Here is a 55,617-nt window from a genome sequence, read left to right as displayed (position 1 = left end):
AAATTTGCCGAAGCCGTTATAGACGGCGAAGGCGGCGGGCACCTTGTCCTGAAAGAGATTGCCGCCATGCGGAAGGATCGCGGTTGCGCCGGTGCGGATCGTGTCGCCTTCGATGACGGTCGAATGGCCGATGGTCACGCCTTCGACATCGGTGATGGCGTTGAGCGGGCCGGTCTCGAAATGGCCGGGCCGGAAACCGATATCGCGCAGTCTCGGGCGGGTCGTCTGATGCATCGGGCGATCACTTTTGCGGAATGCAGGCTGAAATTGGAGCGGGCGCGGCTTGCGAAAAGCTTTGCCTGTCCGAACGTTAGCCTAGTTCTCCGCGAAACGGCATCGCAAAAATGGAATAGTTTTATGCGGGCAATGGATGCGCTCAGGAGGCGCGTTGCGTGGGTTCGTCTTCACGCTCCAGCCATTGCCGCAAGGCTTCTTCAGTCTCTTCGCGCGTGGGTGCGCCGATGCGGCCGCCGAAGATCGTGCATTTCAGCGCGGCGGCAACGGAGGAGAGCCGGATGGCCGCACGGCTTTCCATACCCTCAGCCATCGCCAGCGCAAAGGTGCCGTGGAAGATGTCGCCCGCCGCCAGCGTATCCACTGCCTTAACCTGCATCGTCGTCTGGAAATGCACGGTCGGATCGCCGGCCTCTGTCCACCAGCAACCTGCCGGTCCGGCGGTGACGGCGATAAAGGTTTGCGGATAGCGGGCGTGTAGCACCGGTAGCATGTCTTTTACAGTTTCGATGCCCGTCAGCCCGGCGGCGGCGGGTTCGGAAAAGACGATATGGGTTGCGGCAGGGGCCAGCTTCTCAAGGGTTTCGATGGGTGCAACGTCGCCATCCAGAATGGCTGGTTTGCCCAGAGTGCGTGCCACAGTCAGAACATCGAGCGCCAGTTCCGGCCAACGCACATCCACCAGAACGGCGTCGAAAGGGGCAATATCTTCCGGCGTGCAGGAGCGTTTTTTCTCATGCAGCCGATGATCATAGAAAGGCACGATCAGCCGTTCTCCCCGGTCGTCGATGATGATCGTCGAGAGTGCCGAGCGCGCGCCGGAAGCGATCGTCATGCCGGCAACATCGATGCCGCTTTCGGCGAGATCGCGCAGGATGCGGGTACCGGTCTCGTCATCGCCCACCGCACCCCACAGGCTGGCGCGGCCACCCATGAGATGCACGGCATAGGCGGCGCTCGACGCCATGCCTTCGGCGATCTGCAACATCTCGTAGGGCAAAACCTTGCCCTCACCCTTGGGCATCTCATGCACGCGAAACAGGGTATCAAGCACGGCGGCTCCGACGCACAGCACATGCTTGCCGCCCTGTTTGTCTGCCATGCTGTTCACTCCCGTGATCTGTCAGATACGCTTGCCGCTGTCCTTGTCGAACAGATGCACGGTTGCAGGATCGATGGCAATGTGGATCGTATCGCCGAAGCGGACATTGAGGCGTTCGCGGAACAGGCAGGCGATCTCGTCGCCCTTGCAATTGAGCTTGGCGTAGATTTCCGAGCCCGTGCCTTCGACCAGTTCGACCCGTCCTTCGATACCGGTCTCGGCGGCGCGGATATGTTCCGGCCGCACGCCATAAACGAGATCGCGGCCGCCGAGCGTGCCGATATCGGCATTGGCGGGCAGCGGCAGGCTGAGGCCCTTTGCGGTGCGGAAAACGCCTTCTTCGACGCGGCCGCGAATGAAATTCATGGCGGGCGAACCGATGAAGCCGGCAACGAAGAGATTGGCGGGATTGTCGTAAAGCTCGAGCGGCGCGCCGATCTGCTCGATGACGCCATCATGCAGCACCACGATCTTGTCTGCCATGGTCATGGCTTCCACCTGGTCGTGGGTGACATAAATGGTGGTGGTGCCGATGCGCTGGTGCATGGCCTTGATCTCGCCGCGCATCTGCACGCGCAGCTTGGCGTCGAGGTTGGAAAGCGGCTCGTCGAACAGGAACACCTGCGGATCGCGCACCAGCGCGCGGCCCATGGCGACACGCTGGCGCTGGCCGCCGGAAAGCTGCCGCGGATAACGGTCGAGCAGCTTTTCCAACCCCAGAATGGCGGCGGCCCTGTCGACCTTCGCCCTGGTTTCCTCGGCGCTCACCTTCTTCAGCTTCAGCGCGAAGCCCATATTATCCTTCACCGTCATATGCGGATAAAGGGCGTAGTTCTGGAACACCATGGCGATATCGCGGTCGCGGGCGGGCAGGTGGCTGACCTCGCGCGCGCCGATGTGGATTTCGCCGTCGCTCAGCTCTTCCAGTCCGGCGATCATGCGCAGCAGGGTGGATTTGCCGCAGCCGGAAGGGCCGACGAGCACGACGAATTCGCCATCCTTGATGTCGATATCGATGCCGTGGATGATGTTGACCGCGCCGAAGCGCTTCTGGACGTTCAGGATATTGACCGGTGCCATTGTAAAGGTTCCCGTTATAATTTGTTGGTTCAGCCGCCCTTGACGGCGCCGGCGGTCAGGCCCGCCACGATCTGTTTCTGTGCAAACATGGTCAGCAGCAACACCGGCAGCGTCACGATCAGCGCGGCTGCGGCCAGCGGCCCCCAGCTCACCTGTTCGAAGGACAGCATGTTGTAGACCGCGACCGGCAGGGTGCGCGTTTCACGGCTGGCCAGCACGATGCCGAAGACGAAGTTGTTCCACGAGAAGATGACCGCAAGGATGAAGGAGACGACGATGCCGGGCTTGGCAATCGGCAGCGCCACCAGCCGGAACACCTGCCAGGAGGATGCGCCGTCGATGCTTGCCGCCTCTTCCAATTCCTTCGGCGTGGTCTCGAAATAACCGATCATGATCCAGACGACGATCGGTACCGTCACCACCAGATGGATGATGATCTGCGGCCAGAGTGTGCCCAAGAGGTTCAGCCATTGGAACAGCAGGAACAGCGGAATGAGGAAGGAGAGGCCGGGCGTCATGCGGGCGATCATGATGACGACGGCGGATTTTTCCGCCTTCAGCCGGGCGATGCCGTAACCGGCGGGTACGCCGATGACGAGCGCCAGAATGGTGGCGGCACCAGTGACGAGGACCGAGTTCCAGAAATAGAGGAAGAAATTATTCTCCTCGAACACCTTTACATAATTCGACCAGGCGAAACGTTCGGGAATGAGGATCGGCGGATAGGCGCCGTTGTCGATTTCATATTTTAGCGACAGCGAGATCATCCACATGAAGAACAGGATGACCGGCGAGATCATCACCAGCGCCACGAAGAACAGGCCGATGCGATCAAGCGTCTTGCGTTTCAGGATTTTTCCAGACATCAGCGATCCTCCATCTCGTTCCATTGCGAGCGCTGGCGCACCATCAAAAGCACGAAGGACAGCGCCACGATGATGATGAAGAAGACGACGGCCATGGCCGAGCCGTAACCGATGTCGTAATAGGCGAATGCCGTGTTGTAGAGATAGATGTTGATGGTTTCGGACGCCGTGCCGGGTCCGCCTTGCGTCATCGCATAGATGATGTCGAAGCTTTTGACGGCGTCGATGGAGCGGATGATGACGGCGATCATCAGGAACGGCGCAATCATCGGCATGGTCAGGTAACGGAACTTCTGCCAGGCATTGGCGCCGTCGATTTCGGCGCTCTCATAGGGCTCGCGCGGCACGGCAGCGAGACCACCAAGCACGATCAGCATGACGAGCGGCGTCCACTGCCAGGTTTCCACCAGCACCAGCGAAGGAATGACGGTGGACTGGTTGTAGATCCATTCCAGCGGGCCGATGCCGACGAAGGAGAGCAGATAGTTCAGGACGCCGAGCTGCGGGTGGAACATCATGGTCCAGACGAGCGCGATGGCGACCGGGGTCGCCATCATCGGCATGACAAAGACGCCGCGCAGGAAACCGCGCAGCGGAAACTGCGCATCGAAAACCAGCGCCGCCAATGTTCCGAGGAACAGCGGAGCGACGACCGACAGCACGGTATAGATGAGCGTGTGCCAGAGCGATTCCCAGAACCGTCCGTCACTGGCGAGCCGGATGTAGTTCTCGAAACCGATAAAGCTCTGCTCCTGTCCGAGCGTCCAGCGATGTGCGCTCATCCAGAGGGTGAACACCCATGGAAAAACGATCACGGCTGATATGACGACAAGTGCCGGTATGACAAAGGGCCAGTAGTTGGGAGCAAGCCTTGCCGGCCTGCTCCCTTCTTTACGACTGACGCCTGTTTTGGTGTTTTCGATGCTCACGGAGGCCATTATCCCTCGCTACGCGCCAGAACGGGTGCGAACTGTTCCGTCGCCTTCTTGAGTTCGGCTGCCGGGTCCGCGCCGCCGATCATGTTGGTGAGGCCGACGCCGTAGATGTCGCGGAATTCCGTCACCGGAATGATGACGGGCAGCGCAAGCTGCGAGACCTTGCCGGAACCGACGACCGCATCCAGCCAGGCAGCCGGCATCTTCACGCCTTCGCGCACCTTCTGGTCTTCGAGGATGGACTGGCGGAAGGGAACGCCGGCGCCGGCCTGCAACAGACGCGCACCCATTTCATGCGAAATCGCCCATTGGCAGAAGAGATAGGCGGCTTCCTTCTTGCTGCTGGCTTCGACAACACCAAGACCATCGCCGAAGGTGCCGGCGGCCTGGGTTGCAGGGCCCTTCGGCATGACGCCGTAACCGACCTTGCCGACGACGCGGGATTTTTCCGGGTTCTCGATTGGCGGTGCAAAACCGACGCCATCGAACCACATGCCGATCTTGCCCTGCAGGAAGGCCGACTGCGCTTCCGCCCAGTTGAAGCCGGAGACACCGGGAGGGGCTGCCTTGGTCATCAGGCGCTGGTAAAGCGCTGCTGCTTCCACCGCTTCCTTGGATTCGGTGTCGATCTTTCCATCCGCGCCGATCGGCTTTGCGCCGTAACCCAGCATCAGCGAGGTCCAGACGGGGGTATTGGCGTTCTTCAGGCCGCGGGCGACGAAACCATAGGTGTTGGTTGCGGGATCGGTGATCTTTTCCGCCGCCGTTACCAGCTCCTCGAAGGTTTCAGGGTATTTCAGGCCCTTGGCCTCGAAGAGTTCCTTGTTCCAGTAAACGATCCAGTAATCCACCGAGAAGGGCAGCGAGCGCAGCACGCCGTCACTATCCTTGGCAAACAACATGCCGGCTTCGGCGAAATCCTTTTCGACGAGCGACGGATCGGTCAGTGACGGATCTTTCAGGAAACCGCTGATATCGGCCAGCCACTTGCCCTTTTCGAACTGGCGCTTCTGCACGTGATAGCTCAGATGCACGACGTCGAAGCTTGGCTTGCCGGAGGAAAGCTCGATGACGACTTTCTGGCGCTGCTGCTGCTCCGGCGTTGCCTCGGCATTGACCTTGATGCCGGTCAGCTCTTCGAATTCGCCGAGATATTTGATCAGCGTTTCGCTGCGCGGGCTTTTGACGAGATTGACCTCAAGCGTGGTGCCGGCGTGTTTTTTCCAGTTCACCGCTGCCGATGCCGGGCGAATGCCGAGCATCGCGCCGCCACCAAGCGCCGCCGTGCCTGCCAGAAAGGCGCGACGCGTGGGGTTGAGCAATGAATGCGTCATGTCAGTTCTCCTCCAGATTAGCCGGAAATTCTCCTCACCCCGGCTTGTTGCTTATTTTCATGCAATCCCGGCGCAGAACCCTCTTCAGTCCCTGCCGGCATTGCCCTAAACCGCCAGCGCCCTGTCCCTTGCGTTGCGGATATGGGCGGTCAGCCGCTCCACGGCGTCTTCGACGGATCGCCTCTCGATGGCTTCGAGAATGGCGAGATGTTCCTTCATCACCGATTTCACATGGCCGGCGATGCGGAATCGCTCCTGATTGATGAGGCGCATCTTGATGGAATTGACCCGATAGGCGTTCGAGATGATCGAATTGCCGAGCGCATCGATGAAGGCATCGTGCATGCCCCAGTCCACCTGCTGTGCATGCTGGTCCAGTTCCGGTGATTCCCCGCCGTTTTCAGCCGCTTCGGCGATATCGCGATGCTGTTTCAGGAGCTTTGCGATGGTTTCGTCGGAGGCCGAACGGGTAAAGAGCGCCACGGCCTCCTTTTCGAGAAAGATACGGAACTGGAACGCCTCGCGAATGAGGTTGAGGTCGATATGGGCGACCTGCAACCCCCGTTGCGGTACGGTCTTGATCAGGCCCTCCGCCTCCAGCCGTGGAATTGCCTCCCGGATCGCGCCGAGCGGTAGACCCGTCAATTCCACGAGGCGGCGCTGCGAGATGAATTGCCCCGGGCGAACGTCGCGCGAGAGAAGGTGATGCGTAAAGCTCTCATACGCCCGTTCCCGCAATGTCTGTTCGCCGGTATCTTCCATGCTCAACCTTTCAAGGTCTGTTCAGGCGGCCTGTTTGCGAAACAGCGCATCGAAAGCGCCTTCGATCTGCCGCCGGTCCTCCGGTGAAATGGCGACGAGCGGCGCGCGCACGTCCGCCCAGATATTTTCGCCTGTCGTGTGTGATACCAGCACCTTGACGGCGGGCGTAACCGGGAATTTCAGAAGTTCCACAACAAGATCGACGATGCGCTGATCGTCCTTGCCATCGACGGCCATGGCGCGGACTTCCTGCGTCAGGAAATTGGCGACGCCGGAAATGGCGCCCTGGCCGCCGAGGCGGACGCCTCTCGCGAGATCGCGCTCATCGCCGATCAGGATGGCGAGATCGCCATGGTCCTTCAGCAGACGCTCGGTATGGCTCCAGTTGCCGGAGGAGTCCTTCACGCCGGTGACGATGCCGGGGAATGCCTTTTTCAGCCGTCCCACCAGCTCGACCGACAGTGTCACCATGGTCACGGAGGGGATGTTGTAGACGAGAATATCGCGCGCGCCCTTGCCGATCTTTTCGAAGACCGCCGAGAACCATGCAAACAGGCCGTCATCGCTGACATTCTTGAAATAGGAGGGCGGGGCGAGAAGAATATTGCGGGCGCCTGCCTTCAGGGCTTCGGCCGATTGCTCGGCCGCGTCCTCGATGGAATCCACCAGAACGCCGGTGACCAGACGGGAGGGCGCAATGCCTGCCGCGATGAAGCGGGAGATAATGTCCTGCCGTTCACGGCTGCCGACCGAGCAACCTTCGCCCGTGGTACCGAAGAGCGTTACGCTGTCGCAGCCATTTTCAAGGCAGCGGCGAGCATGGGCGATCATGGCGTCGATATCGACCGTTCCGTCCGTTTTGAAAGGGGTTGTCAAGGCTGCCGAAAGGCCGAATTTCTGGGTCAATTAAGATGCTCCTCCAAGGTGACCGCGAATTGATAGCGCACTGACATGTTAGTTGTAAAGAGGTGATTGCAGTTTGATTGATCGAGGGGTGGCGATGACGGAACTCGCCTTGAAATCCGGTTGAGGAGCAAGCCTGCGAGGTTGGGGATGGAACCGCGCCATCGGTCGAAGTGGGTGCTGTTCTATCAGACGGTCGGTTGGTCTATCCTCTTTGCGGAGGCAAGCGGATAAATGCGAAAATAAAATTTGACTGTTGGAGTAAAGATTTTTATCAGGCAGTCTGAATATAGGGATAAAGGGACTATCATCATGACCATTGCGGAGCCGTCAGCGCCTGTAGCAGAGATCGAGCAGAGCCGTGTCAAGCGCCTCAAGGCGGCAACGCGCGGCGCCCATGGCGGTCTCGATGCCTTTATCATGGCGTCCAAGCCGTTCGAGAGCCGGGAGAACTTCGGCAAATTCGTGGAAACGCAGTATCTTTTCCATCGTGACCTCGATGTCTTCTTCTCCAATGCGACGCTTGACGGCCTGCTTCCCGATCTCAAGGGCCGCCGCCGCCTCTCCATGATCGAGCAGGACCTCGCCGATCTCGGTCTTGCCATTCCCGAAACGGCCGAACCGCGCTTCACCGGTGAAACGCCGTTCGATCTGCCCGAGGCCATGGGCTGGCTTTATGTGGTCGAAGGCTCCAATCTGGGCGCTGCTTTCCTGCTGAAGGATGCGGCGAAGCTTGGGCTTGGCGAAGAATTCGGCGCGCGCCATCTGGCCGGCGCTCCGGAAGGACGCGGCCTGCACTGGCGCACCTTCACCGCCGCGCTCGATGAAATTTCGCTGACGGTTGAAGAGGAAGAGCGGGTTGTCGCGGGCGCCGAGGCTGCCTTCCGGGCTGTGCATGCTTATGCGCAGCAGCGCCTCGTCTGAGGTTTTGGCATAGCTTTGCGATTGTTGTCCTCATCGCGCAGACGTGCCCCGTTGCGCGGGTGTGTTCGATTGAGTCGTAAAATCCTTGCGGCGTCACCCCGGACTTGATCCGGGGTCCAGTGCGATCAAGTCCTTGATCGCGAAAGACTCCTCTCACGGCGCAGACGCGCCGTGGCTGGATGCCGGATCAAGTCCGGCATGACGGAGGTGAGCATTTCGGATGCCGTGCCACGCTCTGCGACCGTTTAGAGGGTCTCCCATTTCCCGCAGATTGTGTTCGGTATTTGCTGAATAAACAGGCAAATATTTTTACCAAATGATAAAAATTTTATCTTTTGGTCAAGGCTTGATGCGCCTCAAAATTTTATCCATTTGATAAAATTATTTTATTTGGTCTGGCACAGAACCTGCTACTCTTTTGTCAAGTCAGGAGACACCTGACGCTAAAAAGGGAACAGCAAAATGGAAGTTGGTGTTTTTATCCCGATCGGGAACAATGGGTGGCTTCTTTCCGAAAACGCGCCGCAATACAAACCGAGCTTCGACCTGAACAAGGCGATCACGCTCAAGGCGGAGCAATATGGTTTCGACTTCGCGCTGTCGATGATCAAGCTGCGCGGTTTTGGCGGCAAGACCGAGTTCTGGGACTATAATCTGGAATCCTTCACGCTGATGGCGGGCCTTGCCGCCGTCACCTCCAAGATCAAGCTGTTCGGCACGGCCGCAACGCTGGTCATGCCGCCGGCCATTGTTGCCCGCATGGCGACGACCATCGATTCCATTTCCGGCGGCCGTTTCGGCATCAACCTGATTACCGGCTGGCAGCGTCCGGAATATAGCCAGATGGGGCTTTGGCCGGGTGACGATTATTTCGGCGACCGCTACGAATATCTCGGCGAATATACTTCCATCTTGAAAGAGCTGCTGACAGACGGACAATCGGACTACAAGGGCAAGTTCTTCCAGATGGACGATTGCCGCATGAAGCCGGTGCCTCAGGGCGACGTCAAACTCATTTGCGCCGGTTCCTCCAATTCCGGCATGGCGTTTTCGGCCAAGTTCGCTGACTACAGCTTCTGCTTCGGCGTCGGCGTTAATACGCCGAAAGCTTTCGCCCCCACCAATGAGCGGCTGCTGGCGGCAACGGAAAAGACCGGCCGCGAGGTTAAATCCGTCGTGTTGACGATGGTGCTTGCCGAGGAAAAATCCGAGGATGCCTGGGCGAAATGGGAGCATTACAAGGCGGGTGCGGATGAGGATGCGATCAAGTGGCTCGGTCTGCAAAGCGCTGTCGATACCAAATCCGGCTCCGACACCAATGTCCGGCACATGTCCAATCCCGTCTCGGCGGTCAACATCAACATGGGAACGCTGATCGGCTCCTATGAGGAAGTGGCGGCGATGCTGGACGAGATGAGCGAAGTGCCGGGAACGGGCGGCGTGATGCTGACCTTCGACGACTTCCTCGAAGGCGTCGAAAAATTCGGCAAATATGTGCAGCCGCTGATGAAGAGCCGCGCGCATGTTCAGGCTGCACTGGAGGCTGCGGAATGAGTGAAGCCGTTGTGGCGGGTTACAAGGGGCCGGAAAGCCGTTCGGAAAGCGTGACGCTTCCCGCCCGACCGGAGCCGATCACCCTGAAACCCAGCGAGACCGCCGTTGTCGTGGTCGACATGCAGAACGCCTATTCGACCGAGGGCGGTTATGTCGATCTGGCCGGTTTCGATATTTCCGGGGCCAAGGGCACCATCGCCAACATCAAAAAGACGCTGGATGCGGCGCGGGCGGCTGGCGTTCAGGTCATTTATTTCCAGAATGGCTGGGACAAGGACTATGTCGAGGCGGGCGGGCCGGGTTCGCCCAACTGGCATAAGTCCAACGCCCTGAAGACCATGCGCAAGAGGCCGGAGCTGCAGGGCCAGCTCTTGGCCAAGGGCACGTGGGACTATGCCATTGTCGACGAGCTGCAGCCGCAGCCCGGCGATATTCTGGTGCCGAAGACGCGTTATAGCGGTTTCTTCAATACCAATATGGACAGCGTGTTGCGCGCCCGCGGCATCCGCAATCTGGTCTTCGTCGGCATCGCCACCAATGTCTGCGTGGAAAGCTCGCTGCGCGACGCCTTCCATCTCGAATATTTCGGGGTGATGCTGGAGGATGCCACGCATCATCTCGGGCCGGACTATATCCAGCAGGCGACGGTCTACAATGTCGAGAAATTTTTCGGCTGGGTCGCCACCGTCAATGATTTCTGCGGCGTCATCTCGCAGGCCGCACCCGTCAGCGCTTGATATCCAACCACAAGAGGAGAACGAAATGCCGAAGAAGATTGTCGTGCCCGCCGGCACCAGCAAACCCATCGCTCCCTTTTCGCCGGGAACCCTTGCCGATGGCGTGGTTTACGTTTCCGGTACGCTGCCTTTCGACAAGGACAATAATGTCGTGCATGTGGGCGATGCCAGCGCGCAGACCCGTCATGTTTTGGAGACCATCAAGTCCGTCATCGAAACCGCCGGCGGCACGATGGAGGACGTGACGATGAACCATATCTTCATCACCGACTGGGCGAATTACCAGGCCGTCAACACGGTCTATGCCGAATATTTCCCCGGCGACAAGCCGGCGCGTTATTGCATCCAGTGCGGCCTCGTGAAGCCCGACGCGCTGGTGGAAATCGCTACCGTCGCCCATATCGGCAAATAGGGCGAAACGGCAGATGATGCATTTCGAGGTTCATGGCCGGACTGATCCTGAGGCGCCCACAATCCTGCTGTCATCCGGGCTGGGCGGATCGGGCTCTTATTGGGCGCCGCAGATCGAAGCCCTTTCCGATCATTTCCGGATCGTCACCTACGATCATCGCGGAACCGGCAGGACTGGCGGCGAGGTGCCGCTGGATGGCGGCATATCGGCGATGGCGGATGATGTGCTGGAAATCGCCTCTGCGCTGAACCTCGAGAAATTCCACTTCATGGGTCATGCGCTTGGCGGTCTGATCGGGCTCGATATCGCGCTGCGCCAACCCGGCCTTATCGACAGGCTTGTTCTGATCAATGCATGGAGCAAGGCCGATCCGCATTCCGGGCGCTGCTTCGATGTGCGGATCGAGCTTCTGGAGAAATCCGGTGTCGAGGCTTTCGTGAAAGCCCAGCCGCTGTTTCTCTATCCGGCTGCCTGGATGTCGGAACATCAGGAGCGGCTGGCGCGGGACGATGCCCATGGCGTCGCGCATTTTCAGGGCAAGGCGAATGTGCTTCGGCGCATCGCGGCGCTGAGGGGTTTTGATGTTGATGGTCGACTTGGCGAGGTCGGCAATCCGGTTCTGGTGGTGGGCACGAAGGACGATCTTCTGGTGCCCTATACCCGCTCTCTCCGTCTCGCCGAGGGTTTGCCGCAGGGCGAACTCTGCCTTCTCGATTTTGGGGCGCATGCGGTCAATATTACCGAAGCTGACCTTTTCAACGCTCGGCTTTTGCAGTTTCTGCTACCGGCAATACGAACATTCTGACGGGATTTTTAAGACAATGACGACAGCACTTGACGACAAGGCACTTGCAGCACTTTTCACCGCGGCGCGCACCCATAATGGCTGGGCTGACAGGCCGGTCGGCGACGAGACGCTGAGAGAGCTTTACGATCTGACGAAGATGGGTCCGACCTCGGCCAATTGCTCGCCGGGGCGTTTCGTGTTCGTGCGCAGCCAGGAAGCGAAAGAAAAACTGCGGCCGGCGCTTTCTTCGGGCAATCTCGAAAAGACCATGGCAGCACCCGTCACCGTGATCGCCGCCATCGACCGCGAATTTTACGAGAAACTGCCGATGCTGTTTCCGCATGCCGATGCCCGTTCGTGGTTCACCTCCAGCCCTGATGTGGCCGAGGAAACGGCCTTCCGCAATGCCACGTTGCAGGCGGGTTATCTCATCCTAGCAGCCCGGTCGTTGGGACTGGATACCGGGGCAATGTCCGGTTTCGACAAAGGCAAGGTGGATACGGCGTTTTTCGCAGGCACGACGTGGAAGTCCAATTTCCTGATCAATCTCGGCTATGGCGATCCGTCGAAACTCTTCGGTCGCCTGCCGCGCCTTGGCTTTGAAGAGGCCTGTGTCCTGGCTTGAGGGCCTGTTAAGGAAGGATAGTTTAGATGCAGATGATGTCTCTTGAAAAGGAAGCGGATATGGAGACGAAGACTGCACAGCAGCGCAGCCTCGAATACAGAAACGCCATGGCGCGGCTCGGTGCGGCGGTCAATATCGTCACCACGGATGGTGCGGCAGGCCGGGCGGGCTTTGCCGCGACGGCGGTTTGCAGCGTTTCCGACAATCCGCCCACGCTTCTCGTCTGCCTCAACCGCAATGCCTCCGCGTACAAGGTGGTGAAGGCTAACGGCGTCATCTGCATCAATACGCTTGCTTCAAAACACGAGGTGCTGAGCACCCTCTTCGGCGGCAAGACGCCGGCGGAAGAGCGTTTCGCCGCCGGGAGTTGGGGTGTGCTTGAAACCGGTGCCCCGGTTCTGGAGGACGCGCTCGTTTCCTTCGATTGCCGCATCCGCGAGGCGCATGACGGCGGTACGCATGATATTCTGATCTGCGAGGTTGTGGATATGAAGATCAATGAAGGTGATGAGGCGCTGATGTATTTCAACCGGCGTTACCGGGTGCTTTGAGGCGGCCGTTTTGGCCGAGCACCAGCTCGAACCTCACCGTCGTCATCCTCGGGCTTGACCCGAGGATCCACAACCAGACGCGCGATGGATCCTCGGGTCAAGCCCGAGGATGACGTCGAGAAGAAACCAAAAAAGGGCGTTTCCGGCCTCCCGGAAACGCCCTTTTCATTTACTTGATCAGCGGCAGAAGGTCGTTGATCGACTTCTTGGCGTCGCCGTAGAACATGCGGGTATTGTCCTTGTAGAACAGCGGGTTCTCGATACCGGAATAACCCGTGCCCTGGCCACGCTTGGAGACGATGACCAGTTTGGACTTCCACACTTCCAGAACCGGCATGCCGGCAATCGGCGAGTTCGGATCGTCCTGGGCCGCCGGATTGACGATATCGTTGGAGCCGATGACGATGACGACGTCGGTATTGGGGAAGTCGTCGTTGATCTCGTCCATTTCCAGTACGATGTCGTAGGGCACCTTGGCTTCGGCCAGCAGCACGTTCATGTGGCCGGGAAGACGGCCTGCCACCGGGTGGATGGCGAAGCGCACGGTCTTGCCGTCGGCGCGCAGCTTGCGGGTCAGTTCGGAGACTGCCGCCTGCGCCTGCGCGACCGCCATGCCGTAGCCGGGAACGATGATGACGCTGTCGGCGTCATTCAGCGCTGCGGCAACGCCTTCGGCGTCGATCGCCACCTGCTCGCCCTCGATTTCCATCGCCGGACCCGTCGTGCCGCCGAAGCCGCCGAGGATGACCGAGATGAAGGAGCGGTTCATGGCCTTGCACATGATGTAGGAGAGGATCGCACCCGAGGAGCCGACCAGCGCGCCTGTCACGATCAGCAGATCGTTGCCGAGCGTGAAGCCGATGGCGGCTGCCGCCCAGCCGGAATAGCTGTTCAGCATCGAAACGACGACAGGCATGTCGGCGCCGCCGATACCCATGATCAGGTGATAACCGATGAAGAAGGCGGCCAGTGTCATCAGCACCAGCGTCCATGCGCCCGCGCCGTTGCAATACATGATAAGCAGCACGAGCGACAGGATTGCAGCGCCGGCATTGAGCAGATGTCCGCCGGGCAGCTTCTTCGCCTTGCCGTCCACCTTGCCGGCAAGCTTGCCGAAGGCGACGACGGAGCCGGTGAAGGTGACCGCGCCGATGAAGACGCCGAGGAAGACCTCGACCTTCATGATCGCCAGTTCAACTGGCGTCTTGTGGGCGAGGATGGCGGAAAAGCCGGTCAGCAACGAACGCGCGGTCTCATCGAGCGAGGCGACATGCGCTTCCTCGATATGGGCGTTGAAGCCGATGAAGACGGCGGCGAGGCCGACGAAGGAGTGAAGGGCTGCAACAAGCTGCGGCATTTCGGTCATCTGCACGCGGCTTGCGACGAAATAACCGAGAACGGAGCCGCCCGCCAGCATCAGCAGCACAACGAGCCACTGCCCGACGCCCTTGCTGATTTCAGGGCCGAAGACGGTGGCGACAATGGCGAGGCCCATGCCTGTTATGCCGTACCAGACGGCGCGTTTTGCGCTTTCCTGTCCGGAAAGGCCGCCAAGAGAAAGGATGAAAAGAACGGCTGCGGCAACATAGGCCGCGGAAACGATACCAATGGTCATAAACTGTCCCCTACACGGCTCAGGACTTCTGGAACATGGCGAGCATGCGCCGTGTCACGAGGAAACCGCCGACGATGTTGATCGTCGCGATCAGGACGGAAAGCGAGGCGAGGATCACCACCAGCCAGTTGCCGGAACCGATCTGCAGCAGCGCGCCGATGATGACGATGCCGGAAATCGCATTCGTCACCGCCATCAGCGGCGTGTGCAGCGAGTGGCTGACATTCCAGATGACCTGGAAGCCGACAAAGCAGGCGAGCACGAAGACGATGAAATGGCTCATGAAACTTGCCGGCGCATAAAGGCCGACGAGAAGCAGGACCGCCGTGCCGGCGACGAGCAGACCGACCTGGCTTTTCGTCTGCGCCTTGAACTCGGCACGTTCCTTGGCGTGCTTTTCCTCCGGCGTCAGCTCCTTTGCTTTTTCCTTTGGTTTCTGCGCGGCAATGGCCTGGATCTTCGGCGGCGGCGGGGGATAAGTAATTTCACCCTGATAGGTGACCGTCGCACCACGGATGACATCGTCTTCCATGTTGTGAACCGGCTTGCCGTCTTTTCCGGGCGTCAGATCGGTCATCATGTGACGGATGTTGGTGGAATAGAGCGTCGAGGCCTGCGTGGCCATGCGGCTCGGGAAATCCGTGTAGCCGATGACGATGACGCCATTGTCGGAAACGACACGCTGGTCGGGAACCGTGAGATCGCAATTGCCGCCGCGCTCGGCGGCGAGGTCGATGATGACCGAACCCGGCTTCATCATTGCCACCATGTCGGCGAGCCACAGTTTCGGGGCGTCGCGGCCCGGGATCAGCGCCGTGGTAATGACGATGTCGATCTGCGGTGCAAGCTCGCGGAATTTTTCGAGCTGCTTCTCGCGGAATTCCGGCGAGGAGGGGGCGGCGTAACCGCCGGTGGCGGCGCCATCCTGCTGTTGGTCGGCGAAATCGAGATAGACGAATTCAGCGCCCATGGATTCGATCTGTTCGGCCACTTCAGGGCGAACGTCGAAGGCATAGGTGATGGCGCCGAGCGATGTGGCCGTGCCGATGGCGGCGAGACCGGCAACACCTGCGCCGATGACGAGCACCTTGGCGGGCGGCACCTTGCCGGCGGCGGTGACCTGACCGGTGAAGAAGCGGCCGAAATTATTGCCGGCCTCGATGACCGCGCGATAACCGGCGATATTGGCCATGGAGGACAGCGCGTCCATCTTCTGGGCGCGGGAAATGCGCGGCACCATGTCCATGGCGATGACATTTGCGCCCTTTTCCTTCGCCTGTTCCAGAAGGTCCTTGTTCTGGGCTGGGTAGAAGAACGAGATCAGCGTCTTGTCCGAAGACAGGCGATCAATCTCCGACGTTTCCGGCGGACGAACCTTGGCGATGATGTCAGAACCGGCGTAAAGCGCATCGGCGCTTTCGACGATTGTTACACCGGCGGCGCGATAGGCGTCGTCGGAAAATCCCGCCGCCTTGCCTGCTCCGGTTTCGAGGATGCAATCATATCCGAGTTTCTGCAATGCCTGGGCGCTGTCGGGCGTCATACCGACGCGCGCTTCGCCCTCATATAATTCCTTAGGCGTCCCGATCTTCAAAATGGCTCTCCCTCTGCCTGAAAATACAGGGGGGTCATAACCTATTCAGGGGGGCTTTGTCTCCATATTGATTTTGTCTTGCCTGCGACGCAATGACAGCCCCCTGCGACAGTTCATTCGATATTGCGGCGTGTGGCGCAATAAAAGAACCCGGCGCCTGCGCGCCGGGTTCCAAAAATGTCCGTCAGGACGTGGCTCAATCCATGGTGTGGATGTCGCGATCCTTGGTTTCCGGCAGGAACAGCAGGCCGACGACCAGCGTGATGCCTGCAAAAACGATCGGATACCAGAGACCATAGTAGATATCGCCCTTCGCCGCGCTCATCGCAAAGGCGGTGGCGGGCAGAAGGCCGCCGAACCAGCCGTTGCCGATGTGATAGGGCAGCGACATGCCGGAGTAGCGGATGCGGGTCGGGAACAGTTCGACCAAGAGCGCCGCGATCGGCCCGTAGACCATCGTCACATAGATGACGAGGACGGTCAGAACGGCGATGATGACGACCCAGTTCACGGCAGCCGGATCGGCGACCATGGCGAAGGTGCCACCGCCGGCAATCGTGTAGACGGCCATTTCCGCCGCTCCGGCGGTCTCGGCCGGCGTCAGCAGCTTGTCCGCCACCAGCTTGTCGGTCGCAACCATCTTCTTGTCGGCGGCACGAACGGCTACCGCATTGAGGTTGAGTTCCGGGTTGGCGGCGATGAAGGCATCCAGTTTCGCATCCGGCACCTGTGCTGCGCCGCGCACCAGCGGGTAGCCGCCGTCGTGCAATGCGATGTTGACCTGCTTCTGGAAGGCCTTGTCCTTCGCGGAAGCATCCGCGCCGGCTGCGATGGCGTCGTAGCTGGCGATGGTGGCGTCGCCGATCTTGACGCTCGCCGGCTCGCCGGCCGCTCCCGCAACGACGTCATAGGGAACGGAGTTGCGTGTCAGGAACGAGGTGGCGATATCGCAGGATGTGGTGAATTTCGCCGTGCCTGTCGGGTTGAACTGGAACTTGCAGTCACCCGGAGCGGCAGTCACGGTGGCGCGAACGCTGGCCTGTGCTTGCGCAAGTGCCGGGTTGCCCGCCCAGGTGAGCGCCTTGAACAGCGGGAAGTAGGTCAGCATGGCGAGAACGAGGCCGGCCATGATGATCGGCTTGCGGCCGATCTTGTCGGAAAGCCAGCCGAAGAGCACGAAGAAGCCCGTGCCGAGGATGAGCGCTGCCGCGACCATGATGTTGGCGGACTGGCCGTCCACTTTCAGAATGCTCTGCAGGAAGAACAGCGCGTAGAACTGGCCTGTGTACCAGACGACGGCCTGACCGATGACGGCGCCGACGAGGGCAAGCAGGGCGATCTTGGCGTTTTTCCACTGGCCGAAGGCTTCGCTGAGCGGGGCCTTCGAGGTCTTGCCCTCTTCCTTCATCTTCTTGAAGGCGGGGGATTCGTTCATTTTCAGACGAATCCAGACCGATACGCCGAGCAGCAGAACCGAGACGAGGAAGGGAATGCGCCAGCCCCAGGCGGCGAAGGCTTCCTTGCCCAGTGCGAACTGCACGCCGAGAATGACCACAAGCGACAGGAACAGGCCAAGCGTTGCCGTCGTCTGGATCCAGGAGGTGTAATAACCCCTGCGGCCATTCGGGGCGTGTTCGGCCACGTAAGTGGCGGCACCGCCATATTCGCCGCCGAGCGCCAGACCCTGAAGCATGCGCAGGACGATCAGGATGATCGGGGCTGCGATGCCGATCTGGGATGCACCGGGCAGGACACCGACGAGGAAGGTCGAAACGCCCATGATGAGAATGGTGATCAGGAAGGTATATTTGCGGCCGACAATGTCACCCAGACGGCCGAACACCAGCGCGCCGAAGGGGCGCACGAGGAAGCCCGCGGCAAAGGCCAGAAGCGCGAAGATATTACGTGTCGTTTCCGGATACTGGCTGAAGAAGTTCGCGCCGATATAGATCGCGAGCGAGCCGTACAGATAGAAATCGTACCATTCGAAGACTGTTCCGAGAGAAGAGGCGAAAATCACCTTCTTCTCCTCACCCGTCATGGGACGGGCGGCGCCGCTCACGGCTGCAACGTTTGCCATTGTCTGTCCTCCACAGATGTCAAATGAGCGCACTGCGGAGCCCTGTCTCTCCTCCGGACTCCCCCTTGAGGGTGCAATGCGCATGACATCAGAGTGACAGAAAATTAACCCCAATAAGAGCGATGCTTTCGGATTATGACTTTAGTCTAATGTATAACGTGCAAAAATGTCGCAGGGCGGTTTTTGCATCTTCGCGCCGGGTGGCCCGGGACATGCCTTTTTTCTTGACACAACAGAGAAACCTTCTAATAGCTTCTCGCGAAGAAGGAGCATCACCTTGCGCAGGCATGTTGCAGACATGATTGTCATGGAAGGACCGGCACAATCCGCCGGCGATGATCCGCGTCTTTCTTATTCTATCCGAATTACGGCCAAAACGACGATTAAAACCGTCTAACGTCTCTGGCCACCGCTCTCTCCCCGGTTTGGCTGGGGATCGAGGAAGCCGCAATGCGATGCGGGTTCCCACCTCACCCAAAAGAGGAGAGACAGAAAGAGAGCTTGATCATGGGTTTCAAAGTTGCAATTGCAGGCGCCACCGGCAACGTCGGTCGCGAAATGCTCAATATCCTGGCCGAACGCGGTTTTCCCGCAGATGAGATCGTGCCGCTCGCTTCCGCCCGTTCGCAGGGCACGGAAGTCTCCTATGGCGATCGCACGCTGAAGGTTTCCAACCTCGAAAACTACGATTTTTCCGACACGGATATTTGCCTGATGTCGGCCGGCGGCGACGTTTCCAAGAAGTGGTCGCCGAAGATCGGCCAGCAGGGCTGCGTTGTCATCGATAACTCGTCCGCATGGCGCTACGATCAGGACGTTCCGCTGATCGTTCCGGAAGTCAATGCCGATGCGGTCGAGGGCTTCACCCGCAAGAACATCATCGCCAACCCGAATTGCTCCACGGCCCAGCTGGTCGTCGCGCTAAAGCCGCTGCATGACTTCGCCAAGATCAAGCGCGTCGTCGTTTCCACCTATCAGTCGGTTTCCGGCGCCGGCAAGGAAGGCATGGACGAGCTGTTCCAGCAGACCCGCGCCGTCTTTGTTGCCGATCCGGTCGAAACCAAGAAGTTCACCAAGCGCATCGCCTTCAACGTCATTCCGCACATCGACGTCTTTATGGAAGACGGCTACACCAAGGAAGAGTGGAAGGTTCTGGCTGAAACCAAGAAGATGCTCGATCCGAAGATCAAGGTAACCTGCACGGCCGTGCGCGTTCCGGTCTTCATCGGCCATTCGGAATCGGTCAATATCGAGTTCGAAAACGAGATCACCGCCGATCAGGCACGTGACATCCTGCGTGAAGCGCCGGGTTGCCTTGTCATCGACAAGCGTGAAAATGGCGGTTACATCACCCCGGTCGAATCCGCCGGTGAGGATGCGACCTATATTTCGCGTATCCGTGAGGATGCGACGGTCGAAAACGGCCTCAACCTGTGGGTGGTTTCCGACAATCTGCGCAAGGGCGCGGCTCTCAACGCCGTCCAGATCGCCGAACTCCTGGTCAATCGTGGTCTCATCAAGCCCCGCAAGGCGGCAGCCTGATACGATTTTTTAAGGTTCGTTAAGTATAACCCGTCTGTTCTGTGTGGGGCAGGCGGGTTTCCTGATTGGCGATGATCACGGCCAGTTTATTTGCAGGCCTAGCTGCCGAAAGGCAATTTAGGCCGCCAAAAGGCAATTTGGCACCTGAATTCATACAGCGGTGACGTTTTGTTCTCGGGATGAGTTCCCGAAAGTATATCGAAGGCAGATTTTGATGCGGGCAATGAAGGCAATTCTGGCTGGTGTGGCCATGGTCTCGGTTTTGGCAGCGACGCCGGTTCTGGCTGCGCAATGCGGCAATACTTCGGCAGGGTTCGAGGCCTGGGTCGGCGCTTTCAAACAGGAAGCGGCGGGCCGCGGCGTCAGCGCTTCGGTGCTTGATCGCGCCTTCTCCGGCGTTTCCTACAACCGGGCCACCATCAGCGCCGACCGCGGTCAGCACAGCTTCAAGCTGTCCTTCGAACAGTTCATGCAGAAGCGCGGCGGTCAGACGATCATTTCGCGCGGCAAGACCATGAAGAAGAACAATGCCTCTCTCTTCGCCTCGATCGAAAGGACTTACGGCGTGCCGGCCGGTCCGCTGCTCGCCATCTGGGGCATGGAAACCGGTTTTGGCAGCTTCATGGGTAACCAGCACACGCTTTCCGCCGTGGCGACGCTTTCCTTCGACTGCCGCCGTTCGGACTATTTCACCGAGCAGCTCTATGCAGCCCTGAAGCTGGTTGGCAGCGGCTCGCTGAACGTCAATGCCAAGGGTGCAGCCCATGGTGAGATCGGCCAGACGCAGTTCCTGCCGTTGAACGTTGTCCGTTACGGCGTCGATTTCGACCGCGACGGACGGATCGATCTCGTGGGTTCGCGCGCCGACGCGCTGGCTTCCACGGCCAATTTCCTTGTCGGCCACGGCTGGCAGCGCGGCGCTGGCTATCAGCAGGGACAGGCAAATTATGCGGCCATCCAGGGCTGGAACGCTGCAAGCGTCTATCAGCAGGCCATCGCCTTCATCGGCAAGGCGATCGACGGCCAATAAGGCTGCTTTCTACGAACTAAAATTTCACTTCCGTCATGCCGGGCTTGATCCGGCACGCAGCCACGGTGCGTCCGGCAAAAGTCTCCCGCATAATCGACGTCATCCTCGGGCTTGACCCGAGGATCCATTGCGCGTCAGGTGTGGATCCTCGGGTCAAGCCCGAGGATGACGAAGGAGAGGTTTGATTGCCAGGCAGGTTGATGGCAACTCAGGACCGTCTCGCTTTCTCTATCTGTTTCAATCACAGATCCGGGCGACGAAAATCACCTGTCTTGCCGTCCATCACCCACAATTCGCCGGTCGAAATATCGAACCAAGCGCCATGCAGCTTGACCTTGCCGGCGGTTTCCTGCGCCTTGACGAAGGGGAAGCCGCGCAGATTGGCGATGGAGTTGCGGATGGAAACCCGTTCCAGCGCCGTCTGGCGCTCCGACGCGGTCATGACATCGTTGCTCTGGATTTGCTCGGCGGCCGACTTGACCATGTTCATCCACTTGCCGATGAAGTCACCCGGCGACAGGGGTTCGAGATTGGGATCGAGCGCGGCCTGAATGCCGCCGCAGCGGCCATGGCCCATGACAACGATATCCTTCACCTTCAGAACCTGAACGGCATATTCGATAGCCGCCGACGTGGCGTGGTACTGCCCGTCCGGCTCGAAGGGCGGCACCATGTTGGCGACGTTGCGGACGACAAAAAGCTCTCCCGGTCCGCAGTCGAAAATGGTTTCCGGCGCCGAGCGGGAGTCACAACAGGCAATGAACAGGGTCTGCGGTTTCTGTCCGGTATCGGCCAGAACGCGGTATCTTTCGCGTTCATCGACATAGCGACCGCTCATGAAGTTCTTGTAGCCGTTGAGAAGGGTTTCCGGAAAATCTTTCATCTATCGCAGTACCGTTATGCTTGGACCAAGATCACGGGGCGAACCTGGTGCGTTGAAGACCAATTCCTGAAGCGCTATTTGCGCTTGCTGCGTGAAGGATGCAAGAGATGACGCATCTGCACCATGGCCATGGGTGTGGAAAGACTTGAAGAATCGGTCTCAAGCGTCAGTTCGTTCATCTCGCGTTTTTTCGTGCGGGCCAGAATTTCGAACACGCTGGCGGTGGCCAGCTGCAGCGCCTTTTCATCATCCAGGCCTTCGAGCAGGCGGGCGAGGAACAGCGCGGACATGAGGTCACCAAGTCCGTTCGGCGCATTCTCTATGGCGCGGTGTTCGGCAAGCAGGGCGTGCCGGCCGCTGAGATAAAGATTGCCGGTGCCGCCCGCCATCATCGGCACGGCCGAGGTGACCAGCATTTTCGGCGGCCCGAGTGCGAGCGCCGCATCCATGATGGCATTGTTGGTTTCAAGCTCGGCGCCGCTCATCCAGGCCAGTTCGTAGCGGTTCGGTGTCGCGACGGTCGCAAGCGGGATGAGGTGATCGCGGATGGCTTCGGCGGTCTCAAGGGGAATGTAAAGGCCGCCCAGATCGCCCATAACCGGGTCGCAGGCATAAATCAGCGCCGGGTTCTTTTCCTTCAGATTGCGGATCAGCCTTGCGACGGCGCGGACCTGTGCGGCGCTTCCGAAATAACCGGTCAGAACGGCTTTGACCTCGCCAATCCATTTGGCGTTTTCAAGATCGGTCATGGCCTTGTCGAAGTCGTCGTCCTGAAAGCGCATCCGCGTGGACGGGCCGTGGCCGGGGTGCCAGGGCATGACGATGGTGGGCACCGCCCAGACCGGATAACCCAGCGTCTCCAGCGCAAAGACCGCTGCGCGATTGCCGACGGAACCACGCATGACGTGGCTGGAAATGACGATGACGGCGCCTTGGGTATTTTCCTGCATCACGGCCTTCTTGCTTTCAAACATCGCAGAAAGCCCGCAAGAACCCCTGCCTAAAGATCAAGATGCGCTCTCATGACATATCGCAAGGCCGGTTTCCACCGTTAATCCCGCAAGGGTCTGTCCCGCAAAAGGATGGGCGGGAAGCTTGGGTTCCGCTCACCGACCGCGTCTGCATCGCCGGGTTGGGATCGCTGGACAGGCAAACCGCTCAACCATTCCGTTTAGGCATCGGGTTTTCCGAAAACCGCGATACACTTTTCGGCCCGATGCCCTATAGTTGCATCATGCTCGATCTCGTCATCGCCTATTGGCCGCATATCCTTGCCGTTCTCTCCATTTTGATGGGAACAGTGGCAGCCGTGCATGCAACCATGACGAAGGAGGAGGTCCGCTCGGCGCTTGGCTGGGTCGGCGTCATCGTCCTGTCGCCGATTGTCGGTGCCGTCATCTATGCCATTGCCGGCATCAACCGCATTCGCCGGTCCAACATCACCCAGCAGCGATCCTTCATGCTGGACGAGATCATGGATCGCGTGGCGCGTCTCGATGCGAGCGGCGAACTCATCGCCGCGCGGTTCGGACGCCGTTTCGAGGCGATGAAGACGCTGGGTGACCGGGTGACGCGCCATGCGCTGACAACGGGAAACACAATCGAGCCGCTTGTGACCGGTGATGCCGCTTATGCCGCCATGCTGGAAGCGATCGGGGAGGCGAAGCGGTCGATCATTCTCGAAACATATATTTTCGACAATGACAGGATCGGTGCGCGCTTTGTGGCGGCGCTGGAAAGGGCGAAGTTTCGCGGCGTTGAAGTCAGGGTGCTCATCGATGCCGTGGGTGCGCGTTATTCCGTACCGAGCATTCTGCCGACGCTCAGGGAAAAGGGCATCGTCGCCGATGTCTTCAACGGCAATGTCATCATGGGGCTTCGGCTGCCCTATGCCAATCTGCGGACCCACCGCAAGATTCTCGTGGTGGACGGACGCATTGCCTTTAGCGGCGGCATGAATATCCGCGAGGGTTTCACACTGGAATTCGGCGGCGAAAAACAGTCGCACGACACCCATTTCAGGATCAGCGGCCCGGTGGTATCGGATTTTTTCTCCATCGCGGCGGAGGACTGGCGGTTCACGACGGGGGAGCTTCTTGATACGCCCGTCTGGGACATTGCCATTCCCGATGGTGTGCCGGGATCGCAGATCGTCGCCCGGGTATCCTCCTCCGGGCCGGACAGGAGCATCGAGACCAGTCACAAGATGCTGATGGGTGCGTTTTCCGTCGCCCGCTCCTCCATTCTCATCATGTCGCCCTATTTTCTCCCCGATCGGGAGCTTATTTCGGCACTCATTACCGCAGCGAGGCGGGGGGTCGTGGTGGATATCATCGTGCCGCAAAGCAACAATCTGGTGCTGGTGGACAGGGCGATGACGGCGCAGTTCGACCAGATGCTGAAGAATTACTGCCGCATCTGGCGGGCAACGGGAGCTTTCAACCATTCCAAGCTTCTGGTGATCGACGGGTGCTGGACCTATATCGGTTCTTCCAACCTCGATCCGCGTTCCCTGCGGCTGAACTTCGAGATCGATCTTGAAGTCATGGATAAGGAATTCGCCGCGACGATCGGAAACCGCATCCGCGATGCGCGGGCAACCGCTTTACCTGTCCGGCTGAGCGAACTGAATGCGCGGCCATTCGTTGTCCGTTTAGTGGAGCGTGTCCTTTGGCTCGCTTCGCCCTATCTTTAGTCGGAGGCATTGCAGCGTGAAGAAAAACGGTTTGCTGAACAGCGAAAAAACGGCTCTGGCGGCGAATAGCAGTTTGCCCGCCTTCGTCATGCAGTCGCTCCGCGACCGTCGCCAACGGCAGAATGCGGTGCAGGCGGGAAAAGATCATTCCTTCCCCGTCATCGCTTCCTACAATGTGCATAAATGTGTGGGCCGCGACCGCAAGTTCGATCCGGATCGCACCAGCCGCGTCATTCAGGAAATCGGCGCGGACATCATCGCGTTGCAGGAAGCTGACAGCCGTTTCGGCGAGCGAACGGGCCTGCTCGATCTTGCCCGGCTGGAGCGGGAAAGCGGGCTCGTTCCCGTGCCGGTACAGGCTGGCGTCAAGGCGCATGGATGGCACGGCAATGTCGTGCTGTTCCGGGAAGGCGCGGTGCGGGATGTTCATACGTTGAAATTGCCGGGGCTCGAGCCGCGCGGTGCGCTTGTGGTGGAACTCGACCTGAAGAGCGGCGGCACGCTGCGCATCATCGCCGCGCATTTCGGTCTTCTGAGACATTCCCGCGCCCAGCAGGCCAAGGCGCTTATCGGCCTTCTGGAAGCGCGCAACGAATGCGCGACCATTCTGATGGGAGACCTGAATGAATGGCGGCTCGGCAATGGCTCGTCGCTCAATACGTTCAGGGACGCCTTCGGAGGCCTGCCGCCCGCGGTGCCGAGTTTTCCATCCAACCTGCCGGTGCTGGCGCTCGACAGGATCATCGCCAATCGCGAAGGGCTGATCGAGCAGGTGGAAGCGCATGACAGCGCGCTGGCGCGTGTCGCCTCGGACCACCTCCCACTGAAAGCGGCGATCCGGACCGACCTTCTTCCGACCTAAGTTCCCGCAATATCAGGTAAAGCGTTCAGAGCCTGTGCGCTGCTGTGAGGTGGCTGCGCGAACGGGCTTCCAGCAACGATATGCGAATGGCCTCCATCAGCCGCTCGCGGTTGTTTCTGGTCTTGCCCCTGTCCAGATTCTGCGCGGAAAGCGCCAAGTCCAGACCTTCATGCATCACTATCGAATAGGCAACGGTTGTCGCCCAGGATTCGTAATCCTGCTCCATCATGTAGCCCCTGAACTAAATCATTTAGTCCGAATCACCCTGTTCTTGGAAATTACCACAAAATACAAAGCATAAAATAGCATTGTTTCTTTTGATTTTCGTCAATGCGGCTGAATATATTAAATTCCCGGAGCTTCTATTGAGATGCAATGTCCGGATTGTTGTCGCTTAAGTATTTGAAACGGATTCTATTTCAGAAAAATCGCATGAACGTTTTGTGTCATGAAAAACGCCGCGCATCGGGGGGATGCGCGGCGGGCTTGCGTCGAAGGTTGCGGTGGATGGGAGTGTGGTTTCAGCCGGCCTTTTCGAGCTTGTAGTCCGAATTGGCCGGTTCTTCCTGCTTGTGCTGGATGAGCGGACGGTTGCCCGCCAGCTTGCGAACCAGCACATAGAATACCGGTGTCATGAAGATGCCGAAGAACGTCACGCCGATCATGCCGGAGAACACCGCGACACCCATGGCGGCGCGCATTTCCGCACCCGCACCGGTGGAGACGACCAGCGGCACCACGCCCATGATGAAGGCGAGCGAGGTCATCAGGATCGGGCGCAGGCGAAGCCGGCTTGCCTCGATGGCCGCCTGAAGCGGCGTTCGTCCTTCGAATTCCAGCTCCCGGGCGAATTCCACGATCAGGATCGCGTTTTTCGCCGAGAGACCGACAAGGACGACAAGGCCGATCTGCGTAAAGATGTTGTTATCCCCTCCCGTCAGCCAGACGCCTGTCAGGGCTGCAAGTACGCCAAGTGGTACGATCAGGATGATGGCGATCGGCAATGTGAGGCTTTCATATTGCGCGGCCAGAACCAGATAGACCAACAGCAACGCCAGCGGGAAGACCACGATGCTGGAGTTACCGGCCAGAATCTGCTGGTAGGTCAGGTCCGTCCACTCGTAGTCAATGCCGGCAGGCAGGGTTTCAGCGAGGATTTTTTCAATCGCCGCCTGCGCCTGTCCCGAGGAGTAACCCGGTGCCGGACCGCCGTTGATATCGGCCGCAAGGAAGCCGTTATAACGGTTGGTGCGCTCCGGTCCTGTCGTTGCATCCACCTTCAGCAGCGTGGAAAGCGGGATCATCTGACCCGTTGCCGAACGCACCTTCAGGCGGCCGATATCTTCCGCATGGGCGCGGAATTGCGCGTCTGCCTGCACACGCACGCTGTATGTCCGTCCGAAGGCGTTGAAGTCGTTGACGTAGAGCGAACCCAGATAGATCTGCAGCGTCTGGAAGACGTCGCTGACCGAAACGCCCAGCTGCTCGGCCTTGGCGCGGTCGAGATCGGCGAAGAGTTGCGGCACGTTGATCTGGTAGCTGGAGAAGATGCCCGCCAGCTCCGGCGTCTGATAGGCCTTGGCGATGACCGCCTTGGTCGCTTCATCGAGCGCCTGATAGCCGTAGCCGGCGCGGTCCTCGATCTGCAGCTTGAAGCCGCCTGTCTGGCCGAGGCCGTTGACCGGCGGCGGCGGGAACATGGCGATGAAGGCATCCTGAATGCCTGCGAACTTCTGGTTCAGCTGCATGGCGATGGCGCCACCGGAGAGTTCCGGCGTCTTGCGGTTTTCGAAGTCATCGAGAACAGCAAAGACGATGCCGGAATTGGAGCCGATGGTGAAACCGTTGATCGACAGGCCGGGGAAGGCGATGGCGTGGCTGACGCCCGGCTGTTCCATGGCGATGTCGCTCATCCGCTTGATGACACTTTCCGTGCGGTCAAGCGTTGCGCCGTCCGGAAGCTGTGCGAAGCCGATCAGGTACTGCTTGTCCTGCGCCGGCACGAAGCCGCTCGGAACGGTGCTGAACATGCTGTAGGTGGCTGCGACCAGCGCCATATAGACGATCATCACCAGGCTCTTGCGCGTCACCAGCCCGCCCACGGTTTTGCCGTAGCCATTGGAGGCGGCCCCGAAGGCGCGGTTGAAGCCACGGAAGAACCAGCCGAAAAGCCGGTCCATGACGCGGGTCAGCCAGTCTTTCGGTGCGCCGTGTTCCTTCAGCAGCAGGGCTGCCAGAGCGGGCGACAGCGTCAGCGAGTTGATCGCCGAAATGACGGTGGAGATGGCGATGGTCAGCGCGAACTGCCGGTAGAACTGGCCGGAAAGGCCTGAAATAAAGGCGAGCGGCACGAAGACGGCGACCAGAACCAGCGCAATGGCGATGATCGGCCCGGACACTTCGCGCATCGCCTTATAGGTGGCGTCACGTGGCGAGAGGCCGTTTTCGATGTTTCGCTCGACGTTTTCAACGACCACGATGGCGTCATCCACCACGATGCCGATGGCGAGCACGAGCCCGAACAGCGTCAACGCGTTGATGGAGAAGCCGAAGGCATACATGACGGCGAAGGTGCCGATGATCGAGACCGGAACGGCGATCAGCGGAATGATCGAGGCGCGCCAGGTCTGCAGGAAGAGGATGACGACAAGCACCACGAGGCCAACGGCCTCGAGGAGTGTATCGACAACCTTCTCGATGGAGGAGCGTACGAATTTCGTCGTATCGTAGACGATCTCGTATTTCACACCGTCAGGCATTGCGAGCTGCAGATTGTCCATTGTGGCGCGGACATTGTCGGCGATTTCGATGGCATTGGAGCCGGGAGCCTGCAACACGGCGACAGCCACGGCGGGTTCGCCGTCGAGCAGCGAGCGCAGCGTATAGTCGGCAGCGCCGAGTTCGATGCGGGCGACATCGCGCAGGCGGGTGATTTCACCGTTGGCGCCGCTCTTGACGATGATGTTGCCGAATTCTTCCGGCGTCGTCAGACGGCCCTGGGCATTGACGTTGAGCTGCAGATCGACGCCGTTCGGGCTTGGGGAGGCACCGATAACGCCGGCTGCGGCCTGCACGTTCTGCTGGCGGATGGCATCGGAAACGTCGCTGGCGGCCAGATCATGCTCGGCGACCTTCTGCGGGTCGAGCCAGACGCGCATGGAATAGTCGCCTGCGCCGAAGACCTGAACCTGACCTACGCCTTCGATACGGGCAAGCCGGTCCTTGACGTTCAGCGTCGCATAGTTGCGCAGATAGGTGATGTCATAGGCATCGGTCTTCGAGACGAGGTTGACGACCATGATGAAGTCGGGCGAGCTCTTGACGGTGGTGATGCCAAGTGCGCGGACTTCCGCCGGCAGGCGCGGTTCGGCCTGCGACACGCGGTTCTGCACCAGCTGCTGCGCCTTGTCGGGGTCGGTGCCGAGCTTGAAGGTAACGGTCAGCGTCAGCACGCCGTCGGAGGTTGCCTGGCTGCCCATATAGAGCATGTCCTCGACGCCGTTGATCTGTTCTTCAAGCGGTGTCGCGACGGTTTCAGCGATAACGGCCGGGTTCGCGCCGGGATAGGTGGCGCGGACGACGACGGATGGCGGAACGACTTCCGGATATTCGGAAATCGGCAGGGCGCGCATGCCAAGAAGGCCTGCCACCACGATCAGGATCGACAGCACGCCGGCGAACACCGGCCTGTCGACAAAAAATCTGGAAATATTCATATCCAGTCCCTCTCCGGGTATATTTTGGAAATGCAAAGGCCGTTCCGGCGGCTTTTATGCCGCCGGTTCTGGCCGGTTCTGTGTAGAGTGCGTCTCGCGGGGGAGCGGGACGGGATTACTGCGAGGCGGCGACCTTGTCTTCCGCCTGCGGGGCGATGGTGGCGCCGGGGCGAATGCGCTGCAGACCGTTGACGACGATCGTATCGCCGGCGGCAAGACCGCTGTCGATGATACGCTGGCCATCGGCCGGTGCGCCGGGCTTGATCTGGCGGTAGCTCACCTTGTTTTCGGCATCGACCACGAAGACGAAGCGCTTGTCCTGATCCGTGCCGATGGCGCGATCACTGATGACGATGCGGTTTTCCGGCTTGGGTTCACCCATGCGTACCCGCACGAACTGACCCGGAATGAGCCTGCCGTCAGGATTTTCGAAGACCGCGCGGACACCGATGGTGCCGCTTGCCGAATCCACCTGGTTGTCGATCAGGTGCAGCGTGCCCTTGATCGGCGTGCCTTCATCCGAAAGCGTGCCGATTTCCACCGGGATCTGTTCGAGGGCGGGCAGCGCGCCGTCCGTCTGCGGCAGTTCGGCAAGCGCCTTGGCCACGACGCCTTCGCTGGCGTTGAAGCTGGCATAGATCGGGTTGACCGATACCAGCGTCGTCAGGGCAGGCGAGGTGGAGCCGGCGGCGACGAGGTTGCCGGCGGTGATTTCGATGCGGCCGACCTTGCCGGAAACCGGGGCGCGGATTTCGGTATAACCGAGATCGAGCTCAGCCGTCGTCAAAGCGGCGCGGGCGGCGCGAAGCTGGGCTTCGGCATCCGCAAACGAGCTTTGCCGCTGGTCGAGATCGCTCTGGGAGATGGTGCGATTGTCGGAAAGCCTGCGGCCACGGTCGAGTTCGGTCTTTGCAAGGCTTACCTTGGCTTCGGCCGAGGCGACCTGCGCTTCGGCGCCGGCGACGGCAGCCTGATAGGGGGCCGGATCGATGGTGAAGAGGGCGTCGCCTTCCTTCACCAGCGCGCCTTCGCGGAAATGCACGGCCTGTATCTGGCCGGCGACGCGGGAGCGGATCTGCACCCGGTCGACGGCTTCCAGACGGCCGGAAAACTCTTCCCAGCGCATGACGTCACGGCTTTCCACCTTGGCGACGGTAACGGGGATTGCGGGCGTTTCGGCAGGCGTGGAGGCAGCTGTCGCATCGCGGCTGGCGGGGAGGTCGAAAATGAGTGCTGCGGCTGCAACGGACATAGCAAGCCCGATACCGGCGCCCGTCAGGGCCCGGCGCTTTGTGGTCAGCGTCATGGGTTTCTCCTTGGCTCCGATCAGGAGCCGATCAGTTTCTCTATCTCTTTGTTTTGTCGCATGATCCGGAGGTAAAACCGCTACGCACTTTTACGGGACATGCTCAAAATACGGTATTCAGTGTCTTATCTGGTCAACGAAGGTCTTGAACTCCGAACAGACGGATGAGACCCATCCGCCGCCCTCTCCTTGATAAAGCCCCGTCCAGCCGATGCCGGCGGGGAAAACATGCTGCCGGACGCCGACACCGGAGGCGATGAGCCTGTCGGCATAACCGACCGTTTCGTCGCGCAGAGGGTCGTCCTCGGCGGTAAAGATCAGCGCCGGCGCCACCCGGTTCAGCCGCGTACACTGGCAGGGCGCGGCATAGGGGTGGAAAAACCCGCAGGCCTTGGCAAGGTAATGGCTCCAGCCATCGGCCCACCTTTGGCGCATGCCGATCCTGTCCGCGTCGCGGAAGGATTCCGTCGTCATCATCGGGTCGATCATGGGCGACAGAAGTATCTGACCGGCAAGCTTGCCAGGCATGCGGTCCCGGGCCTTGAGCGCAAGTCCCGCCGCCACATTGCCGCCTGCCTCTTCACCGGCCACGAACAGCAGCGATTTCGCGCCGCCATAATGCTTGCGATCCCGGCTCAGATGATCGAGCGCCTCATAGGCGCAATCGATCACCATCGGAAATTCGTTGCCGGAAGGCTTGCTATAGTCAGCCTCGACAACGATCGCACCACATTCCGCCAGGGCGCGGGCCACGGGAAGCTCCGGGCAATTGCCGCCCTTCTCCAGAAACGAACCGCCCCGCAAATAAAGGACGACGGGCGGGTGGCTGCACAGGCCGGCGCTTTCATATCGGCGCACCGAAAGCCCCGATGCGGAGCCTCCGCAGCTTTCGATATTTTCCCAATGCGCTTTCATCTGATCCGGTCCCGTCAGCCGCCGTTGGCAGCTCACCATATTTGCAAAATCTGAAATGCATATTATTGTTCGGACGAAAACGATCAAGTATGTCAAAATGAATTCACTATTCCAAATTAACGGACAATAGCTTCATGGATCAGCTTTCCGCCATGCGGGTCTTCACACGTGTCGTCGAAACCGGCAATTTCAGCCGTGCCGCCACCGCGCTGAACATGCCCAAAACCACCGTCACCAATATGGTGCAGGCGCTGGAGGCGCATCTGCAAACAACGCTTCTCAACCGCACCACGCGGCGGGTGATGCTGACGACGGACGGCGCTCTCTATTATGAGCGGGCCTCGCAGATTTTGTCGGAAATCGAAGAACTTGATGGCAGCATGTCCAGCGCTCAGGTTCAACCCTCCGGCCGATTGCGGGTGGAGATGGCCGGTGTCTTCGCGGACTTGGTGGTTATCCCACATCTCTGCGAATTTTACCAGCGTTATCCGCAAATCCGTCTCGACCTGGGTGTCGGAGATCGTCTGGTCGATTATATCGCGGAAAATGTCGATTGCGCGCTCCGGGTCGGCGTGCTGCGCGATCAGTCGCTGATTGCCCGTAAAGTCGGCGAGCTCAGCTTCGAGACATTCGCAGCCCCTTTTTACATCGAAAATTTCGGCATGCCCGAGAAACCAGAGGATTTGGAGAACGGCCACTATTCCGTGGGCTACCTCAATGCCACCACGGGCCAGATCATGCCGATCTCCTTCGACAATGGGGTTCGAAGTGTTGAGCTTACGCCCAATTACGTCGTGTCGGTAAATGACAGTCGCACCTATCTCAATGCGGCGCTGGCGGGTATGGGCATCGTGCAATTGCCGGTTTTCATGGTCAAGGATGCCTTGGCGCGCGGCGAACTGGTACCGGTTCTGCCGGAATGGCGGCGCGAACCGATGCCGATTTATGTGGTCTATCCGCAGACACGGCACGTCACCAACAAAGTCCGGGTCTTTGTCGACTGGCTGGCAAAGCTGGTTCACGGCATGGTTTGAGATCAGCTGCCGCCCGGTCCTTGCGGCGACAAAACTAATGGCAGCACGCGAACATGCGCGGCCATGTGTTCATTGCCGGCGAAAACGGCGTGCGAGTGCTTGCGCGGCTGCGCATCACTGAGACATTTGGAGAGAAATTGTCCGTCTGATCTGGAAAACTGGAGCGGGCGAAGGGATTTGAACCCTCGACCCCAACCTTGGCAAGGTTGTGCTCTACCCCTGAGCTACACCCGCTCAAAAACCGCTGGTCCGGGGTAGTTCGCTGGACTGCGGGCCGCCGAAGCGGCGACGGGTGCTATATCGCTCAATCGATTTTGGAATGCAATAGCTTCTTTGCGGTTTTGGCGGAAATTCCTCTGTCGCACATCATTATCCGGGCATGGTGAGCGAAGCCGTCCAAAATACCGGGCTTGCCGGTGAAGCCATTGTTAAAATTGATCTTTGCAGCTTTGTCTTTGGCTGGCACATGTCGTGTAACAGAAAAAATCACCTATTTACATTTGGTTAAAATCTGATTCGACAAGTGATTCGTTCGGGTGTACAAATTCCCTGTCCACAAGAAAAATCGAAACGATATTGGGAACGATACTTGGCATATCATCATCGGGAGGATGAGCCTTGTCGTACGCAGCTTTTGAACGGGTTGGCGCACAATTGTCGCCAGAGCAGATCACCGATCTGCAGACTATTTTCGATGGCGTATGTTTCGAATGCTTTCAAGACCGCAGCAGCCATGTTGCCAATGAGTGCGCGGCGGTTTTGATCCGCAGCGCCCAGCGCGGCATTCTCGACCACGAGATGTTGCGCGATATCGGTCTTGCGGTTTTACGTCGGCACTGATTGCGCCATATCGCAATAAAAAAGCGCCCGAGCATCTCGGGCGCTTTCGTGTGTGTTGTGGCGGCCGCTTCCGGCTCAGCTCTTCTCCTGAACATGCGCTTCGAGGAACCACAGCGACTTGTCGAGATCGCGCGAGGCGGCGGTGAAGATATCAGCCGTCGTCGGGTCGCCGGCCTCGTCGGAATCGTCGATGGCCTTGCGGATCATGTTCGCGACCTCGCCATAACGTTCGATCAGTTCTTCGAGATGGTCGTGGATCTTGTAGATATCGGTCGGATAGGCCTTGAGCTTCGTCGTCGAGGAAATCGATTGCAGGCTGCCGAGCGCCGTGCCGCCAAGCTGGACCACACGTTCGGCGATGGTGTCGCCGTGATTGTCGAGCTGGGTGCGGAAGGTGTCGAGAAGCTCATGCACGGCGATGAATTGCGGGCCCTTGAGGTTCCAGTGCGCCTGCTTGGTGATGAGTGCAAGGTCGATCACCGAGGCCAGCGATTCGTTGAGAATGCCGATCACGGTCGACTTGGCGTTGGAAGGCAGGTCGTTCTTCGTCTTGTGCGTCTTCATCGATGTCTCCTGAAGTTGCGGACGGAATGCCGCTTTGGAAAAGTCCGTCGTTTAACGTCCTGGCCTGAGGCCCTGTTCCATGTTAGGGAACGCGACGACAAAAATCCTGCACAATCATCATGTCATTCGTAAAACAGGCAGATGCGCCGGCCGTCTATCTCATTGACGCGGATCGGCATGTCATAGATGTCCTTGAGGACGTCCGGACGAATGATCTCTTCCGCCGGCCCCTGATGGCAGATGCGGCCTTCGCGCATGGCGATGATGGTGTCGGAATACCAGGAGGCGAAGTTGATGTCGTGCAGCACCAGAACCACGGTCTTCTTCAGCTCGTCGGCGGCCTTGCGCATGATCTTCATCATACCGGAGGCGTGTTTCATGTCGAGATTGTTGAGTGGCTCGTCGAGCAGCACGTAATCGGTATCCTGGCACAGAACCATGGCCACGAAGGCGCGCTGGCGCTGGCCGCCGGAAAGCTCGTCCAGAAACCGGCCGGCAAGGGCTTCGAGATTGAGATATTCCAGCGCCCGGTCGATATGGACCTTGTCCTCAATGGTGGGGCGGCCCTTGGAATAGGGGTAACGGCCGAAACCGACGAGATCGCGCACTGTCAGGCGCGAAGAGATGTGGTTGTCCTGCCGCAATATGGAGAGCCGCTTGGCCAGCGTATCGGAAGGGGTTTTCGTGACATCCAGACCGTCCACCGTCACCGTTCCGGCATCCATCGACATCAGCCTTGCGACGATGGAGAGCAGCGTCGATTTTCCCGCACCATTCGGCCCGATGATGGAGGTGACGCCGCCTGCCGGAATGGAGACGGAGACGCCATCGACGACGAGGCTGTCGCCATAGGATTTGCTGATCTGACTGGCGATGATCATCGCGCACCCCGCTTCAAAATAAGACCGATAAAGACGATGCCGCCGAGAAATTCGATGATGATCGAGAGCGCCGTATCGAAGGCGAAGACCCGCTCCAGCACCACCTGGCCGCCGACGAGGCAGATCACGGCGATGAGGATTGCGGCCGGCAGCACATAGGCGTGTTTGCCATTGCCGGTGAGATAATGGGCAAGGGCTGCGACCAGCAGGCCGAAGAACATGACCGGGCCGACCAGCGCCGTGGAGACGGCGACAAGCACCGAGACCAGCACGAGGATGATGGTGACCGTGCGCTTATATTCGACCCCGAGGCTGATGGCCGTTGCGCGGCCGAGCGAGAGGACGTCGAGCGTGTGCATGAGCCTGAGCCCGATGATGGTCACCACGCCTATGATGACGGCGGAGACGGCAAGAAGCGTCGGATCGATGGAATTGAAGCTGGCGAACAGCACATCCTGCAGCACCGTATATTCATTGGGGTCCAGCACGCGTTGCATGAAGCCCGAGAGGCTGCGGAAGAAGACGCCGAAAACGATGCCGACCAGCACGAGAAGATGCAGGCTGCGTTCCGCGCCGACGAAAAGCCAGCGATAGAGCAGGGCGGAAAAGGCGACGAGCAGGCTGGTTTCGGCGAGAAATTTCAGCTGCGGATCGATCATGACGACGGTTGCCGAGCCGAAGACGAAGATCAGCCCGGTCTGCATCAGCACATAAAGCGAATCGAAACCCATCACCGAAGGGGTGAGGATGCGGTTGTTGGTGACCGTCTGGAACAGCACGGTGGAGACCGCGATCGCATAGGCCACCAGCAAGAGCGACAGAAGCTTGATGCCGCGAAACGGCAGCACGAAACTCCAGCTTCCCTTGGCGCCCAGCGTCATGAAGGCGGCCATGGAGATGAGTGCGAATGCCGCAAGCACCAGCAGAACGGTCTTTGCACGCCGGTCGGGATGTCTCTCACGCATGGTGGCGTTTCCGCAGCAGAAGATAGAGGAACAGCGCGCTGCCGATGACGCCGACCACGGTTCCGATGGGTATTTCGTAAGGCGCACGCACGGTCCGGCCGATGATGTCGCAGGAAAGCACAAAGACCGCGCCCAGCGTCGCCACCCAGGGTACCGAGCGGCGCATATTGTCGCCGATCATCAGGCTGACGACATTCGGCACGATCAGGCCGAGAAACGGGATCATGCCGACGGTGACGACGACGACCGCGCTCACCAGCGAGACGATGGTGAGGCCGAGCGCCATCACCCGGCGATAGTTGAGGCCGAGATTGGTGGTAAAATCGCGGCCCATGCCGGCGACGGTGAAGCGGTCGGCGGCGAGATAGGCGGCGATGGCGAAAAGGAAGCCGATCCACAGCAATTCATAACGGCCGCGCAGCACGCCGGAAAAATCCCCCGTCATCCATGCGCCCAGCGATTGCAGCAGATCAAAACGATAAGCGAAGAAGGTGGTGACGGCGGAAATGACGCCGCCCAGCATGATGCCGATCAGCGGCACCAGCAGCACATCGCGCAGCGGGACTTGCCGTAGGATACGCAGGAACAGCGCGGTTCCGGCGAGCGCGAAGACGGCGGCCACCAGCATCTTGCCGAAGATCGGCGTGTTCGGCGCCAGCAGGGTGACGGTGAGAAGGCCGAGGCCGGCGGATTCGGTGGTGCCCGCCGTCGAAGGTTCCACGAAGCGGTTACGCACCAGCATCTGCATGATGAGCCCGGCAATCGCCATTGAGCTTCCGGCCAGTATCAGCGCCAGCGTGCGCGGAATGCGGCTGACGAGCAGCACGCGCAGCGCGTCCGCGCTGGTATCAGGCGAAAAGAGCGTGGCGAGTGAGACATTGCTGACGCCGACGAACAGGCTGGTGATGGCGAGCACCAGGGCCAGAAGAAGGGCAAGGATGAGAGACAGGGATTTCACTTCGGCGGTTTTTCGAAAATGGTGAAAGCTCCCGGTGGCTTGGCAGGCTGTCGAAACAGTTGTTCGACCTCTCCTTTGTCATCCTCGGGCTTGACCCGAGGATCCACAACCTGACGCGTGATGGATCCTCGGGTCAAGCCCGAGGATGACGTCGGGTGTGGAGCAGCCTTCAGGATCGGATGCCCGGCAGTCTTTACGACTTCTTCTCGGAGACGGCCGTGTAGACCTGATCGAGCAGGGTGGAGAGCGCCGTATAACCGCTGCTGACGATATAGGCCGCCTGCGGATCGAGATAAACGATCTGCTTTTTCTTCCAGGCATTGGTCTGGTGCACCAGCTCGTTATCCAGCACCTGCGCGGCGGCCTTGCCGGGGTCGGTGGCGCGGCCGATGCCGGCGTCGCGGTCGATCACGAATAGCCATTCGGGATTGACCTCGGCCAGATATTCGAAGGAGACGACATCGCCGCGGTCGAAGCGGTCGTCGATGTCGGCGGCAACCGGCTTGAAGCCGATTTCGGTATGCAGCCAGCCGGTGCGCGAGCTCGGGCCATAAACGCCGACCTTGCCGGCATTGGTGAGGAGGATCATCGCCGTGCCGGAGTTGGGCGCGATTTCCTTCAGCTTCGCCACTTTTTCATCAATGGCGGCGTCGAGCTTCCTGGCTTCTTCCTGCTTGCCGAAGATATCGCCGAGCTTGGTGATGTTGGCTTTCACGCTGCCGATGAATTCCTTGGAATCCACCGACATGTCGATGGCGGGCGTGATCTTCGCAACGTCTGGATATTTCGCCCGCGAACGGCCGCCGACGATGACGAGATCGGCCTCGGCCGCATTGATCGCCTCATAATCGGGCTCAAACAGCGTGCCGACCTTCAGATATTTGCCATCGGCATATTTCTGCAGATAGGTCGGCAGGTTGGAGTTGACCACACCTGTGGGCTCGACACCGAGCGCATCGAGATTGTCGAGCGAGGGAATATCGAGAACCAGAACCTTCTTCGGCGCGGCCTTCAGCACGGTTTCGCCCTGCGCGTGCCTGATCGTCATTTCTTCGGCACTTGCCGTCATCGCGCCGAGGCTGAAGGCGGCTGCCGCCAGCAGCCGAACGGGGAAGGTGAAGTTGATGGCCACTGATATGTCCCTTGCAATATGGTTCCGAGCCGGCGGAAGCGATCCCCCCGGGTTAACTTGATGTTGGCGATCAGCTTTATTGGCAAGGTCGGCGGAAATCAAAATTATGTTTTAGAACGGTTCTGAATTGCCGTGAGCGGGAAAGGGGGGCCGCGCGTAGCAAGACTCGTTGTGATCGCCGGACGTAGGACGCAGCCTAGCCACGACATCCGTCATGCCGGACTTGATCCGGCATCCAGCCGACGCGCGTCTGCGCGGCGATGAGGGTTCTTTCAGCCCAAGGACTTGGGCTGGCTGGATGCCGGATCAAGTCCGGCATGACGGGGTCTCAATGGAAGCAACAGGTAAGCAGGTTCCCCTCACTCCGGTGGCCAGTCGCCGACGATTTCGCGTCTCTCCAGTTTCAGGGAGCGGTCCGGTTGCACGCGGTAGGTTTCGATGGCCAGCCGCCCGTCGCCCATGACGAATTCATTGCTGAGCGTGCTGCCGATGGGGGATTTGGTCAGTTTGGTGCGCGGCTGTCCGCCATAGGTGATGCTGCCGGGAATGGGTTCGACATCGGTGGCGGTGGTGCAGCCGGTAAGCGCCAGAACCATCATGATCGCGATCGTGCGCATGTTTTTCTCCTGCGTTTGGGGCGGAATCATATCATGGCCGCGCCTGCGCCACACATCCCGTTGGCGTGAATAAAAAAGCCCCGCATCCGAAGATACGGGGCCAGTTGCCTTGGGAGGCTTTTGGTTTCTCAGTCCTCGTTGGCGGCAAGCTGCGTCAGCACCTCGCCACGGCCGCGGATACGCATGATAAGCGGGATGATGAAGGCGGCTGCCGCGACAGCGAACAGGCCGACGGCGATGGGTGAGGTGAACAGCACCGTCGGATCGCCCTGGCCGATGGCGAGCGCGCGGCGAAGCTGCTGTTCAGCAAGCGGGCCGAGGATCAGGCCGACGACCGCAGGCGCAATCGGATAACCGAAGATGCGCATGACGTAGCCGAGGATACCGAAGGCGAGCAGCATGCCGAGTTCGAATACCGACGGGTTGGCGCCAATGGTGCCGAGCGTCGCGAACAGCAGAATACCCGCATAAAGCCAGGGCTTCGGAATGGTCAACAGCTTCACCCACAGGCCGACGAGCGGCAGGTTCAGAACCAGCAGCATCAGGTTGGCGATGAACAGGCTGGCGATCAGACCCCAGACGAGCTGCGGATTGGTGGCGAACAGCAGCGGGCCAGGCTGCAGGCCAAACTGCTGGAAACCGGCGAGCATGATGGCGGCGGTCGCCGTCGTCGGCAGGCCGAGTGTCAGGAGCGGCACGAGCGTACCGGCGGCGGACGCGTTGTTGGCCGCCTCCGGACCGGCAACGCCTTCAATGGCGCCATGGCCGAATTCTTCCGGATATTTGGTCAGCTTCTTTTCAGTGGCATAGGACAGGAAGGTGCCGATTTCAGCGCCGCCCGCCGGCATGGCGCCGATGGGGAAGCCAATCAGGGTGCCGCGCAGCCAGGCTTTCCAGGAACGCGCCCAGTCCTGCGCACTCATCCAGACCGAACCCTTGACGGCTTCGACCTTGTCGTCGCCAGTCTGGCCCTGCGCGACAATGAAAAGCGTCTCGCCAATGGCGAACATGGCGACCGCAAGCGTCGTCACTTCGACGCCGTCGAGCAGGTCGGGAATGCCGAAGCTCATGCGCGTCTGGCCGGTAAGCTGGTCGATGCCGACGATGGCGAGCGCAAAGCCGATGAACAATGAGGTGAGACCGCGCAGCGCCGAATCCCCGAAGGCGGAGGAAACGGTGACGAAAGCCAGCACCATCAGCGCGAAATATTCGCGCGGGCCGAAAACCAGCGCCAGCTTGACGATAAAGGGTGCAACGAAGGCCAGCGCGATGGTGGCGATGAGGCCGGCGACGAAGGAGCCGATGGCGGCGGTGGCCAGCGCCGGGCCGCCTCTGCCCTTGCGGGCCATCTTGTTGCCTTCGAGCGCTGTGACGATCGAGGCGCTTTCGCCCGGCGTGTTGAGCAGGATCGAGGTGGTCGAGCCGCCATACATGCCGCCATAATAGATGCCGGCGAACATGATGAGCGAACCGGCGGGATCGAGCCTATAGGTGACGGGCAGAAGCAGCGCCACGGTCAGCGCAGGGCCGATGCCGGGCAGGACGCCGACGGCGGTGCCGAGCGTGACGCCGATCAGCGCATAGAGCAGGTTCATGGGTTGGGCGGCAACCTCAAGACCGTGCAGCAGGAATTCAAAGGTACTCATGGACAGATGTCCCCCTGTCGGGCGGAACGGCTGGCTTTTGCGTCATCACGCGCCAATTGTTCCTGTGATCTCGAATTTTGGTCGGAATGGCTGTTAGAAGAGCAGCCGTTCCAGAGGCCCGGCGGGCAGTGAAAGCTGCAGCAGCCGCGCGAAAATGAACCAGATGAAGAAGCTCAGGGCGATGCCGATGGGGATCGAATACCAGAGCTTGCGTTTGCCGAAGGCGCGCGCCGTAAAGGCGAAGAGCAGGCCGGTGGCGATGGAGAAACCGGCAATGTTCAGCAGCAGCATCTGTGCGGCAAGGCCGGCGACGACCCAGATAACCGGGGCGATTTCCTGTTTGTCGCGTTCGGGAAAATCACCGCGCCAGGCCTCGATGGCTGTCCACAGCGCCAGGCCGATAAGACAGAAGCCGATAGCGTAAGGCACCGTTGCCGGGCCGACCGGCGAATAACCGGTGACGCTGGCGAGACGCGCGCTGTCCCAGAAGATCACCGAGGCGATGATGACGAGGAAGATGGCGATCGCCAGCGCCGCCCAGTCAGGGCGGCGCTTTTGATGCTGCGAAGGGTTAGAACCCTGGCTCATTTTACCAGTCCGATGTCTTTGAGGATGGCGGCGGTGGCGTCGGTATCCTTGGCGAGCTGCGCCTTGAATTCGTCACCGGCGAGATAGGTGTCCATCCAGCTCTTGGTCTTCAGGGTTTCCTGCCACTTGGCAGACTTCACCAGCTTTTCGATGTCGGCATTGACGGCCTTTTCCTGTTCCGGCGTCAGGCCGGGAGGAGCGGCGACCATGCGCCAGTTCTGGACGACGACATCAAGGCCGCTTTCCTTCAGTGTCGGCGCATCAACGCCTTCCAGCTTCTCTTCACTGGAAACCGCGAGCAGGCGCAGCGTGCCGGCCTTTACCTGGCTTTCGAATTCGCCGTAGCTCGAAATACCGGCAGTCACCTGCGAGCCGAGGATCGAGGCAAGCGCTTCGCCGCCGCCGGAATAAGCGATGTAGTTGATCTTGGTCGGATCGACGCCGGCCGCCTTGGCAATCAGGCCAACCGCGATGTGGTCGGTGCCGCCAGCAGAGCCGCCGCCCCAGGAAACGCTGCCCGGATCCTTCTTGAGCTGGTCGACGAGGTCGCCGATGGTCTTCAGCGGCGAGGATGCCGGAACGACGATGGCTTCATATTCGCCGGTCAGACGGGCGATCGGTGTTACTTCCTTAAGCGTGACGGGCGCGTTGTTGGTGAGGATCGCGCCGACCATCACGTAACCGCCGACGATGAGGGCGTTCGGGTTGCCCTTCTGCTGGCTGGCGAATTGTGCAAGACCGATGGTGCCGCCGGCGCCCGGTACGTTCTGCACCTGAACGCTCTTGGAAATGCCTTCTTCCTGCAGCACGCTCTGCAGGGAGCGCGCGGTCTGGTCCCAGCCGCCGCCGGGATTGGCCGGCGCGATGATGGTGTAATCCGCTGCAACCGCCGGAAGAGCGATCACGCCCGCCAGAAATGTGCCGATAAGAAAATGCTTCACTTGGAAAACCCTCCTCAGGATGCCCTTTTGGGCGTCGTTTTTCGTTTATGCGGGGGGCTTTTCGGACGCGTCTGTACCGGCGCTGAATGCTCAGCGTGGGGCCTTGCAACCGTCCTGGATTTCCTCCCGCATCTTCTTCCGCCTCCACGGAATGAAGAAGGATTGCAGAGCATCACAAAAAGCTGTCATCTAACTGACGCTACGCAAGTCCTTGCGCATTTACTCTCTATTAATTTGTATCGGACGTCTACTGTGGCGTGTGGGATGGCGGTTTCAAAGTTTGCCGCTCCCTCATCCCTGTGCCTGTCACAGGGATCCAGCCGGCGCGCGTCTACGCGGCGAGAGGAGTCCTTTCAGCCCAAAGACTGTGGCTGGCTGGATTCCTGTGACAAGCACAGGAATGAGGAATGGTGGGGCGCTCAAACCTACTGCGACCGCAACGCCTCGTTCCAGCGCTCGATCAGGCGGCTGCGTTTGACCTGATCCAGATAGACCATCAGGCCGGGGCTGACCGGGACCGGGCGCAATTGCGCGCCGTGGATGGCCTGCATGGTGTTGGCGGTGTTCTCGCCCGCCACTTCCGGGCTGACGGCGGGGATCTGCAACTGCCGGGCCATGATCGTCTGGCCCTCCTTGGACATGAAGAATTCCAGATAACGGCGGCCGAGCGCCGGGTTGGCGGCGGCTTCCGGCACCAGACCGATGCGCGACATGACGACGGTATAGTCTTTCGGCAGCACGATGCCGACATCGGGGTGGCGCGAGGCCCAGTCCGCCGCATAGGAGCCGAGAATATTGTAGCCCAGCACGAAACGACCGTCGGAAACACGTTCCAGAATGGCCGAGGAGGTGGAATAGACCTTCACGCCCGCCGCGCCCATGGCCTTGATGACGCTCCATATATCGCCGAACTGTTCCTGATCCCGTGACATGAACAGGAAGCCGACACCGGAGCGTTCGATGTCGTAAGTGGCGATGCGGCCGTGGATTTCCTTTGCATGACGCTCGAGATAATCCACGAATTCGGCACGGGTGGCGGGCGGTTTTTCGGTGGTGAAGCTCGGCTTGTGATAAACGAAGACTGCAGGTTCGAAGGTCAGCGCATAGGCGGTGTTGCGCCAGTTGGCCCAGGCAGGCCAGCGGGCGCTCATGGCGAGATCCGAGCGCTGGGCATAACCGTCATTGCTCAGTTTTACCTGCAAATCCATGGCGGAGGAAAAGGCGAAATCGGCGGTCTTTTTGCCGGCATCGGTTTCCTTCACGATGCGGTCGTAAATCTCGCCCGTCAGCATATCCTCATAATGGACGGCGATATCGGGATTGGCCTTCTGGAAACCCTCGATCATCGGCGTCGCCAGTGGTTCATCCAGCGAGGAATAGACCACCAGCGTCTCGGCATCCGCCTTGCCGGAGGGTGCCGGAAAGATGGCGACTTGCGCAAGGGCGGGCGAGGCCATGCAAAGACAGAGACAGAGGAGAAGGCAGATACGCATGGAAAAGATCATGCAGCAGGCGCTGGCCATTCACAAGCGGTAAGGGTCTGGTTAAACTCGGCAATGCTGTGGGAGGGAAGATTTGCGTATTTTGCTGGTCGAGGACAATCAGGTGCTGTCGGAGGGGCTGTCGGCACTTCTGCGCGGCAGCGGTTATGCGGTGGATGTGGTGTCCGATGGCGCTTCCGCCGATGCGGCGATTGCGGCTGAAAGCTTCGATCTGGTCATTCTCGATCTCAACCTGCCGGAAATGGACGGTATCGAGGTGCTGCGCTCCATGCGCTCGCGCCAGGACAAGGCGGCGGTGCTGATCCTGACGGCGCGCGGCACGCCAGAGGAAAAGGTCAAGGGGCTCGATCTTGGCGCTGACGACTACATGATCAAGCCTTTCGACATCACCGAATTCGAGGCGAGGGTACGGGTGCTGCTGCGCCGCAATGCCGGTCTGCGCTCCTCGGCGCTGAGTTTCGGCAAGGTGCTGTTCGATCTCAATTCCCGCACCTTTTCGGCGGATGGGCGCCCGCTCGATATTCCGGCGCGCGAGGTGGCGCTGCTCGAAGTGCTATTCATGCGGGCCGGCAAGGTCGTCGCCAAGGAAGCCATCGTGCAGTCGCTGACCGGCTTCGACGACGATATTTCCGCCAATGCCATCGAGCAATATGTCAGCCGCCTGCGCAAGCGGCTCGCGCCTCACGGGCTGACGGTGAAGACAGCGCGCGGCATTGGTTATTATCTCGAAAAGCTGCCGGAGATGGCTGAATGAGACAGGCCGCCTATTCGCTCAGGCGGCGACTTTTAGGCTGGCTTCTCATTTCCACCGCCATCATCGGCTGTGTTGCGCTGACCGATACATGGCGCGAGGCGGTCAATACCGCCAATGTCGTTTCAGACCGGGTGCTATCAGGTTCCGCACTTGCCATCGCCGAGCGTGTGGTGGTTGCAGAAGACGGCTCGCTGGAAGTCGACATTCCCTATGTGGCACTGGAAATGCTGACATCGGCCGCACAGGACCGGGTGTTTTACCGTGTCGACGGGCCGAACGGGCAATTCCTCACCGGCTACCAGAACCTGCCGACGGTGGAGAACCCGGCAGGTGATACCCCCGCCTATCGCGATGCCGTGTTCCGCGACGAGCCGATCCGCATCGCTGCGATCAGGCGTTTCGCTTCCACCGGCATCAATTCCGTACCTTTTTCCGTAACGGTTGCCGAAACCACCATTGCCCGCAGCCAGCTGGCGCAGGCGATCATCCTGCGCTCTGCGCTGCGCCTGCTGTTGATGATCGTCGGGGCGGCGATCATCGTCTGGATCGCGGTGACGATTTCGCTGCGCCCGCTTTACCGGCTCAGCGAAGCCATTGCCGAGCGCAGCCCGAACGACCTGCACCCCATCCGCCAATCCGTGCCGGTGGAGGTGGAAAACCTGGTGGAAACGGTCAATTCCTTCATGGTGCGGCTGCAATCGGCGCTCGATGCCCTCCGGCATTTCACCGGCAATGCCAGCCACCAGCTGCGCACACCGCTTGCCATCATCAGCACCCAGCTTGCGCTTTCAGCCCGTGCGGGAAGTTTAGAGGAAGCGCAGGCGGCGGCGCTGAAGGGCGGGGCGTCCGTGGCCCATGCCGAACATATCCTCGCGCAGCTGCTGCGCATGGCCAATATCGATGCCGCCGGTTCGAGCGAAAAGCATGATTTTTCCGCGATCGATCTCGTGGCCGTTGCGCAGAATGTGACGGCCGATTTCGTGCCGCGTGCGGCGGAGGCCGGCATCGATCTCGGTTTCGAAGGCGAGGGCGAGGCGGCCATTCTCGCCGAACCACTCCTCATCGGCGAGCTGATCGGCAATCTTGTTTCCAACGCCATCAATTACGCCGGGCGCGGGGCGGAAGTCACCGTGCGTGTCGGCAGGGAGACGGGCACCGTCTGGCTGGAAGTGGAGGATAACGGCCCCGGCATTCCACCGGAAAAACGCGCCATGGTGCGCCAGCGCTTCGCCCGTGGCGAAGCCAACGCCGCCCCCGGCGCCGGCCTCGGCCTCGCCATCATCGAAGAGATCGCCGGGCTGTTCGGCGGGCGGCTGACGCTGGAGGATGGCGCGGAGGGGCGTGGGCTGAGGGCGCGGGTGGTGTTCGGTGGCGTGGAAAAGGCGCCATAACCCGTCGGTTTATCAGGCGGCCGTGTCTGCAGGCGATTTCGCCACCAGCGAGAGCCTGTAGCCCAGCGCGTCCGCGACCTTGGCAATCGTCGCCAGTTCCGGATTTCCTTCACCGCTCAACGCCTTGTACAAGGTCTGGCGGGGAAGGCCGGTTTGTCTCGAAAGGTCGGTCATACCCTTGGCCCGCGCCACGACGCCCAGCGCATGCGCAAGTTCCTGTGCGTCGCCGCTCTCTGTGGCGTCGGCGATGTAAGCGGCAAGCGCTTCGTCACTATCAAGATAACGGGCAGCATCGTAATCGCGTGTCACAAGTGGCATGGTCTCACTCCTTGAGCGCTCTGGCCAGTTTCTTGGCTCTGGCGATGTCGCGGGACTGTGACGCCTTGTCGCCGCCACACAGCAATATGATGACGACATCGCCGTGCTGGACAAAATAGACCCGATATCCGGGTCCAAGGTCGATCCTGAGTTCGCTGACGCCTTCGCCAACCGGTTTCACGTCTCCGGGATTGCCGTCCGCCAGCCGGTAAATGCGGCGTGCGATGCGGGCGCGCGTCTGCACATCGCGCAGACCCGCCAGCCAGTCGGCAAACTCGCTTGTTTCCCGGATCGTGAGCATGGCCGAATGTAAACTGTGGTTGTCATTTCGTCAATGACGAAGGTTTCACCCCATCCGCTCGGAAGCATAACTTCCCGGGCTTGGCGGGAAGACGACGGTGCGGTTGCCGTTGATGAAGGTGCGGTGGTGGATATGGGCGTGGATGGCCCGGGCCAGCACCTGGCTTTCGACATCGCGACCGAGCGAGACATAATCGTCGGCGCTCTGGGCGTGGGTGATGCGCACCGTGTCCTGCTCGATGATCGGGCCTTCGTCGAGATCGGCGGTGACGTAGTGGGCCGTGGCACCGATCAGCTTCACGCCGCGCTCATAGGCCTGCTTGTAGGGGTTGGCGCCCTTGAAGGAGGGGAGGAAGGAGTGGTGGATGTTGATGATCTGGCCCGACATCTTGCGGCACAAGTCGTCGGAGAGCACCTGCATGTAACGGGCGAGCACCACCAGTTCGGTGCCGCTCGTCTCGATAAGGTCCATCAGCTGCGCTTCGGCCCTGGGCTTGTTCTCCTTCGTCACCTTGATGTGGTGGAAGGGAATGTCGTGGTTGACCACCACTTTCTGATATTCGAAATGGTTGGAGACGACGCCGACGATATCGATGGGCAGCGCGCCGATCTTCCAGCGGTAGAGCAGGTCGTTGAGGCAATGGCCGAAGCGCGACACCATCAACATTGTCTTCATGCGCTGGCCGTCGCCGTAAATGCGGGCCTCCATGCCGAATTTTTCGGCCACCGGCTGAAAGCCCTCGGTGATTGCCTGCAGCGTGGCGCCTTCCTCGGAAATGAAGGAGACGCGCATGAAGAACTTGCCGGTCTCGAGGTCATCGAACTGCGAACTGTCGATGATATTGCAGCCCTTTTCCGCCAGATAACCGGAAATCGCGGCGACGATGCCGCGGGTCGATTTGCAGGCTACTGTCAGAACATAGGATGTCATCGTTTTCCCTCAAAGACTTTGCACCGGATGAGCCGGCGTAATTGGCGCGTTCCATAGCGCAGCTCTGCGGCGGAGCAAAGCGCCAAGAAGAATGCAGCCAAAGTCATAGGACGGGAAATGGGTGCGCGCCGTGCCGGAAGCGACATGGAATGTTCCACTGCCAGCACGGCGGTGTGCGTTGTTGCGGCGAGCCGCGGCCGCCTCAGGCGCGGCGCAGCCGCATGACCGCGCGGCCGCGGCCGTCGATCAACTCCAGCGTGCCCCGGCGCGGCTCCAGCCTGAAGGAACGCGCGCCTTCCAGCGCTTCGATGAATTGCCGTTCCTGGCGCATGATATCGGGTGCGCAGGCCATCTGTGTGGAAATCATCCGGCCGAAATTGACGCGGTTGCGGCTGATCTTCACTTCACCGCCGATGCCGTTGCAGCCGGCATTGCCGGAAACGCGGCCTTCGCGGGAAATTTCCAGCGTCGCCTCACGGCGGCCGCGAACCCGTTCGCCGCGAATGTCCTGCACCAGCCAGCGTCCGTCGATACCGGCTTCCGGCTCCGGCCTGCCCGGGCCTGCCCCAACGCGCTCAAGCACGAGGTCGGTATCGTCGCGACCGCCGGTCAGCACCGAATAACGGCGGGTGGTGGTGAAAAGCAGCCGGTCGCGGTCGCGGATTTCGGCGCTCAGCGCATAGGAGCGGCGGGCGCGGATATCGCGGTCGTCATAACGCAGCACGAAGGGCACGGGCACCTGCCCGCGCGGGCGGATGGTCGTTTCGGCGATCGTCTGCGAAGGCGCATCCGCGAGCGACACATCGATAAGGCGCACGGTGACGGTCACGCCCGGGGGCAGGGCGATCCGCTCGCGATAGGATACGCTGCCGCGCAGGCTTGCCGGTGCGGCAGCTGCGCCGCCCGCTGCAAAAAGCGGTGCAAGCGCGACAAGCCCGGCGAAACTGCGGCGCGAAAGAAGTGGCTGGCGGTCGTTCATGATGCTTGCTCCGTGCTGGTGCTGGTCGAATTTCAGCGGATCATAAAAAACGGCACTGAACGGGCGATGAACCGGTGGAGGGGGCGTCAGGGAGATGTTTCCACTCACGACAAGTTTTTTTCTCGCGGGCGGGGTGTTGAGGAAGCTTTCCATATCCTCGACGTCATCCTCGGGCTTGACCCGAGGATGACGGAGGAAAGGTTCTTCATCAACAGCGGCACCGCCGCCAGAGGTGGCGGTTTTTTACTTTCGCTGGCCTCAGCCGCGCAAACCGTCCCGCAGCGCTTCGAACTTCGCCAGCTGATCGCCGCGCAGTTCCTTGTTCTCGTCACGGCGGACGAAAATCTTGAACATGGCGCCGCCCGCGGCATTCATGAACCAGACGGAACAGGAGCGCCGGCCGTGGAAACCGCGATCGACGAAAGTGATGCCGGCGCAATTGTCCTTCTTGATGTGACCGCCGATGGGGCTGTCGCCATGAATGTTGAACCAGCCGTGGCTTTCGCTGCCTTCCGGCAACTCGCCCGGCACTTCCAGCACGATATCGCCGGTCTGGACGATCATCAGGACTTCGCCCCAGCCGCGCATCTCGTTCCAGATCGCGTCGAAGCGGTCGGCGGGCGCGGAAACGGCCGCACCCTCGGGCAGGATCGCCAGAATCTCGGCAGGCGTCACCTCGGCCTTGGCGGCGATGGCTTCCACGATGCCATCAGGCTTTTCGGCGAGCGCCGCGGCGGCGCGAGCCTGCCTGTCGTCGTCGTTTTTTTGGGCTGCGATGCTCATCGGGCGGCCTCAGGCGGCAATCGAACGGCGTTCGCCATTCTTGTCTTCGTGGATGATGACGTCAAAACCTTCAAAATGCGGGCCGGAGAGATATTCCACCTTGCCGCGGTTTTCGCCGGCCTTGGCGTGGGCGGCGCGGAACTGTTCGGATTTCGTCCAGGCGAGGAAATCGTCCTTGGTGGCCCAGACGGTGTGCGAGGCATAAAGCGTGTGGTCATCCGCCTTCGGGCCTTTCAGCATGTGAAATTCGATGTAACCCGGCAATTCGCTGAGGTGCGATTTGCGCTCGCGCCAGATGGATTCGAAGGTTTCCTCGTAACCCGGCACGACACGAAAACGGTTCATTGCGATAAACATGAAATTCTCCCTTTAAGTTTCCAGTTTCAGTCAGGATATCCAGCCGTGGCCAAGTTGGAAAGAGGCTCACGGCAAAGCGAACAAAATTACTCCACTTATCGATTGCGCCTTCTATAAACATGTGCAAATAACTCAAGTTAAATAAGATGGGCAGGCCCATATCTGCCCGTGCCAGCTTGTGTTTCAGGATAGCGCCATGTTGAACTTTCGCCTTCGTCCGTTCGTTTTCGCCGCCCTCGTGCCTGCCGTGATCGCGGTTGCCGCGCCCGGTGCGCAGGCCTCTGACAAGGGCAATCCGGAGGCGAAACGCATCGTTGCCGTCGGCGGCACGGTGACGGAAATTCTCTATGCCCTGGGCGCTGAAGACCGCATCGTTGCGCGCGACAGCACCAGCAGCTATCCGGCGGATGCGCTTTCGAAGCCCGATATCGGCTATATGCGGGCGCTGTCGTCGGAGGGCATTCTGTCACAGAAGCCCGATCTCATCCTGTCGGAAGACGGTTCCGGCCCGGCGGATGTCATCGCCATCCTCAAGGCCAGCGCGGTGCCTTTCGTCACCGTCGATACCCCGCCGAGCGGCGATGCTATTGCGAAGAAGATCGAGGATGTCGGTGTGGCGGTCGGTCTTTCCGACAAGGCGAAGGCGCTGGCCGCAGAGACCAAAGCCGGGCTGGACGCGCTGGCCAAGGACGTGTCGGCCGTGCCTGAAAAGAACAGGAAGCGTGTGCTCTTCGTGCTTTCCAGCGCCGGCGGCCGCATCATGGCGGCAGGCAAGGACACCGAAGCAGCCGCAATCATCGAGATGGCCGGTGGCATCAATGCCGCGCAGGAAATCAGCGGTTACAAGCCGCTCACGGATGAGGCAGTCATTGCCTCAGCACCGGATGTGGTGTTGACCATGGCGCGTGGCGACCATGCCGCCAAGGCGGCCGAGATTTTCGCACTTCCCGCCTTCCAGTCCACGCCGGCTGCTGCAAGCAAGGCACTCATCAGCATGGACGGGCTTTATCTCATCGGTTTCGGCCCACGCACCCCGGCCGCCGGCCGTGAACTGGCGAACAAGCTTTACCCGGAGGCGGTGAAGCCGTGAGCCTCGCCGTCTTGAGTTCCACCGAAGGCGCCGCACCGGGTGACAGGTCCCGTCAGGGTGCCATCACCCTCGCGGTGCTTGTCGGCATTCTGCTGTTTGCCTGTGGTGTGTCGCTTGTCAGCGGTCCCACGGGTGTCGGCATTTCCGAACTCTGGGCTTATCTTACCGGCGGTGCTGCGGAACTCGATGCGCGCGACAGGGTCATTCTCGAGGCGGTGCGCCTGCCGCGCACGGCGCTCGGCATGTTGATCGGCGCGGGGCTTGGCGTCTCGGGCGCGATGATGCAGGGGCTGTTCCGCAATCCGCTTGCCGATCCCGGCATTGTCGGCGTCACTTCGGGTGCCGCGCTGTTTGCGGTTGCGGCCATTTCTCTCGGGGAAGGCGCGCTTGCCACGGTCGCCGTGTTTTTCGGCCCGCATTTCCTGCCGCTGATGGCGTTTTTCGGCGGGCTTTTGAACACCTGGGTGCTTTATCTCATCGCCACGAAGGACGGGGCGACCTCCACCACCACGCTCATTCTGGCCGGTATCGCGGTGGCGGCAATCAGCGGTGCGCTGACGGGCCTGATGATCTTCGTGGCCGACGACCGGGCGCTGCGCGACATCACCTTCTGGTCGCTCGGTTCGCTCGGCGGGGCCACACCCGCCAAGGTGCTTGCCACCCTGCCGTTCATCGTCGTCGTGCTCGCCATCATTCCCTTCGTTGCCAGGGGGCTGGATGCGCTGATCCTTGGCGATGCCGCCGCTTTTCACATGGGCATTCCCGTGCAGCGGCTGAAGCGGGTCGTCATTCTGGCCGTTGCCGCCGCCTGCGGGGCAAGCGTGGCGGCTGCGGGCTCCATCGGTTTTGTCGGCATCGTCGTGCCGCATCTTTTACGGCTTGCCATTGGCCCGTCGCACCGCTTCCTGTTGCCCGCCTCGGCGCTTGGCGGCGCGGCACTTCTGCTTCTGGCCGATAGTTTCGCCCGCACCGTCGCGTCACCGGCGGAATTGCCCATCGGTGTCGTCACGGCGCTCATCGGCGCGCCGGTCTTCCTGTTCCTGCTGCTTGGCCGCGGCAGCTTTTCCATGCGGAACATGCCATGATCCGGGCCGAAAACCTCACCCTCATCCGTTCCGGCCGCCGCCTGCTCGACGCGGTCAACGTCGATCTGAAGCCGGGCAAGGTCAATGTCATCATCGGCCCGAACGGCGCCGGAAAATCGACACTGATGAAGGTTCTCTCAGGCGAGATGCGCGCCGAGGCCGGGTCGGTGACCTATAATGACATCGCCCTACCGTTGTTCACACCGGTTCAGCTTGCGCGCCTCAGGGCCGTGCTGCCGCAGAATACCCAGCTTGCCTTTCCCTTCACCGCGCTTGAAATCGTGCGCATGGGCGCTGTTGCACAAGGGTCGCGTGCGCCGGAAGAGCAGGCCCGCCGGGCGCTCACCAAGGCCGGGCTTCGCGGGTTCGAGCAGCGTTCCTACAACATGCTGTCGGGCGGCGAGCAGCAGCGGGTGCAATTTGCCCGCGCTCTCGCGCAGGTGCCGCATCCCGTGGAAAACGGCGAGGTAAGGGCGCTGTTTCTGGATGAGCCGACGGCCAGTCTCGATATTGGCCACCAGATAGCGGTGCTGGAAACGGCGCGCGATTTCGCCGCTGGCGGGGGTCTGGTGCTTGCCATCCTGCATGATCTCAACCTTGCGGCGGAATTTGCCGATCAACTTATCGTCATGCATGGCGGCCGGGTGACGGCGAGCGGGCCGTCGCTGGAAACCATCAGCGACGAGATGATCGCAAGGGTCTATGGCATTGGCGGCGTCGTCGGCCGGCTGCCGGCGCGGCATATTCCTTACGTGCTGCCGCAATCGCGGCACCGCTGAGGCGGGGTCGCGATCAGCTTTCCGGCCGGGTGACGATGAAGAGTGCGGAACCCAGCATGACGACGGCGACGATGGCTGCGCGCAGAAGCGGCGGGTCGCTCAGGAACCAGAAGGCGGCATAACTTACCGACATTGCCGAGAGTGCGGCGATCTTCGCCTTGCGGGCGATTGCGCCGCGCTCGCGCCAGCGGCGAAGCGAGGGGCCAAATCTGGGATGGGCCAGAAGCCATGCCTCCAGTTTCGGCGAAGAGCGGGAAAAGCACCAGAGCGCCAGAAGCAGGAACGGCGTGGTTGGCAAAACGGGAAGAAACGCGCCGACGATGCCGGTCGCGACCATAAGCCAGCCAAGACAGAGGTAAAGAAGGCGCATGGATATGCCGGTATCATGAGTTCTCTACTCATGATAGAGCGGCGTGGTGAAAACTCTGTGCCGTGTTGCCGCAGGCCCTTGGCCGCAAGGGAAAACCGGCGGCTTTCACCATCACATTTGCCGTGATCGAACCGTTGCCCGCCGTGGCAAGGCGCCTTTAGGGTTGAAAGCGCGGCGCTCTGTCTTTATCCCCTTGGTCCGCATGCCCGGAAGATAACCGGGCCACGACGAGGTAAGAAGCAGAAGGAAACACCATGGCCAAGTTGATCCACTCGATGGTCCGGGTGCTGGACGAAAAGCGTTCGGTGGAATTTTACACGCAGGCTTTTGGGCTCGAGGTTGCGGAACGCGCCGAGTTCGAAAACTTCACGCTGATCTATCTCAGCAATGCCGAAGGCGATTTCGAGCTGGAACTGACCGTCAACCGTGGTCGCGAAGTGCCCTATGCGCTGGGCGACGGCTATGGCCATCTCGCTGTCAGCGTTGCCGATGTGGATGGCGAGCATCAGCGTTTCATCGAGCTTGGCCTGTCCCCGGGCAAGATCATCGAAGCCGACTATAAGGGCCAGCCTTTCGCGAAATATTTCTTCATTTGCGATCCCGACGGCTACAAGATCGAAGTGCTGCAGCGCGGCAACCGGTTCAAATAAAAAGAGGCACATCATGGCAGAGGCAGGCGTCAAACTCGAAGATAGCTGGAAACGCGTTCTTTCCACCGAATTCGCCAGCCCCTACATGCTCAAGCTGAAAGATTTCCTGCTTGCCGAAAAAACCGCCGGCAAGCGCATCTTTCCCAAGGGCGCGGAATATTTCCGGGCGCTGGATCTGACGCCGCTGGACCAGGTCAAGGTCGTCATTCTGGGGCAGGACCCCTATCACGGGCACGGGCAGGCGCATGGCTTGTGTTTTTCCGTCCAGCCTGGCGTGCGCATTCCGCCCTCGCTCGTCAATATCTACAAGGAATTGCAGGCCGACCTTGGCATCCGGCCGGTCAATCACGGCTTTCTGGAAAGCTGGGCGAAACAGGGCGTGCTGCTGCTCAACAGCGTGCTGACGGTGGAAGAATCACGCGCGGCCTCGCATCAGGGGCAGGGCTGGGAAAAATTCACCGATGCCGTCATCCGCGCCGTCAACGACGAATGCGACCATGTGGTTTTCCTGCTCTGGGGTTCCTATGCCCAGAAGAAGGCGGCCTTCGTGGATCAGCGCAAGCATCTCGTGCTGCGCTCGCCGCACCCGTCACCACTTTCGGCCCATAACGGCTTTTTCGGCAACGGCCATTTTTCCAAGGCAAACGCCTTTCTCGTCTCCAACGGCCGTCAGCCGATCGACTGGCAATTGCCGGAAACGGCTTAAGCGATTTTACCAGCCCCTCCATCATTCCGGCCTTGAGCCGGAATCCAGGTGCGCGCATCCGCGCGCCGCGAAGAGTCCTTTCAGCCCAAGGACTTGGGCTGGCTGGATTCCGGCTCAAGGCCGGAATGACGGGGAGTGCAGCAAACATCTTTACAGCGTAGTCGCGTCCGGTTTAAGAATACTCGACTACAAAGTGAAGGATTTATGCCCGTGTCTCTTCTGTCTGCCGAAACTTCTGTCTCGCTGCCCGATCCCGCGTCGATTGTCGATGCTTTCGAGGATCATTTCTCCGAACATATGGAGATGGAGCGGGAAGGGACGACCGTGCGTTTCAAGGCGGAATATGGCCATGGCAGCTTCAGCGCCGAAGGCGGCCGGTTTGCCGCCCGGGTCAGCTGCGTGTCCGAACATATATTGATGTCAGTGAAGGCCATGGTGGCCGAGCATATTGTCGAGTTTTCCGGCAAGACGGGGCTCGATTTCCGCTGGAGCGGCCACGGCGCCTATCAGCGCGAGCTGCCCAATCTTTTCGTCGGCAGGGTTGCCCGCGCCTATAATCTGACGCCGCATATGCGCCGGCTCGTGGTTTCCGTTGAAAGCGGCATTGAAAGGCTCGTCACCGGCGGCATGCATGTCCGCCTGCTGCTGGTGCCGGATCAGGCCCGTGTACCGGTCTGGCCTTATCTCGCCCCCACCGGCGCCATCGTCTGGCCGGCGGGTGACGATCTTCTGACCCGGCGCGTCTATACCATCCGCTCCGGAGATGTCGGTCGCGGCGAGGTGGATATCGATTTCGTCATGCATGAGGGCGATGACATGCCGGGCGCGAATTTCGGCGCCACGGCAAAGCCGGGCGACGTTCTCGGCATCATCGGTCCGAGCGGCACTTGCCCGGAGGCGGACCGTTATGTCTTTGCCGGTGACGAGACAGCGCTGCCGGTGATGCTGCGCATGGCGGCGGAAATGCCGGCCGGCAAAAAGCTCAGCGTTTACGCTGAAATCGACGACGAGGTGGAACGGCAGGAGATCGTCTCAGCCGCCGATGTCGAATGGACATGGCTTTACCGTCGCGGCAAGCCCGCCGGCACCGCCGGCCTGATCGAACAGGCGCTGCGCAGCCATGCATGGACGGGTGAACACGAAGGCCTGCATGTCTTCGTCGCCTGCGAGAAATCCGAGGCGAGGGCGGCGAAATCCTTCCTCACCGACGAGATCACCTTCCCCAAGGCGTCGCTGCGCGCCGTCGGTTACTGGACCATGGGCCTTGCCGACGATCATTGATCTGTGCCTTTAGGCTTGGTTGAACAGTAGGTTTGATCGTTCACCAATCGGGAACAATCCGTTCCTGTTGCCGGTCTATGCCTGCCGCGCCTCTTACCCCATCTTTACGCCATGAACAGGGTGGGCCCGATTGCGAGGCCTGCCAGTGCGAAAGGGGTTTACCATGCTGAACCAGATCAAGGGCCTGCACCACGTCACCTCCATGGCGGCGAGCGCACGGCAGAACAATGGCTTCTTCACCGATACGCTCGGGCTGCGCCGGGTGAAGAAGACCGTCAATTTCGACGCGCCTGACGTCTATCATCTTTATTATGGCGATGAGCTCGGCACACCCGGCTCCGTCATGACCTATTTCCCGTTCCCGCATATCGCCCGTGGCCGTCCCGGCACCGGTGAAGTGGGCACCACGCTGTTTTCCGTCCCGGAAGGATCGCTCGGCTACTGGCAGGAGCGTCTTGCGAAGGCCGGCGTGGATGGCATGAAGGCCGACGAGGCCTTCGGCGACAAGCGCGTGCATTTTGCCGGTCCGGACGGAGACGGTTTCGCGCTGGTCGAGGTCAGGGACGACAGCCGCGCGCAGTGGATCGGCAATGGCGTCGGTGCGGATCAGGCGATCCACGGCTTTCAGGGTGCCTCGCTGCGACTTCGTGATGAAGGGGCGACGGCCGAACTGCTGAAATTCATGGGTTATCAGGAAGTGGATCGTCAGGACGGCGTTCTGCGCCTCGGTATTCCCGGTGGCAACGGTGCTGACTTTATCGACATCGAAACCATGCCGAATATTTCCGGCGCACGCCTGGGTGCGGGGTCCGTGCACCACATCGCCTTTGCGGTCGAAAACCGCGAAAAGCAGCTGGAAGTGCGCAAGGCGCTGATGGATACGGGCTATCAGGTGACGCCGGTGATCGACCGCGACTATTTCTGGGCGATCTATTTCCGCACGCCGGGCGGCGTGCTGTTCGAGGTTGCGACCAACGAGCCCGGTTTCGACCGGGACGAGGACACCGCCCATCTCGGCGAAGCGCTGAAATTGCCGACCCAGCATGCGCATCTGCGCTCCGTGCTGGAAAAGCAGCTGGAGCCGCTGGGGGATGAGAAGGCGGTTTAACCTCTCGATAGCGTTTAGCGGGA

The 55,617-nt window shown here is 60.3% G+C and carries 56 protein-coding genes and 1 tRNA gene (1 of these 57 cut by a window edge); 22 read left to right on the top strand and 35 right to left on the bottom strand.

The genetic code is table 11. From position 1 onward, the window contains the following. The 8 genes from AGR13A_RS12365 to AGR13A_RS12330 form a co-directional block, all read right to left on the bottom strand. Positions 1 to 234: the 5' portion of a P1 family peptidase gene (locus AGR13A_RS12365; RefSeq protein ID WP_080835895.1), read on the bottom strand. The gene continues 825 nt to the left of window position 1, outside the view; the window shows 234 of its 1,059 coding nt (coding positions 1–234); the start codon lies at positions 232 to 234; its stop codon lies off the left edge, out of view. A gap of 142 nt (positions 235 to 376) precedes the next feature. After that, positions 377 to 1,336 (bottom strand): sugar kinase, encoded by a 960-nt coding sequence (locus tag AGR13A_RS12360; RefSeq protein ID WP_080835890.1) that lies wholly within the window; start codon positions 1,334 to 1,336, stop codon positions 377 to 379. 21 nt (positions 1,337 to 1,357) lie between these two features. After that, positions 1,358 to 2,416, bottom strand: a complete 1,059-nt coding sequence (locus AGR13A_RS12355; RefSeq protein WP_020810161.1) for an ABC transporter ATP-binding protein — start codon at positions 2,414 to 2,416, stop codon at positions 1,358 to 1,360. A gap of 29 nt (positions 2,417 to 2,445) precedes the next feature. Then, complete coding sequence (locus AGR13A_RS12350) at positions 2,446 to 3,267, bottom strand: carbohydrate ABC transporter permease (RefSeq protein ID WP_026363927.1); 822 nt, start codon at positions 3,265 to 3,267, stop codon at positions 2,446 to 2,448. 14 nt (positions 3,268 to 3,281) lie between these two features. Beyond that, positions 3,282 to 4,220, bottom strand: a complete 939-nt coding sequence (locus AGR13A_RS12345; protein WP_035224443.1) for a carbohydrate ABC transporter permease — start codon at positions 4,218 to 4,220, stop codon at positions 3,282 to 3,284. After that, positions 4,220 to 5,551 (bottom strand): ABC transporter substrate-binding protein, encoded by a 1,332-nt coding sequence (locus AGR13A_RS12340; RefSeq protein WP_080835887.1) that lies wholly within the window; start codon positions 5,549 to 5,551, stop codon positions 4,220 to 4,222. The genes AGR13A_RS12345 and AGR13A_RS12340 overlap by 1 nt, the downstream gene beginning before the upstream one ends. 105 nt (positions 5,552 to 5,656) lie before the next feature. Continuing rightward, on the bottom strand, positions 5,657 to 6,313 hold the full coding sequence (locus AGR13A_RS12335; protein ID WP_003492081.1) for a GntR family transcriptional regulator: 657 nt from the start codon (positions 6,311 to 6,313) through the stop codon (positions 5,657 to 5,659). 21 nt (positions 6,314 to 6,334) lie between these two features. Further along, complete coding sequence (locus AGR13A_RS12330; RefSeq protein WP_080835883.1) at positions 6,335 to 7,219, bottom strand: dihydrodipicolinate synthase family protein; 885 nt, start codon at positions 7,217 to 7,219, stop codon at positions 6,335 to 6,337. A gap of 309 nt (positions 7,220 to 7,528) precedes the next feature. Here AGR13A_RS12330 and AGR13A_RS12325 point away from each other — a divergent pair, with 309 nt between their 5' ends. From AGR13A_RS12325 to rutF, 7 genes are all read left to right on the top strand, one after another. Next, a complete protein-coding gene (locus AGR13A_RS12325; RefSeq protein WP_080835880.1) occupies positions 7,529 to 8,140 on the top strand; it encodes a biliverdin-producing heme oxygenase in 612 nt (203 codons plus the stop codon). A gap of 462 nt (positions 8,141 to 8,602) precedes the next feature. Beyond that, a complete protein-coding gene (rutA, locus tag AGR13A_RS12320; protein WP_080835877.1) occupies positions 8,603 to 9,694 on the top strand; it encodes a pyrimidine utilization protein A in 1,092 nt (363 codons plus the stop codon). Beyond that, the gene (gene rutB / locus AGR13A_RS12315; protein WP_003492071.1) at positions 9,691 to 10,431 is read left to right on the top strand and encodes a pyrimidine utilization protein B; all 741 of its coding nucleotides are present in this window, start codon (positions 9,691 to 9,693) and stop codon (positions 10,429 to 10,431) included. The genes rutA and rutB overlap by 4 nt, the downstream gene beginning before the upstream one ends. Positions 10,432 to 10,456: 25 nt before the next feature. Continuing rightward, complete coding sequence (gene rutC / locus AGR13A_RS12310; protein ID WP_003492069.1) at positions 10,457 to 10,843, top strand: pyrimidine utilization protein C; 387 nt, start codon at positions 10,457 to 10,459, stop codon at positions 10,841 to 10,843. Positions 10,844 to 10,856: 13 nt separating this feature from the next. Then, positions 10,857 to 11,648, top strand: coding sequence for a pyrimidine utilization protein D (rutD, locus tag AGR13A_RS12305; protein WP_167377487.1), 792 nt, complete (start codon positions 10,857 to 10,859; stop codon positions 11,646 to 11,648). A gap of 16 nt (positions 11,649 to 11,664) precedes the next feature. Further along, the gene (locus AGR13A_RS12300) at positions 11,665 to 12,255 is read left to right on the top strand and encodes a malonic semialdehyde reductase (protein ID WP_080835874.1); all 591 of its coding nucleotides are present in this window, start codon (positions 11,665 to 11,667) and stop codon (positions 12,253 to 12,255) included. A gap of 26 nt (positions 12,256 to 12,281) precedes the next feature. Beyond that, a complete protein-coding gene (gene rutF / locus AGR13A_RS12295; protein WP_080835870.1) occupies positions 12,282 to 12,806 on the top strand; it encodes an NADH-dependent FMN reductase RutF in 525 nt (174 codons plus the stop codon). Between the two features lie 169 nt (positions 12,807 to 12,975). Here the strand turns inward: rutF and AGR13A_RS12290 are convergent, their stop codons facing one another. The 3 genes from AGR13A_RS12290 to AGR13A_RS12280 all read right to left on the bottom strand — a co-directional run bounded on the left by AGR13A_RS12290 (position 12,976) and on the right by AGR13A_RS12280 (position 18,095). Continuing rightward, on the bottom strand, positions 12,976 to 14,421 hold the full coding sequence (locus AGR13A_RS12290) for an NAD(P)(+) transhydrogenase (Re/Si-specific) subunit beta (protein WP_080835866.1): 1,446 nt from the start codon (positions 14,419 to 14,421) through the stop codon (positions 12,976 to 12,978). Between the two features lie 19 nt (positions 14,422 to 14,440). Continuing rightward, on the bottom strand, positions 14,441 to 16,015 hold the full coding sequence (locus AGR13A_RS12285) for a Re/Si-specific NAD(P)(+) transhydrogenase subunit alpha (RefSeq protein WP_080835863.1): 1,575 nt from the start codon (positions 16,013 to 16,015) through the stop codon (positions 14,441 to 14,443). A gap of 196 nt (positions 16,016 to 16,211) precedes the next feature. Beyond that, entirely contained in the window at positions 16,212 to 18,095 is a 1,884-nt protein-coding gene (locus AGR13A_RS12280) for an MFS transporter (protein ID WP_035224467.1), read from the bottom strand. Between the two features lie 507 nt (positions 18,096 to 18,602). On the opposite strand from AGR13A_RS12280, the gene AGR13A_RS12270 reads away from it, so the two are divergent. Both AGR13A_RS12270 and AGR13A_RS12265 read left to right on the top strand, forming a co-directional pair. After that, entirely contained in the window at positions 18,603 to 19,637 is a 1,035-nt protein-coding gene (locus AGR13A_RS12270; RefSeq protein ID WP_035224470.1) for an aspartate-semialdehyde dehydrogenase, read from the top strand. A gap of 214 nt (positions 19,638 to 19,851) precedes the next feature. Then, a complete protein-coding gene (locus tag AGR13A_RS12265) occupies positions 19,852 to 20,667 on the top strand; it encodes a lytic murein transglycosylase (RefSeq protein ID WP_080835861.1) in 816 nt (271 codons plus the stop codon). 241 nt (positions 20,668 to 20,908) lie between these two features. Here the strand turns inward: AGR13A_RS12265 and AGR13A_RS12260 are convergent, their stop codons facing one another. Together AGR13A_RS12260 and pdxY are read right to left on the bottom strand one after the other, a co-directional pair. Then, entirely contained in the window at positions 20,909 to 21,550 is a 642-nt protein-coding gene (locus AGR13A_RS12260; protein WP_035224474.1) for a carbonic anhydrase, read from the bottom strand. 74 nt (positions 21,551 to 21,624) lie between these two features. Further along, positions 21,625 to 22,500 (bottom strand): pyridoxal kinase PdxY, encoded by an 876-nt coding sequence (gene pdxY, locus AGR13A_RS12255; RefSeq protein WP_035224685.1) that lies wholly within the window; start codon positions 22,498 to 22,500, stop codon positions 21,625 to 21,627. A gap of 284 nt (positions 22,501 to 22,784) precedes the next feature. Here pdxY and AGR13A_RS12250 point away from each other — a divergent pair, with 284 nt between their 5' ends. Together AGR13A_RS12250 and AGR13A_RS12245 are read left to right on the top strand one after the other, a co-directional pair. Next, the gene (locus AGR13A_RS12250) at positions 22,785 to 24,245 is read left to right on the top strand and encodes a phospholipase D-like domain-containing protein (protein ID WP_080836825.1); all 1,461 of its coding nucleotides are present in this window, start codon (positions 22,785 to 22,787) and stop codon (positions 24,243 to 24,245) included. Positions 24,246 to 24,261: 16 nt separating this feature from the next. After that, entirely contained in the window at positions 24,262 to 25,107 is an 846-nt protein-coding gene (locus AGR13A_RS12245; protein WP_035224477.1) for an endonuclease/exonuclease/phosphatase family protein, read from the top strand. A gap of 25 nt (positions 25,108 to 25,132) precedes the next feature. Here the strand turns inward: AGR13A_RS12245 and AGR13A_RS12240 are convergent, their stop codons facing one another. The 4 genes from AGR13A_RS12240 to AGR13A_RS12225 all read right to left on the bottom strand — a co-directional run bounded on the left by AGR13A_RS12240 (position 25,133) and on the right by AGR13A_RS12225 (position 31,044). Continuing rightward, a complete protein-coding gene (locus tag AGR13A_RS12240) occupies positions 25,133 to 25,336 on the bottom strand; it encodes a hypothetical protein (RefSeq protein ID WP_167377486.1) in 204 nt (67 codons plus the stop codon). A gap of 292 nt (positions 25,337 to 25,628) precedes the next feature. After that, complete coding sequence (locus AGR13A_RS12235; protein WP_035224484.1) at positions 25,629 to 28,823, bottom strand: efflux RND transporter permease subunit; 3,195 nt, start codon at positions 28,821 to 28,823, stop codon at positions 25,629 to 25,631. Between the two features lie 115 nt (positions 28,824 to 28,938). Then, positions 28,939 to 30,129 carry an efflux RND transporter periplasmic adaptor subunit gene (locus AGR13A_RS12230; protein WP_080835857.1) on the bottom strand — a complete coding sequence of 397 codons (1,191 nt, stop codon included), beginning with the start codon at positions 30,127 to 30,129 and terminating at the stop codon, positions 28,939 to 28,941. A 117-nt stretch (positions 30,130 to 30,246) separates the two neighbouring features. Next, positions 30,247 to 31,044 carry an alpha/beta hydrolase fold domain-containing protein gene (locus tag AGR13A_RS12225; RefSeq protein ID WP_080836819.1) on the bottom strand — a complete coding sequence of 266 codons (798 nt, stop codon included), beginning with the start codon at positions 31,042 to 31,044 and terminating at the stop codon, positions 30,247 to 30,249. A gap of 134 nt (positions 31,045 to 31,178) precedes the next feature. Between AGR13A_RS12225 and AGR13A_RS12220 the strand changes: the two genes are divergently transcribed. Further along, on the top strand, positions 31,179 to 32,078 hold the full coding sequence (locus AGR13A_RS12220) for a LysR family transcriptional regulator (RefSeq protein WP_035224493.1): 900 nt from the start codon (positions 31,179 to 31,181) through the stop codon (positions 32,076 to 32,078). A 159-nt stretch (positions 32,079 to 32,237) separates the two neighbouring features. Here AGR13A_RS12220 and AGR13A_RS12215 read toward each other — a convergent pair. Next, a tRNA-Gly gene (locus tag AGR13A_RS12215) sits at positions 32,238 to 32,312 on the bottom strand. Between the two features lie 384 nt (positions 32,313 to 32,696). Here AGR13A_RS12215 and AGR13A_RS12210 point away from each other — a divergent pair. Next, on the top strand, positions 32,697 to 32,918 hold the full coding sequence (locus tag AGR13A_RS12210; RefSeq protein WP_003522612.1) for a hypothetical protein: 222 nt from the start codon (positions 32,697 to 32,699) through the stop codon (positions 32,916 to 32,918). Between the two features lie 75 nt (positions 32,919 to 32,993). On the opposite strand, the gene dps is transcribed toward AGR13A_RS12210, so the two are convergent. The 10 genes from dps to AGR13A_RS12155 form a co-directional block, all read right to left on the bottom strand. Beyond that, on the bottom strand, positions 32,994 to 33,482 hold the full coding sequence (gene dps / locus AGR13A_RS12205; protein WP_080835854.1) for a DNA starvation/stationary phase protection protein Dps: 489 nt from the start codon (positions 33,480 to 33,482) through the stop codon (positions 32,994 to 32,996). A 122-nt stretch (positions 33,483 to 33,604) separates the two neighbouring features. After that, on the bottom strand, positions 33,605 to 34,363 hold the full coding sequence (locus AGR13A_RS12200; protein WP_080835853.1) for an iron ABC transporter ATP-binding protein: 759 nt from the start codon (positions 34,361 to 34,363) through the stop codon (positions 33,605 to 33,607). Further along, positions 34,360 to 35,328, bottom strand: a complete 969-nt coding sequence (locus tag AGR13A_RS12195; RefSeq protein ID WP_080835850.1) for an iron chelate uptake ABC transporter family permease subunit — start codon at positions 35,326 to 35,328, stop codon at positions 34,360 to 34,362. Before AGR13A_RS12195 ends, AGR13A_RS12200 begins: the two co-directional genes overlap by 4 nt. After that, positions 35,321 to 36,286 carry an ABC transporter permease gene (locus AGR13A_RS12190; RefSeq protein WP_080835848.1) on the bottom strand — a complete coding sequence of 322 codons (966 nt, stop codon included), beginning with the start codon at positions 36,284 to 36,286 and terminating at the stop codon, positions 35,321 to 35,323. Before AGR13A_RS12190 ends, AGR13A_RS12195 begins: the two co-directional genes overlap by 8 nt. A 193-nt stretch (positions 36,287 to 36,479) precedes the next feature. Then, entirely contained in the window at positions 36,480 to 37,418 is a 939-nt protein-coding gene (locus AGR13A_RS12185; RefSeq protein WP_080835846.1) for a siderophore ABC transporter substrate-binding protein, read from the bottom strand. Positions 37,419 to 37,777: 359 nt separating this feature from the next. Then, complete coding sequence (locus tag AGR13A_RS12180; RefSeq protein WP_080835841.1) at positions 37,778 to 38,035, bottom strand: hypothetical protein; 258 nt, start codon at positions 38,033 to 38,035, stop codon at positions 37,778 to 37,780. Positions 38,036 to 38,163: 128 nt separating this feature from the next. Beyond that, the gene (locus tag AGR13A_RS12175) at positions 38,164 to 39,681 is read right to left on the bottom strand and encodes a tripartite tricarboxylate transporter permease (protein WP_003491896.1); all 1,518 of its coding nucleotides are present in this window, start codon (positions 39,679 to 39,681) and stop codon (positions 38,164 to 38,166) included. A gap of 93 nt (positions 39,682 to 39,774) precedes the next feature. Continuing rightward, the gene (locus AGR13A_RS12170; RefSeq protein ID WP_003491894.1) at positions 39,775 to 40,269 is read right to left on the bottom strand and encodes a tripartite tricarboxylate transporter TctB family protein; all 495 of its coding nucleotides are present in this window, start codon (positions 40,267 to 40,269) and stop codon (positions 39,775 to 39,777) included. Further along, positions 40,266 to 41,210: a Bug family tripartite tricarboxylate transporter substrate binding protein gene (locus AGR13A_RS12165; protein WP_035228016.1), complete on the bottom strand. Its 945-nt coding sequence runs from the start codon at positions 41,208 to 41,210 to the stop codon at positions 40,266 to 40,268. Before AGR13A_RS12165 ends, AGR13A_RS12170 begins: the two co-directional genes overlap by 4 nt. A 425-nt stretch (positions 41,211 to 41,635) precedes the next feature. Further along, positions 41,636 to 42,733, bottom strand: a complete 1,098-nt coding sequence (locus AGR13A_RS12155; protein WP_374701829.1) for an ABC transporter substrate-binding protein — start codon at positions 42,731 to 42,733, stop codon at positions 41,636 to 41,638. A gap of 52 nt (positions 42,734 to 42,785) precedes the next feature. Between AGR13A_RS12155 and AGR13A_RS12150 the strand changes: the two genes are divergently transcribed. Both AGR13A_RS12150 and AGR13A_RS12145 read left to right on the top strand, forming a co-directional pair. Then, on the top strand, positions 42,786 to 43,466 hold the full coding sequence (locus tag AGR13A_RS12150; RefSeq protein ID WP_003491888.1) for a response regulator: 681 nt from the start codon (positions 42,786 to 42,788) through the stop codon (positions 43,464 to 43,466). Further along, positions 43,463 to 44,857: a sensor histidine kinase gene (locus AGR13A_RS12145; RefSeq protein ID WP_080835835.1), complete on the top strand. Its 1,395-nt coding sequence runs from the start codon at positions 43,463 to 43,465 to the stop codon at positions 44,855 to 44,857. The genes AGR13A_RS12150 and AGR13A_RS12145 overlap by 4 nt, the downstream gene beginning before the upstream one ends. A 12-nt stretch (positions 44,858 to 44,869) precedes the next feature. Here the strand turns inward: AGR13A_RS12145 and AGR13A_RS12140 are convergent, their stop codons facing one another. From AGR13A_RS12140 to AGR13A_RS12110, 6 genes are all read right to left on the bottom strand, one after another. Further along, positions 44,870 to 45,175 (bottom strand): addiction module antidote protein, encoded by a 306-nt coding sequence (locus AGR13A_RS12140; RefSeq protein ID WP_026363923.1) that lies wholly within the window; start codon positions 45,173 to 45,175, stop codon positions 44,870 to 44,872. 4 nt (positions 45,176 to 45,179) lie between these two features. Further along, positions 45,180 to 45,476, bottom strand: a complete 297-nt coding sequence (locus AGR13A_RS12135) for a type II toxin-antitoxin system RelE/ParE family toxin (RefSeq protein ID WP_080835831.1) — start codon at positions 45,474 to 45,476, stop codon at positions 45,180 to 45,182. A 45-nt stretch (positions 45,477 to 45,521) separates the two neighbouring features. Further along, the gene (purU, locus tag AGR13A_RS12130; RefSeq protein ID WP_003491882.1) at positions 45,522 to 46,406 is read right to left on the bottom strand and encodes a formyltetrahydrofolate deformylase; all 885 of its coding nucleotides are present in this window, start codon (positions 46,404 to 46,406) and stop codon (positions 45,522 to 45,524) included. Between the two features lie 202 nt (positions 46,407 to 46,608). Next, positions 46,609 to 47,385 carry a YbaY family lipoprotein gene (locus tag AGR13A_RS12120; RefSeq protein WP_080836813.1) on the bottom strand — a complete coding sequence of 259 codons (777 nt, stop codon included), beginning with the start codon at positions 47,383 to 47,385 and terminating at the stop codon, positions 46,609 to 46,611. Between the two features lie 258 nt (positions 47,386 to 47,643). After that, positions 47,644 to 48,168, bottom strand: coding sequence for a heme utilization cystosolic carrier protein HutX (gene hutX / locus AGR13A_RS12115; RefSeq protein WP_080835828.1), 525 nt, complete (start codon positions 48,166 to 48,168; stop codon positions 47,644 to 47,646). 9 nt (positions 48,169 to 48,177) lie between these two features. Further along, positions 48,178 to 48,525: an antibiotic biosynthesis monooxygenase family protein gene (locus tag AGR13A_RS12110; protein WP_003522597.1), complete on the bottom strand. Its 348-nt coding sequence runs from the start codon at positions 48,523 to 48,525 to the stop codon at positions 48,178 to 48,180. 196 nt (positions 48,526 to 48,721) lie between these two features. Between AGR13A_RS12110 and AGR13A_RS12105 the strand changes: the two genes are divergently transcribed. The 3 genes from AGR13A_RS12105 to AGR13A_RS12095 are packed head-to-tail and all read left to right on the top strand — an operon-like array spanning position 48,722 to position 51,479. Continuing rightward, entirely contained in the window at positions 48,722 to 49,615 is an 894-nt protein-coding gene (locus AGR13A_RS12105; protein WP_080835823.1) for a heme/hemin ABC transporter substrate-binding protein, read from the top strand. Further along, on the top strand, positions 49,612 to 50,700 hold the full coding sequence (locus AGR13A_RS12100; RefSeq protein ID WP_080835817.1) for a FecCD family ABC transporter permease: 1,089 nt from the start codon (positions 49,612 to 49,614) through the stop codon (positions 50,698 to 50,700). The genes AGR13A_RS12105 and AGR13A_RS12100 overlap by 4 nt, the downstream gene beginning before the upstream one ends. Next, positions 50,697 to 51,479: a heme ABC transporter ATP-binding protein gene (locus AGR13A_RS12095; protein ID WP_080835812.1), complete on the top strand. Its 783-nt coding sequence runs from the start codon at positions 50,697 to 50,699 to the stop codon at positions 51,477 to 51,479. Before AGR13A_RS12100 ends, AGR13A_RS12095 begins: the two co-directional genes overlap by 4 nt. 13 nt (positions 51,480 to 51,492) lie before the next feature. Here the strand turns inward: AGR13A_RS12095 and AGR13A_RS12090 are convergent, their stop codons facing one another. Then, positions 51,493 to 51,849: a YbaN family protein gene (locus AGR13A_RS12090; protein WP_080835808.1), complete on the bottom strand. Its 357-nt coding sequence runs from the start codon at positions 51,847 to 51,849 to the stop codon at positions 51,493 to 51,495. 254 nt (positions 51,850 to 52,103) lie between these two features. On the opposite strand from AGR13A_RS12090, the gene AGR13A_RS12085 reads away from it, so the two are divergent. The 4 genes from AGR13A_RS12085 to AGR13A_RS12070 all read left to right on the top strand — a co-directional run bounded on the left by AGR13A_RS12085 (position 52,104) and on the right by AGR13A_RS12070 (position 55,594). Next, positions 52,104 to 52,499: a VOC family protein gene (locus AGR13A_RS12085; RefSeq protein ID WP_003491858.1), complete on the top strand. Its 396-nt coding sequence runs from the start codon at positions 52,104 to 52,106 to the stop codon at positions 52,497 to 52,499. 13 nt (positions 52,500 to 52,512) lie between these two features. Next, entirely contained in the window at positions 52,513 to 53,205 is a 693-nt protein-coding gene (gene ung, locus AGR13A_RS12080) for a uracil-DNA glycosylase (protein WP_003491856.1), read from the top strand. A 204-nt stretch (positions 53,206 to 53,409) separates the two neighbouring features. After that, positions 53,410 to 54,486, top strand: a complete 1,077-nt coding sequence (locus tag AGR13A_RS12075; protein ID WP_080835805.1) for a siderophore-interacting protein — start codon at positions 53,410 to 53,412, stop codon at positions 54,484 to 54,486. 163 nt (positions 54,487 to 54,649) lie between these two features. After that, positions 54,650 to 55,594 (top strand): VOC family protein, encoded by a 945-nt coding sequence (locus AGR13A_RS12070; protein ID WP_080835802.1) that lies wholly within the window; start codon positions 54,650 to 54,652, stop codon positions 55,592 to 55,594. The last annotated feature ends 23 nt before the right edge of the window (positions 55,595 to 55,617 follow it).

The organism is Agrobacterium genomosp. 13 str. CFBP 6927, assembly GCA_900012615.1.
GTDB lineage: Bacteria > Pseudomonadota > Alphaproteobacteria > Rhizobiales > Rhizobiaceae > Agrobacterium.
The sequence above is the reverse complement of the archived record's forward strand: the minus strand, read 5'-3'. Positions and strand labels throughout refer to the sequence as shown.

Excerpts from the sequence above, each read along its gene's own strand:
- AGR13A_RS12360 (WP_080835890.1), bottom strand. The coding sequence starts at position 1,336 with ATGGCAGACAAACAGGGCGGCAAGCATGTGCTGTGCGTCGGAGCCGCC.
- AGR13A_RS12355 (WP_020810161.1), bottom strand. The coding sequence starts at position 2,416 with ATGGCACCGGTCAATATCCTGAACGTCCAGAAGCGCTTCGGCGCGGTC.
- AGR13A_RS12345 (WP_035224443.1), bottom strand. The coding sequence starts at position 4,220 with ATGGCCTCCGTGAGCATCGAAAACACCAAAACAGGCGTCAGTCGTAAA.
- AGR13A_RS12340 (WP_080835887.1), bottom strand. The coding sequence starts at position 5,551 with ATGACGCATTCATTGCTCAACCCCACGCGTCGCGCCTTTCTGGCAGGC.
- AGR13A_RS12335 (WP_003492081.1), bottom strand. The coding sequence starts at position 6,313 with ATGGAAGATACCGGCGAACAGACATTGCGGGAACGGGCGTATGAGAGC.
- AGR13A_RS12325 (WP_080835880.1), top strand. The coding sequence starts at position 7,529 with ATGACCATTGCGGAGCCGTCAGCGCCTGTAGCAGAGATCGAGCAGAGC.
- rutA (WP_080835877.1), top strand. The coding sequence starts at position 8,603 with ATGGAAGTTGGTGTTTTTATCCCGATCGGGAACAATGGGTGGCTTCTT.
- rutB (WP_003492071.1), top strand. The coding sequence starts at position 9,691 with ATGAGTGAAGCCGTTGTGGCGGGTTACAAGGGGCCGGAAAGCCGTTCG.
- rutC (WP_003492069.1), top strand. The coding sequence starts at position 10,457 with ATGCCGAAGAAGATTGTCGTGCCCGCCGGCACCAGCAAACCCATCGCT.
- rutD (WP_167377487.1), top strand. The coding sequence starts at position 10,857 with ATGATGCATTTCGAGGTTCATGGCCGGACTGATCCTGAGGCGCCCACA.
- AGR13A_RS12300 (WP_080835874.1), top strand. The coding sequence starts at position 11,665 with ATGACGACAGCACTTGACGACAAGGCACTTGCAGCACTTTTCACCGCG.
- rutF (WP_080835870.1), top strand. The coding sequence starts at position 12,282 with ATGCAGATGATGTCTCTTGAAAAGGAAGCGGATATGGAGACGAAGACT.
- AGR13A_RS12290 (WP_080835866.1), bottom strand. The coding sequence starts at position 14,421 with ATGACCATTGGTATCGTTTCCGCGGCCTATGTTGCCGCAGCCGTTCTT.
- AGR13A_RS12280 (WP_035224467.1), bottom strand. The coding sequence starts at position 18,095 with ATGGCAAACGTTGCAGCCGTGAGCGGCGCCGCCCGTCCCATGACGGGT.
- AGR13A_RS12270 (WP_035224470.1), top strand. The coding sequence starts at position 18,603 with ATGGGTTTCAAAGTTGCAATTGCAGGCGCCACCGGCAACGTCGGTCGC.
- AGR13A_RS12265 (WP_080835861.1), top strand. The coding sequence starts at position 19,852 with ATGCGGGCAATGAAGGCAATTCTGGCTGGTGTGGCCATGGTCTCGGTT.
- AGR13A_RS12260 (WP_035224474.1), bottom strand. The coding sequence starts at position 21,550 with ATGAAAGATTTTCCGGAAACCCTTCTCAACGGCTACAAGAACTTCATG.
- pdxY (WP_035224685.1), bottom strand. The coding sequence starts at position 22,500 with ATGCAGGAAAATACCCAAGGCGCCGTCATCGTCATTTCCAGCCACGTC.
- AGR13A_RS12250 (WP_080836825.1), top strand. The coding sequence starts at position 22,785 with ATGCTCGATCTCGTCATCGCCTATTGGCCGCATATCCTTGCCGTTCTC.
- AGR13A_RS12240 (WP_167377486.1), bottom strand. The coding sequence starts at position 25,336 with ATGATGGAGCAGGATTACGAATCCTGGGCGACAACCGTTGCCTATTCG.
- AGR13A_RS12235 (WP_035224484.1), bottom strand. The coding sequence starts at position 28,823 with ATGAATATTTCCAGATTTTTTGTCGACAGGCCGGTGTTCGCCGGCGTG.
- AGR13A_RS12230 (WP_080835857.1), bottom strand. The coding sequence starts at position 30,129 with ATGACGCTGACCACAAAGCGCCGGGCCCTGACGGGCGCCGGTATCGGG.
- AGR13A_RS12225 (WP_080836819.1), bottom strand. The coding sequence starts at position 31,044 with ATGAAAGCGCATTGGGAAAATATCGAAAGCTGCGGAGGCTCCGCATCG.
- AGR13A_RS12220 (WP_035224493.1), top strand. The coding sequence starts at position 31,179 with ATGGATCAGCTTTCCGCCATGCGGGTCTTCACACGTGTCGTCGAAACC.
- dps (WP_080835854.1), bottom strand. The coding sequence starts at position 33,482 with ATGAAGACGCACAAGACGAAGAACGACCTGCCTTCCAACGCCAAGTCG.
- AGR13A_RS12200 (WP_080835853.1), bottom strand. The coding sequence starts at position 34,363 with ATGATCATCGCCAGTCAGATCAGCAAATCCTATGGCGACAGCCTCGTC.
- AGR13A_RS12195 (WP_080835850.1), bottom strand. The coding sequence starts at position 35,328 with ATGCGTGAGAGACATCCCGACCGGCGTGCAAAGACCGTTCTGCTGGTG.
- AGR13A_RS12180 (WP_080835841.1), bottom strand. The coding sequence starts at position 38,035 with ATGCGCACGATCGCGATCATGATGGTTCTGGCGCTTACCGGCTGCACC.
- AGR13A_RS12175 (WP_003491896.1), bottom strand. The coding sequence starts at position 39,681 with ATGAGTACCTTTGAATTCCTGCTGCACGGTCTTGAGGTTGCCGCCCAA.
- AGR13A_RS12170 (WP_003491894.1), bottom strand. The coding sequence starts at position 40,269 with ATGAGCCAGGGTTCTAACCCTTCGCAGCATCAAAAGCGCCGCCCTGAC.
- AGR13A_RS12155 (WP_374701829.1), bottom strand. The coding sequence starts at position 42,733 with ATGGCCAGCGCCTGCTGCATGATCTTTTCCATGCGTATCTGCCTTCTC.
- AGR13A_RS12145 (WP_080835835.1), top strand. The coding sequence starts at position 43,463 with ATGAGACAGGCCGCCTATTCGCTCAGGCGGCGACTTTTAGGCTGGCTT.
- AGR13A_RS12140 (WP_026363923.1), bottom strand. The coding sequence starts at position 45,175 with ATGCCACTTGTGACACGCGATTACGATGCTGCCCGTTATCTTGATAGT.
- AGR13A_RS12135 (WP_080835831.1), bottom strand. The coding sequence starts at position 45,476 with ATGCTCACGATCCGGGAAACAAGCGAGTTTGCCGACTGGCTGGCGGGT.
- purU (WP_003491882.1), bottom strand. The coding sequence starts at position 46,406 with ATGACATCCTATGTTCTGACAGTAGCCTGCAAATCGACCCGCGGCATC.
- AGR13A_RS12120 (WP_080836813.1), bottom strand. The coding sequence starts at position 47,385 with ATGAACGACCGCCAGCCACTTCTTTCGCGCCGCAGTTTCGCCGGGCTT.
- hutX (WP_080835828.1), bottom strand. The coding sequence starts at position 48,168 with ATGAGCATCGCAGCCCAAAAAAACGACGACGACAGGCAGGCTCGCGCC.
- AGR13A_RS12110 (WP_003522597.1), bottom strand. The coding sequence starts at position 48,525 with ATGTTTATCGCAATGAACCGTTTTCGTGTCGTGCCGGGTTACGAGGAA.
- AGR13A_RS12105 (WP_080835823.1), top strand. The coding sequence starts at position 48,722 with ATGTTGAACTTTCGCCTTCGTCCGTTCGTTTTCGCCGCCCTCGTGCCT.
- AGR13A_RS12095 (WP_080835812.1), top strand. The coding sequence starts at position 50,697 with ATGATCCGGGCCGAAAACCTCACCCTCATCCGTTCCGGCCGCCGCCTG.
- AGR13A_RS12090 (WP_080835808.1), bottom strand. The coding sequence starts at position 51,849 with ATGCGCCTTCTTTACCTCTGTCTTGGCTGGCTTATGGTCGCGACCGGC.
- AGR13A_RS12085 (WP_003491858.1), top strand. The coding sequence starts at position 52,104 with ATGGCCAAGTTGATCCACTCGATGGTCCGGGTGCTGGACGAAAAGCGT.
- ung (WP_003491856.1), top strand. The coding sequence starts at position 52,513 with ATGGCAGAGGCAGGCGTCAAACTCGAAGATAGCTGGAAACGCGTTCTT.
- AGR13A_RS12075 (WP_080835805.1), top strand. The coding sequence starts at position 53,410 with ATGCCCGTGTCTCTTCTGTCTGCCGAAACTTCTGTCTCGCTGCCCGAT.
- AGR13A_RS12070 (WP_080835802.1), top strand. The coding sequence starts at position 54,650 with ATGCTGAACCAGATCAAGGGCCTGCACCACGTCACCTCCATGGCGGCG.